Genomic DNA, 53,123 nt, shown 5'->3' on the forward strand with positions numbered 1-53,123 from the left:
ACCCCGGTCTCCTTCCACATCCTCGGTACGGCCCTGCGCGCCGACGATGGGTGAGCGGCACGGCGCCGGAACTCGCACGCCGTGCAGGAACGATCGCGGGCAGGGTGACTGCGCTGCCCGCGATCGTTCCTCTGCGCTCACCAGCGCAACGCCCCGGTCTCCTCTTGGAAGGTGCCTGTCGGACCGTCCGCGCCGAGAGTTGCCAGGCGCACGACGGTTCTGGCGCTCTCTTCCGGCGACCTGCCGCCTCCGAGGGCCGCGGTCAGGTCGGTGTCGGTGAAGCCGGGCTCGAGTGCGTTGAACTTGATGCCCGGCTGGGCCTTGGCGTACTGAACCGTCAGCATGGTGGCAACCGATTTGGACGCAGAGTAGAGTGCCGCCGTCACGTGGAACTCCGGCCGGTCGGGGTTGTTCACCGCCCAAAAACGACCCGGCACTGCTCGAAACGGTGACCACGTTGGGGTTCGGTGATCTGCGCAGCAGGGGAAGTGCCGCCTCCGTGACGCGCCGCTCTCCTGAGAATCGCCCGGCGTTCGTCTTCGCGAGCGGCTGCCGCGGTAACGGTCGGATCCGCCGGCCCGACCGCGAAGCCTGGGAATAGGGTTGGCAGCATGGCACTGCGACTGGTTCAGGTGAATATCAAGGCTCGGGACGACGCGGCGCTGGGCCGGTTTTGGGCGCAGGCGCTCGGCTGGGGTGTCTCCAGCGAGGGGCCCGGCGTGACCAATCTTGAACCCGAGGGCTTCACCTGGCCGGACCCCGACGCCTTCTACGTCGATCTCGTCACCGTCCCGGACCCCGAAACGGTGAAATACCGCGTGCACCTCGAGCTCGCCACCACCTCCGCGGCCCATCAGGCGGAGTTGGTCGCGCGCCTGAAGGAGCTCGGTGCGACGCCTGCCGACGTCGGCCAGGGCGACGTCCCGTGGACGGTCCTGGCCGACCCGGAGGGCAACGTGTTCTGCGTGCTGGAACCCCGGGAGACCTACCGGGACACCGGGCCGATCGCCGCGGTGGTGGTCGACTGCGCAGACCCGCGGGCCATGGCCCGGTTCTGGGACGAGGCGCTGGACTGGACCCTGCACGAGGTCACCGACGATCAGGCGCTGATGCGCTCCGCCCAGGGTGTCGGGCCGTATCTGAAGTTCCTTCGCACGTCCGGCGTGACCGTGTGGAACCGCTTCCATCTCGACCTGCTTCCCTACCGCGGTGACCGTCAGGCGGCGGAGGTAGCCCGCTTGCAGGCCCTTGGCGCGACGCCCGCCGACGTCGGCCAGGGCGACGTCCCGTGGATCGTTCTGGCCGACCCGGAGGGCAACGAGTTCTGCGTTCTCGGCCCGGCCTGACGCGGAAGCCGGCGCCCTCCGGCCCACGGCAACCGGGTGACCAGCACCGAGGCTCGGCCGAGCTGGTTTGAACGCGTCGATCATCGGAGGCTCTGGACACCGCCGCACACGAGCGTCCTCGGGCAGGTCAGCGGGACATGATCAGGCGACGCCGGTCACTGGCGGCGGGCGGGAAATACAGGTGCGGCGGGCCGATGTGTGGTGTGTGATCGGGGGATGGCGATCGACATGGGCTGGCCTGGCGTCGACGGGCTCGGTGACGTGGTGCGGGTGCTGGGGGAGTGGCAGCACGACGGAGGGCCCGTGCAGGTGCATCCGGGGGATGTGGGGTGGTTCTGGCGGTTCGGCGCGGAACGGACGGCGCAGGCCACGCGGACCTGGAGCCGGGCCGGGGACGTTCTGGCGGTCGGGCTGCTGGATGGTGCGGACCTGCTGCGGCTGGCGTTCGCGCCAGAGGCGTTGCGGGACGAGGAGTTGGCGCGGCAGGTGGCCGAGGACGTGTCGGCGCCTGAGCGTGGCGTGCTGCTTGAGGGCAAGGTGTACATCGAGGCGCCGGCGGGTGCGCTGGTCCAGGACCTGTTGCTCAGGGGCGGCTGGGAGAGTGGCGAGCCGTGGACGCCACTTCGGCGTGACCTCGGCGCGCCAGTGCCGGATCCCGGCGTCCGCGTCGAGGCCATCGGGCCGGAACAGGCCCATGAGTGGGCCGCGGTCCTGCGGGCGTCGTTCGACGGGTCGACGTTCACCGACGAGCGCTGGCACGCCATGGCGGCAGGTGTGCCGTATACCGGCGCGCGGTGCCTGGTCGTGCGCAACGAGCAGGGCGAGGCGGTGGCGGCCGTGGCGGTGTGGCCGGCGGGTGAGGGCAGGCCAGGGCTGATCGAGCCGATGGGGGTGCACCGCGCGCACCGCGGTCACGGGTACGGCCGGGCGATCACGGCCGCCGCGGCGCGCGCACTCCAGGAGGTGGGTTCGTCCAGCGTGGTCGTGTGCACCCCGAGCTCCAACGTCGGCGCCGTCGCCACCTACCAGTCGGCCGGCCTCGAGCGGTTGCCCGAGAAACGGGACCTGTACCGCGACGCGCCCTGACGCTCCGTCAGCACAAGGAGGAGCTGTACCTCCCGCCGAGCCGGCGGATCGCCTCCAGCGGGTACGGGGTCCGTCTGCTCTGGCGCTGGAACGTACGGTTGAAGTCGGACATCACTGCGGCGATCGGCGCGTGCCGGGCGAGGATCGCCGCGGCCTCCTCGGGGATCCCCGTGGGGCGCCTGCCCTCCGCGTAGGCGCGCACCAGCGCGTAGCGACCCTCCGCGTCCCCCCTCTGGAGTCCGTACAGAGCAGTGACCAGCCAGTTCATCAGGTATGTGGCGGTGTAACAGCGGTCGTAGGTCTGGTGCCGGTCGACGAAGTCGGCCTCGTCCGGGGACAGCTCGAACCCGGAGGAGATGGACAGGCCGTAGTCCGCGAAGTAGAGGCGCCGGCCGTCAGTCAGGATGTTCTCGAAGTGCGCGTCGAAGTGCAGGAGCCCGCGGCTGTTCATGAAGGAGATGCCGGCCGCCAGCTCCCTCTCCACCATGGCGCAGGCCCGGCTGGCGGCGTGGTCTCCTGCCTCGACCTGAGTGCTGAACCATTGGTGCAGGTTCTGCGGGATGTACTCCAGGAACAGCGCGACGCTCGCCGACGACTGCTGGAGAGCCTGGATCCGGCGGCGTACCTGCGATCCGCCGCCCCAGTAAGCCACGGCCCGTTCGATGTCGGCAAGTTCTTCGGGCAGGGGCGTCGAGTCCGGCAACACCCGCCAGTGATACATGAGGGGGAAGCCCTCGTGTTCGGCCGCAAGCACCCAGTTCGTCGTCATGGTGTGCACAGCGAGCTCCCTCCAGACCCCGAAGCTCGGCCCGCCGATGACGCCGACGCCGTAATGACAGAAGACGGGCAGATCAAACAGGTTCGCCGTGGACCGGACGTGCTCAGGTCGCCTCTCCAGATCGGTGAGGGGCACCCGCTTCACGAAGACCGGGGTCCCGGCGACCTCCAGCAGGGCCGACTTCCCGCCGATGCCGGATCCGATCGGCACGGCCGTGTCCACGAGCTCGCGCAGGGCGCGATCACTGCACAAGGCCAGGGACGTGGAGACGGATCCATGGGCGGTCAGGCGCGCACCGCGCGACATGTCGGGACACTTCACTGCGGCTTTCACCTGGGTGCCGACCTCGATTCTGTCATGGCTACGCAGTCCGGCCGAGCGCAACGACGCGCTCCCTCGTCGGTCTGGGCTTTCACGGCTTCTCTGGCAAAGAATCTACGTTCTCCGTCAGCCTTCAGGCGTCGTAGCCGTACAAGAGCGGTGAACAGTGGTGTTCGGCGGGTTTCATCCGCGCGGCGACGATGCAACGGCGGATTCTCGGGGCGCCACCTCCTCGAGGCGGCGTGCTCGGTGCTCAGCGGCGTGGAGTGCGGGTACGAGCGGTGCGAGCGGGGCGCGGAGAAGACGCGTGCGTACGACATCCGTGGTCGCGGCACACCGCGGGTGCGCTTTGCTCGGGAACCGGACAGCGAATGGCCTGGTAACTGGCCAGGCGAAGAGCCGACACTCGGCAGGCTGGTCCTGCGGCGGCGAACACCGTGCCGCTTGCGGTGTTGTCTCCGTGCCACTGAGGAAGGCTGATCGATCGTGACCGAACGCGTGCGCGTGGCTGTGCTGGCGGGCGGGCCGTCCGCCGAGCACGAGGTGTCGCTGCAGTCGGCGCAGGCCGTGCTCGACGCTCTGCCGAGGGATCTGTACGAGCCCGTCGCCGTCATCATCGACCGGCAGGGCAGGTGGCCGGTGGAGCCGCGACGCGATCTGGCGGACGTGGTCTTCCCCGTGCTGCACGGGCCGTTCGGCGAGGACGGCGTCGTCCAGGGACTCCTGGAGACGCTGGGCATCCCGTACGTGGGCTGCGGCGTGCTGGCTTCGGCCGTGGGCATGAACAAGGTCGCGATGCGGCGCACGTTCCTGGCGGAGGACATTCCGGTCACCCCACATGTGTGGTTCACCGAGCACGAGTGGCGCGCCACCACCGACCACTGGGGTGTGGTGAAGTCGCTCGACTGGCCGATGTACGTCAAACCGGCCAACATGGGCTCCTCCATCGGCATCTCACGTGTCACCTCCATGGAGGAGCTGCGCGCGGCCGTGGATCTGGCGCTGGCCTACGACCGGGTGGTCGTCGTCGAGCAGGGCGTGACGGCGCGCGAGATCGTCTGCGGCGTGCTCGGCGGCTTCGACGCGCCGGACGCCTCGGTGCCCGGCGAGCTCATCGTGCCCGGCGACTGGCTCGACTATGAGGCGAAATACCTCAGCCGGGCCGAGATCGCCACCATCCCCGCAGCGCTTCCGGAGCGCGTGGCCGAGGACGTGCGCGAGCTGGCCCTGCGCGCGTTCCGGGCGATCGGTGGCTACGCCCTGTCCCGTGTCGACTTCCTCTATGAGCAGGACACGGGACGCCTGTACGTGCTGGAGATCAACACCATGCCCGGTTTCACCTCCCGTTCCGTCTACGCCAGGGCCTGGGCCGCCAGCGGTGTCCCGTACCCGGACCTGCTGCGCCGCCTCATCGACCTGGCGTTCGCCAGGAGCGGCTCATGATTCCCATGACGCTGAACAAGATCGCGCGGGTCGTCGGCGCGAGCCTCCACGAGGTACGCGACCCGGAGGCGCCGGTGACGGCGCCCTCGGCGGTCGACTCCCGCGAGGTGGTGCCTGGCGGCCTGTTCGCCGCGACGGTCGGCGCTCGCGTCGACGGTCACAATTACGCGGCCGGTGCCATCGCGGGCGGCGCCGTCGCCGTGCTGGCCTCAAGGCCCGTCGGCGTGCCCGCCCTCGTGGTCGAGGACGTCCAGCTCGCCCTAGGCCTGCTGGCCAGGCACCTGCTCGAACACATCAGCCCGGTCGTGATCGGCCTGACCGGCTCCGTGGGCAAGACCACGACCAAGGACCTGCTGGCCCAGGTGCTCGAACGGCACGCCGCGACGGTCGCCACCGACAGGTCGTTCAACAACGAGCTCGGGCTGCCGCTCACCGTGCTGCGCGCCGATGCCGCCACCCGATACCTGGTGCTGGAGATGGGTGCGGGCCGGAAGGGTGACCTGACGTACCTGACCGGGCTCGCACCGCCGCAGGTCGGGTTGGTGCTCAATGTCGGCACCGCACACGTGGAGCGGATGGGAGCCGGGCCGGCCGACGTGGCCGAGGCCAAAGGCGAGCTGGTCGAGGCACTTCCGGCGGACGGGTTCGCCCTGCTCAACGCCGACGACCCGTACGTCATGGGCATGGCCGGCCGCACCAAGGCCCAGATCCTGTGGTACGGCAGGTCGGCGGAGGCGCAGGTGCGGGCCGGGAACGTGCGGATGGCCGACCGGGCGCGAACCGCGTTCGAGCTGGTGACGCCCTCCGGCCGCGCCCCGGTCGAGCTCGACCTCATAGGCGAGCACCAGGTGAGCAACGCCCTGGCCGCCGCCGCCGTCGCCACCGTGCTCGGCCTGGGCGTCGCCGAGATCGCCGATGGGCTGAACGCCGCACGGCGGCGCTCCGCGGGACGGCTGGAAATCGTCGAACGACCTGACGGCATCACCATCGTCAACGACGCCTACAACGCCAATCCCGAATCCATGCGGGCCGGGCTGCGGGCGGTGAAGGCCCTGGCCGGCGCCCGTCGTACCGTCGCGGTGCTCGGCGCGATGGGGCAGCAGGCGGACGCCTCGCGCGCCCGGCACGCGGAGATGGGCCGCCTCGTCGCCGGACTCCGCTTCGACGTGTTGATCGCGGTCGGAGCAGGGGATCCGGTCGCGATGGCGGAGGCGGCGGAGTCCTCGAACCCGGAGGTGGCCGTCCACACCGTCGCGGACGTGGCCGGGGCGCTCAGACTGGCCGGCGCGCTGCTCGAACCGGGAGACGTGGTGCTCGTCAAGGCCTCCAGCGAGGCCGGGCTCGGTGTCTGCGCCCGTGCGCTGGCCGGCGCCTGACCCTTGGCTCACATAGATGGTCGCGCCGCCCGGGTCCTTGTAGGTGGCATGGAAGCCGCCGGGGATCTCCGAGGGCGCTTCGACCACGGCAAGCATCTGTGGGCGAGCAGCGTGGAAGGCCTCGACGCTGTCGACGATGAACAGTGGCCCGACCGGGGCGTCGGGGTCGTGGGCGTCGAGCATGATCTGCACCTCGGCGCCCGGGAGGGCCAGCGCGACTGTCGCATCACCTTCGCGCCAGCTCTCGGTGAAGCCAAAGGTTGTCACCGACCCGGGCCATGCGCGCTCACCTGACAGCATCACACCTGAACGTGCCCGGTGTCTGTGGTGATCGCGGATCCTGTGCTGAACAGCTTTTGGGCTTCTCGATGAGCAGGCACTCCGTCTAGCCTGCCGGCACAAGCTGGCGAAACGGAGTTTCATGCGCACGATCGGTCTCATCGGCGGGTTGAGCTGGGAATCGACGGTGATCTACTACCAGATCATCAACCAGCGGGTACGCGAGCGACTCGGCGGCAGCCATTCCGCCAACAGCCTCATCTGGTCGGTCGACTACACGACCGTCGAGAACCTCATCTTCGCCGACCGCTGGGACGAGGTGAGTACGTTGCTGACCGATGCGGGCGGGAAACTGGAGGATCTCGGCGCCGACCTCCTGCTCATCTGCAGCAACACCTTCAGCCGGGTGAGCGACGACGTGGAGCGGGCCGTGAGCGTGCCCGTGCTGCACATCGCCGACGCCCTGGGCGCCGAGATCCGCGCCAGGGGCATGCGCAAGGTCGGTCTGCTGGGCACGCACTTCACCATGGAGCAGCCCTTCTACCGGGATCGGCTGGCCGCCCACGGCTTCGACGTGGTCGTCCCGCGGCGTGAGCAGCGGGAACTGGTCCATCGCGTGATCTTCGACGAACTGGTGCGCGGGGTGCTCCGGGAATCGTCCAGGGACGCGTACGCCCAGATCATCGATGATTTCGCGGACGACGGAGCCGAAGGCGTCATCCTCGGCTGCACGGAGATCGAGCTGCTGATCGGTGAGAAGGACAGCGCCATCCCGGTGCTGCCGAGCGCTCGGCTGCACGCGGAGGCGGCGGCCGGCTTCGCCCTTGCCGGCTGACACGCCCTCGGCCGCGTCCGGCACGACGTGGCTCAGGTGGATCGGCACGCCGGTGCGCTGGTGCCGTACAACTCCCGGTGCCACAGGCCGGCGCAGACACGTTCGATGCCGGCCGTCAGATGTCGGCGGTAGGTGGTGAAAGGCAGGCCGAGTTGTTCCGCGGCCAGTTCCTGGGTAGGGGCGCCGCGGAGGAAGGCGACGGACAGCGCCCGGTAGAACTTGACCGAGCGCGCATCGTCGCGTAGGTCGTCGATCGCATGACGGAGCACGTCGCCCAGCGCCGTGGCCGGATCCTGCCCGGCCCGCTCGGCGATCAGCCGGGTGCGCGTCAGCGGGGATGCGGCCAGCGCGTCCGGCCGCGACAGGTGGCGCAACGCCTTGCGCACCGCCTCGGCGAACTCCGCTCGCGACAGCACCGCCAGTTCCGCCGTGACGGCGCTCGGGCCGCCGGCAGGGCCCGCGACGAGCGGTTGGTTCATCCGCTCCAGCCACGCCTGCGCCGGCACCGCGCGCCAGTCATGAGCGAACAGGGTGTAGGCGTCCTCGCCCGGCCGCGGCTGCTCGGAGATGGTAAGCATCCCGTAATGCCGTAAACGCTCCACCCACGCCTGGTCCGAATGCCGTATCGCGATATAGGACCATGCCATGCGCTCGGCCCGCAAACAATGGGCGATCACTCGCCACTGGATCACCTCCATCAGCGGCGAGCGTTCGCGATACGGCGGCAGCGCCCATAGCCGGTTGACCGCCAGGGGTTCACCGCCGCGCAACGGCGTGGTGGCACGCGCATGCGCCCACGCCGCGGCCACGACGGGATCGGCCGTCAGCTCCTGCTCATCGAGTTCCGCCAGGCGCAGCCAGGCGGAGAAGGCCACGGGCTCGCCGGTTTCGGCCCGCCGGTACAGCCGGAACGCCTCCGGCTGACGGCTCGCCCAGAAGGCGGCGCAGCCCGCGGACGCCGTACCCTCCGCCGCCGTCGCCACCCGGACCAGCGTGCCGATGTCCTCCTGCCGCAACAGCTCTTCCTGGAACTCGCCCTCGTCGCGGCGGTCGGGCACGTCGGCCGGCACCCCGTTGTCGCGATGCAGGTAGAGCAGGGCCGCCACCGCGCCGGGCGCGTCCACATCGCTCGCCGTGCGCACCCTCTCCGCCAGATGCGCATGAAGCCGGTCGTGCATCACCGTGTACCCCTCGGGGTCGCGCCATCGCAGGTCGGCCTCCAGCACCTCGCGCACCACGTCATGCGGAAACAGCCCGAGGTTGCACGACTCCACGAACGGCAACCGCCGCAACCAGCTGAACAACGTTCCGGCGTCCTGCGGCAAGACCGCCCGCAGCAGGTCTTCCGTCGTCATGTACGCATGCGCGCAGATCTCCAGAGCATGCCGATGCGCCGCCGAAGGCAGCTCGCCCACCAGCTGATCCAGCAACGTGCCCACCACGTCCTGATCCGGCGTCCACCGCCGGCCGGCCCCGCCGTCCTTCACCGCCACGGCCGCAGCCAGCAGCAGCGCCAGCGGATGACCACCGGCGAAAGCCAGCAGCGGCTCGCGCAACTCGGCCGGCACCCCGCAGGAGTCCATCAGGGCCCGCGCATCTCCGGCCCGCAGGTCGCGCAGCGGCAGCACCTCCAGCACCCCCGCCCATCCCGGATCCGCCTGCCACCGCATATCCGGCCGATACCGCCCCGCGATCACCACCAGAGCGCCCATGGGCACGCGCGGCAGGAACCGCTCGCGCAGCCATCCCTCCAAGCCATGAACGCGTTCGAAGTCGTCGATCAGCAGCACCGCGTCCGCATCATGAAGGACCGGCTCGGCTTCGGACGCCGCCGGCGACGGCTCCAGCGTGTGCCCGTCCACCATGGACACCGGCCGTCCTGCCGCCGCGGCCTCGGCAGCGAACCGCCGCAACAAGGCCGACTTCCCGATGCCCCCGGGACCGTGCACGTACAGAACACTGCAGCCGCCGCCGTACAACGCCGCGTTGAAAACCGCGAGCTCTTCCTCCCGCCCCACGAACGCACTCTCCTGCGCGGCTTGCAGGCGCCGTCCCAGCAATCCGGTCTTGTCATCATTCCCCGGTGACATGCCTCTTGTCCTCTTTCCGAACGCCCGGCCGAACCCTTGGGCGCGCTGGGCGGATTCTCGGTTCGGTTCTCGGGCGCGAACCCGTCATGCCCCACATCGCACACGTGGGTGGATCGGAACGGGGCTACATCTGGTCCCCGTTCCCGGTGACGTAGCCCAGGCCGGGGTGGGGCCGTCGTGGTGGTGGTGTGCCGCCGCTGTCTGGGCGGTACTCGAAGTGCCACCACTCGTTGTCGTAGATGCGGTAGAGGTCGTAGCGGGCGCCGTGTTCCTCGAGCCAGCGCGCGCCTTCGTGGGGGCGCACGTCCAGCGCGATGCCCTTGACGTGGCTGGATTCCGCTGGTGGCAGCACGAGCATTCGTGCCGAGGCCGGGGAGCCGGAGCGGCGCACCTCCTCGTCGAACATCCGTTGCTGGACATGGGGATCGCGGTATCCCGAGGTGAGGCCGATGAGCTGGCCGTGACGCCAGAGCGCCTTGGTGCGCGCCGCGGTGAACGCCGCCATGGCGCCGTCGGTGAGCCCGGTGAGGTCCTCGGCGGGGAACCGCATCCGTAACGCCCAGCGGCAGGCCAGTTCGCGGGCACGGCCGGGATGGCGGACGAACGCCGCGGGCAGCAGGAGAACGGCGAGCACCAGCGTGACCGCGGCGAACAGCCGGTCTCGGGGCCGAGGTGGGATGGTGCGTGGTTCGTTCATGACGAATTACGATGGGCACCGAATATGCGTGCGTTGTCCGCCGCATGTCATCGTTTCTCGACGGCGGCCACCGCAGGCGCCACCGTGACACGACCATGACACGGCGTGGACGAGGCGGGGACACGACCGGCCGATAGTGGGTGGGATTGCCCGGGGGGCGAGTTACGGAGCGTGCGGTGAAACTCGGCGGCGTGTCGCGAGTGTTGTTGATCGAGGATGACCCGGCCGTGCGGGAGGGCCTTGAGCTGGCCCTGACCCGGCACGGTCACCGGGTGCGCGCGGTGGAGTCCGGCGAGCAGGGGCTGGACCGGCTGCGTATGGACCTTCCCGACGTCGTCGTGCTCGATCTGATGTTGCCCGGCATGGACGGGTTCGAGGTCTGCCGCCGCATCCGGGCCGCCGGAGAGGTGCCGATCATCATGGTGACCGCGCGCGGCGACGACATGGACGTGGTGGCCGGGTTGGAGGCGGGCGCCGACGACTACGTGGTCAAGCCGGTGCAGCCCAGAGTGCTCGAGGCACGCATTCGCGCGGTGCTCCGCCGGGTCGGCCGGGACCAGGCGGAGCTGGAGCGGCACGGAGACCTGACCATCGACCGGGCCGGGCTGGTGGTCACCCACCGCGGCGTGCCGGTCAGCCTCGCCCCGACCGAGCTGCGCCTGCTGCTCGAGCTGTCCGGCACACCGGGCCGGGTGCACAGCCGCCAGCAACTGCTGGAGTCGGTGTGGGAACACGGGTATTTCGGCGACTCGCGTCTCGTGGACGCGTGCGTGCAGCGGCTGCGCGCGAAGATCGAGGATGACTCGGCGGCGCCCGTCTACGTGCAGACGGTGCGTGGGTTCGGGTACCGGTTCGGGCCGGTGTAGCCGCCCGTGACACCTCGGCCGAGCCTGGGACTGCGCGCCCGGCTGTTGTTCGCGTTCGCACTGCTGTGCGTGGTCACCGCGGCGGCGGTGGCCGGCGGGATGTACGTCCAGGCCCGCAACGACATCCTGCAGCGGACCCAGGATGCCGCGGTGCAGGCGATGAGAAGCCGTCTGGAGACGCTCTTCCCCTTGCGGAGTGCGGCGCCGGGCCCGGCCGAACTCGACGAGATCGACCGCACCATGACCGACCAGAACAGCTTCGCGGTCGTCGTCTACCACGAGACACACTCGCCGACCCCCCTGGATCCCGGGGTGATTCCACCACAGTTGCGGCGGGCGGTGGCCGGCGGCCAAATCGCGTGGCAACGCGTGGTGGTGCGAGACCACCCCATCCTGATCATCGGCGCGCCGTTGCTGATCGCCGAGCGGGACCAGCCGACACGGGCGTCCGGCATCGAGGTCTACACCGTGCGCAGCCTGCATCCCGAACAGCGCAGCATCGACAGGCTCGCCGCGCGCGCCTGGCTCATCGGTGGGGCGGCCCTGACGTTCGCGGTCGTCCTCGCGTTGCTGGCCACCCGTGGCGTGCTGCGTCCGGTGCGCCGGCTCGGCCGGGCGGCGCGCCTGCTCGGCGAGGGCGAGCTGGGGACCAGGATCGAGGTCCGCGGCTCCGACGAGCTGGCCGACGTGGCACGCACGTTCAACAACACTGCGGTGGAGCTGGAACGGCACGTCAAGCAGCTACGCGCGATGGAGGCCGACGCCCGCCGGTTCGTGGCCGACGTGTCCCACGAGCTGCGCACCCCGCTGGCCGCGCTCGCCGCGGTCGCCGACGTCCTCGATGAGGAGGCGGCAGCCCTGCCCGAGCCCGCCGGCCGGGCTGCCAGGCTGGTCAGTCAGGAGACGCTCAACCTCACCGCCTTGGTGAACGACCTCATCGAGATCAGCAGGTTCGACTCCGGCGGCGCGGCCCTCGCGCTGAACGAGGTCGACGTGGCCGAGCTGGTGCGCGCGACCCTGCGTGCCCGGGGCTGGCCGGAGCGGGTGCACACCGAGCTTCCACCCGCGGTGACGGCACGGCTGGACCCGCGCCGGGTGGACGTCATCCTCGCGAACCTGATCGGCAACGCCCTGCGGCACGGCGAGCCACCGGTGTCGGTACGGCTCTCCGCCGACCCGCACTGGATCGTTGTCGAGGTGCGCGACCACGGACCGGGGCTGGACGATGCGGTGCTGCCGCACGTGTTCGACCGGTTCTACAAGGCCAGCGCGGCCAGGGCCAGGTCCGAGGGCAGCGGCCTCGGCCTGGCCATCGCGCGGGAGAACGCGCGCCTGCACCGAGGCGACCTCACCGTCACCAACGCCCCGGACGGCGGCGCCGCCTTCACGCTGCGCCTGCCACGCCGGGCACACGATCCGGACGGGCAGATCGACACGGGAGGCCCCGCGTGAGGGCCTGGCCCGCCCGCCGCGCGCTCGCCGCGGGCCTCGTATCGGTCGTCGCCGTGGCCGGCTGCGGCGTGCGACCCAGCGACGTCATCCCCGTCGGCCCTCCGCCGAGCGGAGCCGTCGCACCCACCACGACGGTCACCCTCTACCTCGTCAAGAACGGCCGGCTCAACGCGGTAACGCGGCCCGGGCACGATCGTCGTCCACTGTTCAAAGCGGACACGATCGCGCTGCTGGCAGCCGGACCCACCGCCAGGGAACAGACGCGCGGATACACCACCGACGTCCCGCCCGAGGCCGGCCCGTTCTCGGTGACCGTCAAGCCGGGCGGCCACCTGGTGGTGACCCTGTCGACCCCGGCCGGCGAACTGTCCACACTCGCCATCGAGCAGATCGTGTGCACGGCCGCCGCCACAACGCCGGAAAACCCCGCCCAGGTCACCGTCCTCGGCGCAGGGCAGAGCGTCGGCCCCCGGAAATGCCCGGTGTAACGGGAGCGCGAGACCGGCGGACCGACGGAGCGGGGTCATCAGCTGGTGGACTTGCGGTGGTGAGAGGCGCCAGGCAGATCGCCCGCTCACGAACGTGTTCCGGTCCCGATGAGGGATGTGGCGTCCAGCTCGGCCATCTCCCGTTCGCCGAGGAGATGTGCGAAGGTCGTGCGCACCTGTTCGACGGCGGACTCCCCCAGACCGGTGAGCATGCCGCGAAAGCCGCTGCCGAGTGCCACCTGCCAGGCGAGCGCGACGTCCAGGGGGATGCGCAGAGGGGCGCGGGTCACGGTGACCTGCGCCAGGCCGAGTGCGGCCAGCCAGGCGCCCAAGTCCTCTTCGGTGTCGATCCGGGACACCGCCTGCTTGCTGGCGGGAGGAGCCGTCGGGGTCTCGCGCACGCGCGAGACAGCCTCGGCGAACAGCCGGCCGAAGCCCTCCATCGCGCCCCGCGCCCACGCGGTGATGACCAGCCGTCCACCGGGCCCGAGCAGCCCGGTCAGGCGGGAGGCGGAGGCGTCCATGTCCGGCAGGAAGTAGACACCGTGCACGCATTGCACCACGTCGTAGGGGTGATCCTCCCAGGTGGTGGCGTCGGCTTGGACGAAGCGCACGTTCTGCAGCCCTTCGGCGGCGGCACGGCGCCGGCCGTGGGCGAGGAGCTCTCCGGCGAGGTCGACGGCATCCACGTGCCCCTGCGGCCCGGCCGCCTTCGCGGCCGGCAGGGCGGAGGAGCCCGCACCGCAGCATACGTCCAGGACACGTTCGCCTGCTCGGACTCCGGCCGTCATGACCGTCGCCTCGCCGATGCGATCCCACAGCAGCGGTGAGACCTCGGCGTACTGGGTGGCGGCGCTGTCGAAGATGGTGCCGATGCCGGTGGATGTCATGTGAGTTCTCCGTCTGGGAAGGTTCGGATCGAGCGATGCGTGGGAGCGCTGCTTCAGGCGATGGGGCGGTTTCCTTCGAGATCAGCGGAGCTGCCGGCCGCGGGCGCGGACGCGTTCGTGCCAGAAGCGTGCGTACGTCCCGCCGGCCGTCAGGAGGGTGTCGTGGTCGCCGTGCTCGGTGATCCGGCCGCGGCCGAGGACGAGGATGCGGTCCGCGGCGACCACCGTGGACAGGCGGTGGGCGACGACGATGACGGTGCGGTCGCGGGCGAGCTCGGCGATGGCGTCGGCGACGGCGGCCTCGTTGACCGGGTCGAGGGCGGCGGTGGCCTCGTCCAGCAGTAGGCGAAGCGCACCTGCGCAGGCGCACCACCGGGCCGGGAGTTTCGGCGTCGGGCGCGACCGGGTTCGCCGGGATCGGCAGCTCCGGAGCGGAGAGCACCTCCCGGATGCCGCGTACCACGCTGAGCGCCGTGACCAGCGGGTGGATCGACATCATGACGGTCATCAGGCCCGCCGTGGTGACCGTCCCGAAGACCAGGAAGGTGATGAGACTCGTCAGCGGCAACAGGCCGGTGGCGGCGAGGACGCCTCCCGCGCCCACCATGACGACGAGCACGCTCGGCGGTGACAGCAGGATCTCCGAGATGACCGAGGCCTTGGTCGTCGCCTTCGCCCAGTCCAGGAAGAAGCGGGCGAAGTTCCGGGGCACCTCCTGGAACCTGCGGCTCGCCGTCCCTGGGGTGCCGAAGGCCTTGATGACGCCGATGCCGTTGACGAACTCGACCGCGGCCCCGCTCAGCCGGGTCAGCCACGCCATGAACTCCGGGTACTTCGTCCCGGCGCCGGCCATCGCGCGCTGGTACACGATCAGCCCGACGGCCAGGGGGAGCAGGCTGACCAGTGCCATCCGCCAGTCCACGGCGAACAGATAGACGACCGCGACCACCACCGGCACGGCGGCGGACGTGACCTCCACCACCGAATGGGCGATGAGCTGGTGCAGCGCGGCGACGTCGTCCTCGACCGTCTTCTTCACGATCCCCGAGTTGCGGTCGGTGAACCAGCCGAGGGGCATCCTGCGTAGCTTGCCGAGAAGCTCCCGCCGGATCCTGAACGACACCCGGATGTCCGCCAGATGCGTCAGCACGCCCGCGCCGAAGGTGCCGAGTTGCTTGACGGCGAGGGCCACGAGTGCGACGACGATGATCGGCCATACATCCGTGTCGCCTTGGAGGAGCCGCCGGCTGATTTCGACCACGGCGACCAGCGGCGCCATCCCCGCCAGCGCGCTGATCCCGGTCAGGACTCCACAGCCGATCAGGGTGGCGCGAGCGTGAGTGAGCACCGAAGGCGCCTCCCGCACCCCGGAGATCGTAGAAGCGGACATGCGTCACCCTTCACTGCGAAGCGATCCAAATCGATCCAGGCTTGGCAAATGATAATCATTGTCGCGCGATTGCGTAACCCATCAACCGCCACCGCGATCGATCGGCGCCGGCGATCACCCGCGATGGAGGTCGCCGCCGGACACTTCACGACGGGCGTCCGCCATGAAAGCGACGCCCAGCCCTGTGACGGTGAGGGCGAGGGCGGGCACGATCGCGAGACGCGGTGCGGCCACGAGCAGCGGGATGGCCTCGCTGACCATGCCGCCCCAGTCGGTGTCGGGCGGGGGCAGCCCGATGCCGAGGAAGCTGAGCGAGGTGACGGCGACGAGCGTCCTGGCGAAGTCGGCGGTGGCGACGGTCAGCACGGGGCCGGCAATGTGCGGGCCGATGGTACGCCGGAGCACGTAGAACCGGGACGCGCCGATGGACCGTACGGCCAGGACGTGGTCGGTGGAGACCACCTGCCGGGTCGCCGTGCGGGCGACGAGGCCGCAGCTCACCCAGCCGAGCGGCACGAGGGCGGTCAGCACGGTGAGGTGTCCCGGCCGCAGGACGCCCGCCAGCGCGAGCGCCAGCGTGAGTCCGGGCAGGGCAAGAGCCACAGTGGCGGCGAAGCGCAGCAGCCGGTCAAGGATGCCGCCGACCAGTCCCGCCACGGCGCCGGCGATCGTGCCGAGCGCGGTCGTGACAGCGACGATGGCGAACGCGACCAGAAGGGAGGTGCGGCCGGCCATGGCCGTTCGGGTGAGGAGGTCCCGGCCGAGCTGGTCCGTGCCGAGCCAGTGTCCGGGACCGGGAGGCAGCAGGGCACTCTCCAGATCGGGCCGGTACGGGTCGTACCCGGTCAGCATCGGGGTGAGCAGGCAGAACAGCACGACCAGCGCCATCATGGCGATCCCGGCGCGGCCCTTCATCGGCGCCGCAACCGCGGGTCGAAAGCCGACAAGCAGAGCTCGGTCAGCGCCAGGAGCAGCACCGTCGCGACCCCGATGATCAGCACGTACGCCTGCACGACGGGCAGGTCCCGCTGCCTGATCGCCGCCACGGCGAGCTGCCCCACGCCGGGCCAGGCGAACAACGTCTCTACCACCACCGCGCCGGCCAGCAGCTCCGCGAGCACCAGGCTCGCGGCGGTGATCGCGTTCGGCGCGGCCACCCGGAGGGCATGGACGGCGATCGTACGCCGCCGACGCAGCCCTTTGACAGCGGCGAATTTGACGAAGGGCAGCCGCAAGGCCTGCGCCAGGTCGGCCCGGAGCAGCCGTAGCAGAGTCGCTGCGCCGGTCAGGCCGAGGGTGAGCGCGGGCAGCACCACCGCGCCGGCGCTGCCGTCGCCGCCTGTGGGGAGCGCGCGCAAGCCGACCGCCACCACGCTGATCAGCAGGATCCCCACGATATAGGGAGGGATGCCGCCGATCGCCACCGTCACGAGCGCGAGGACACGGCTGTCGAGAGCCCGCGGCCTGAACGCGAGCCTGAGTGCGGCGAGCAGCGCGAGCCCTGCCGCGACGGCAGCCGCTGCGCCCGCCAGCCGAAGTGTGGCCGGCACCCGCGCGAAGATTTCGGCCGCCACCGGGGAGCGGTCGGTGTAGGAGTGGCCGAGGTCACCGCGCAGCATGGCGCCCAGCCACCGTAGGTACTGATCGAACAGCGGCCGGTCGAGACCGAGCTCGGCGCGGAGTGACGCGACGCTTGCCGCTGTGGGCTGGACGCCGCCGCGGCGCAGGATCTCCTCGGCCGGGTCCCCCGGCGCGAGCGAGGTCGGCAGGAAGACCAGCAGCGACAGCGCCAGGAGCACGAGCAGGAGCTCTCCGGTGCGCCGCAGGACGATGGCCGTCACTTGCGAGGCGCCAGCTTGCCCAGGTCGGCTACGTAGGCAACGTTCTGTGTCATCCCGCTGACTTTGGTGGTCGTCACGATGGGATTGTCCTGATAGGCCAGCGCAATCATCGGGCGGTCGGTGGCCAGCAGCCGCTGGATGCGGTGGTACAGCTCACGGCGGGCGACCGGGTCCGTCTCGGTCGCGGCCTGGTCGACCAGCTCGTCGAATCGTGTGTTGCGGTAGCCGAGCCTGCGTTCGACGTTCCAGGACGCGTCGGAGCGCAGGAACCGGCGGAACAGGTAGTCGGCGTCGCCGTTGGGCACGCTGTACGCGCTGAGGAAGATGTCGTAGTCCCCGGCCTCCATCGCGGACTTGGTGGCCTCGGCCACGGTCACCTTCGCCGGCAGGCCCGCCTGCTCGAAGGAGGCGCGCAGCACCTCGGCGATTTCGGTGTAGGGGAACTGCCCGGTCTCGGCGGAGGAGATCAGGATGGTGACGGGCTCGGCCCGCGCTTTCGCCTCGGCCACGAGTGCGCGTGCCCTGGCGGGGTCGTACGCGGCGGTGATGCCGGAGTCGGCGAGATCGGCGAAGGCCGGCGACAGGAAGGCCGCACCCGGCGTGGCCGTGCCGGCGAGCAGTTTGCCGGCGATGGCCCGCCGGTCGATGGCCAGGTCGGCGGCCTCGCGCAGGCGGGGGTCGGAGAACGGTCCGCGGGAGGCGTTGAAGGTCAGGTAGTGCGTCAGCACCGAAGGGCTGCGGACGACGTGGAAGGAGCTGTCCCCGCTGACCGTGGCGACCTGGCCCGGCAGCAGTGCGCCCTTGTCGATCAGCCCGTCCACCTCGCCGGCCCGTAAGGCGGCGACCCGGGCGTTGGCGTCGGGGATCACCCGGACCACGATCTTGTCGTAGGCGGGGGCGGCGCCGTGGTAGCGCGGGTTGGCGGCGAGCACGGCCTGCTGCCCCTTGGTCCAGCCCGCCAGCGTGTACGGCCCCGTGCCCACCGGCTTGCCGGCGAAGCCACCCGAGGCGGCGAACGCCTTCGGCGACTGGACCATGCTGTAGAACCCGGCCAGCCTGCCCGGCAGATCGGCCACACCTTCCTTCAGGACGAACACCACGTGGCCGTTCTCGGCGCGGACTTCGCTGAGCTTGCCGTAGGCCGCCTCCATCCCGGCATCGAGGCTGAAGAAGGCCGACTGCCGGGGCGCGATCCGCAGAAACCGCTCGATGTTGGCCACCACCGCCTCGGCGGTCAGCGGTGTCCCGTCGCTGAACTTCACGCCCTCCCGCAGCGTGAACGTCCAGCGCCGCCCCTCGTCCGCGACGGCCCAGGACGTGGCCAGGGCGGGGGCGGGCCGCAACTTGTCGTCCACCGTCACCAGCGGCTCCCACACCCGTAACGTCTGATGGGTGTAGTACGGGTCCTCGGGCCCGGCGACGAGGTCGCGCGGGGCGGCCAAGGTGAGCTGGCTCCCATCCTGCCCGCCGGGCTCTTGGGCGCCGCACCCTCCAAGGATCGCTCCCAGAAGTGCCGTCACCATGATCGCGGCTCGTCTTCGCACCTGATCTCCCGCCAACGTCCTGATCCAGCATGCAAACGATAACCGTAGTCATGGCGATGCGGGAGATCGTCTCTGGATCAGTCCGCGGGCGCTCGCGATGATTCATTCATACGGCTCGTCCGGCGGGGCTATCCGCTCTACGCGGGAAGCGGACATCTCCGGCAGGCTGTACGTCCCCGTTCCGCTCGTCTTCCGCGGGATCCAGGTGCCGGTGACGCGCACCCAGGAATCCGTCTCGGGTGCAGGAACACCTTTCACCACGACCTGCATCGTGAGGGCGTCGGCGGCGCAGCAGGCGATCCGCATGCGCGTGAGGTGCCACGCGCCACCGTGTCCGGACGGCACGACGAAGCCCGTCAGCCGGACGGTCTTGCCCCGCAGGGAGCCGCTGGGGTCGTCCCAGGCCAGATCGGCGAACTCGATCATGCTCAGCACGTTCACCCGGCCGGGCTTCAGGACGGTGGGCCGGGCCTCGACGAGGGTGGGCGGAGGCGCATGGGAGGTCTGCTCGGCCTGCTGGACGGCGAACGAGCCGAGTGCCGGGGGAGCGACCAGGAAGATCACCGCTGTGGGGAGCATCAGCAGCGACGCCACCCTGTGCCCTTCCGCATGCTCATGCCCGTGCGACGGATCCGGCGAAGGGGTGACGGGTTCGCGGCCGACGAGGCGCGCCAGGTGCGCCTCCTCGATCGCGCGAGCGCGGAGGAGCTCCGTCTGGCGCGCGACGCCCTTGCTTCTGCGGAAGTCGAGGGCCACGGAGGCCACCGGCAGGAGGCTCAGCACCGTGCCCGCAGCGATCAGCAGAGGCCGGAACCCCGGCTTGACGTAGTTGCCGAAGTCCGCGGAGAAAACGGAGATCTTCAGCAGTGCTCCGCCGAGCAGGAGCAGGAGCAGGTTCTGCGTGACCCGGTTCACGAAAAGATCTCCGTCCTATTCGTACGGCTCTGCCGGCCGCTCGATGCCGGTGACCTCGGTCGCGGCCAACTCCGGGACCACGTAGTCATCGGGCACTCCGTCCGGCCACGGCACCCAGGTTCCCGTGACCGCCACCCAGGAATCCTCCGCCGGTGCGGGCGCACCGTGGACGGCGACCTCCAGCGCGAGGGCGTCGGCGGCGCAGCAGCGGATCCGCATCCGGGTGAGGTGCCAGCTTCTGCCGCCCTCACCAGGGACGGCGAAGCCGATCAGCCTGACCTTCCTGCCCGCGAGCGACGGGTTTGACGGCGCGTAGGCGCGTTCGATGAATTCGCCCAGGGTCAGCTCCGTCACCCCGCTCCGGGCGAGGGCGCCATGGGCCGCGGTCTGGGAGCGTGCCGGCGAGCCGTCATCGCGCCTGGCCGCGAAGGCGCCGAGCGCGGGCGGAGTGATGAGCACGAGGGCGAATACGGGCGCGGCCAGGAGCCACGCCACTCGCGAGCCGTGATCACGGCCGCGCGACCGGCCCAGCAGGTCCGCGACGACGGACAGCAGGCCGAGGACCGCCAGCACCGCGCCGGCGCCCACGAGCAGCGGCCGGAAACCGGGTCTGACGTAGTTGAGGTAAGTCGTGGAGAACGCGGAGATGCTCAGCAGCGTCGCCCCGAGGACCAGCAGGACCGCGCCCTGCGTCTGGCGGCTCACAGCAGTGCCCACCCCGCGACGAAGCTGACTCCGATGGCGAGGACCAGCGTGAGCGGCGCGAATCGCCGGGCGAATGCGCGGCCGAAGGTGCCTGCCTGCAGGGCGATGAGCTTCAGGTCCACCATCGGGCCGACCACCAGGAACGCCAGCTTGGCCGTGGGGGAGAACGCCGTGAGGGAGGCCGCCACGAAAGCGTCGGCTTCCGAGCAGATCGACAGCAGCACCGCCAGCAGGGCCAGCACCAGCACGGACACCACCGGCACCCCGGCCACCGCGGTCAGCCACTCACGGGGGATCGCCACGTTGAGCGTCGCCGCGGCCAGCGCGCCGATGACCAGGAACCCGCCCGCGTGCAGCAGGTCATGACGCATCGCGTCCAGGAAGGCGCCCACCTTACCCTGGCCGGTCCCAGCCGTCCTGCGAGGCGTCGGCAACCAGGCGGCGCGCCCGAACCGCGCCCAGATCCAGCCCGCCAGCACGGCCACCACCAGCGAGGCGGCGAACCTGGCGGCCACCATCGACGGGTCGTCGGGAAAGGCCACCGCGGTGGACACCAGCACCACCGGGTTGATCGCCGGGGAGGACAGCAGGAACGCCAGCGCCGCCGGCGGCGCCACACCCCTGGCCATCAGCCCCGAGGCCACCGGCACCGACGCGCACTCGCAACCGGGCAACACCGCCCCCGCCACCCCCGCGACCGGCACCGCCGCATACGTGCGCCGTGGCAACGCCCGCGTCCAGAACGACGACGGCACGAACGCGGTGATGGCCGCCGACAGCGCCACCCCCAGCACAAGGAACGGCAGCGCCTGGACGCACACCGCAACGAACACGGTGGCCCACGTCTGCAGCGCCGGATCCGTCAGATACGGCGCGAGCAGGAACCGTCCCGCCGCCAGGAGGGCCACGAGGACGATGAACGCCCAAGGCGGCCGGAACCCGCCGAAGTGCCGGTGCGCTCCGGACTCCGGCGGAAGGCCGTCTTCCCGGCCCGGCCGGTCGGTGGTGCTCGGCAGCGACATCGCCCTCTCCATCCGCATACGGGTACGCGGCAGCAGACTAGCCCGGTTGTCCAGCGCCCTTGCCCCGAACGCACATGGGGCATCGGTGATGATACGGTCTTCCGGAAATGATTCTCATTTTCCTGGAGTATCTTTGAGATCGTTGCCCGAGCCGGGCTCCGCGGACTCCGATGTGGCATCCCTGCCGGCCGTTCCGGGAGCTGAAGATCCTCCATCCACCACGGCGTCGGCGACACCCCTGATCGTCACCTCGCTGGCCGGTGTTCTCGCGGTGTCGGTGTTGCTGGCGATCGGCCTGGGCGCCGCGACCGTCCCGCCGGGAGAGACGCTGCGCTACCTGTGGGCGGCTGTGACCGGCGGTTCGATCTCCGCCGACGAGGTCACGGCGTACCAGATCATCTGGCAGGTGCGGACGCCGCGCGTGCTCCTGGCGGTGCTGGTGGGGGCAGGGCTGAGCGTGGTCGGGGTCGCGATCCAGGCGATGGTGCGCAACGCGCTGGCCGACCCGTTCGTCCTCGGCGTGTCGTCGGGGGCGTCGGCCGGGGCGGTGCTGGTCGGCGTCACGGGCGCGCTCACCGCTTTGGGGATCTACGCGGTCTCGGCGGGCGCCTTTCTCGGCGCGCTGCTCGTCTCCGCCCTGGTCTACCTGGCCTCGCGCGGAGCCGGTGGCCTGATGCCGCTGCGGCTGGTGCTCACCGGGGTGGCGATGGCGTTCGGATTCCAGGCGGTGATGAGCCTGATCGTGTACTTCGTCCCCGACGGGGAGTCGACGAGCACGGTGCTGTTCTGGTCGATGGGCGGCTTCGGCGCGGCGACGTGGGGGGCGCTGCCGGTCGTGACGGTCGTCACCGTGGTCACCGTCGTGGTGCTGCGCCGCTTCGCACGGAGCCTGGACGTTCTCGCCCTGGGCGATGAGACGTCAGTGAGCCTGGGTGTCGACACGGTCAGGTTGCGCCGCGGCCTGTTCGTGCTGACGTCGCTGGCGACGGGGGCGATGGTCGCGGTCAGCGGCGCGATCGGATTCGTCGGGCTGGTGATCCCGCACCTGGTGCGGCTCTGGGTGGGCGCGGCGCACGGGCGCGTGCTCGCGATCGCGCCGCTGGTCGGGGCGGTCTTCATGGTGTGGGCCGATCTGGTGGCCAGGACCCTGGTGGCCCCGCGCGAGCTGCCGCTGGGCGTGATCACCGCACTGGTGGGCGTACCGGTGTTCGTCGTCCTGCTACGCCGCCGCGGTTACCTGTTCGGAGGGCGCTGATGACGCGCCTGCTGATGGATGAGCTCTCGGTGACCATCGGCGGCGCCGCCATCGTCAAGGATCTGGCCCTCGCCGTGGAGGCGAGGCAGGTCGTGGGCCTGATCGGGCCCAACGGGTCGGGCAAGACGACGGCGCTGCGGTGCGTCTACCGCGCGTTGCGGCCGACAGGCGGTGCGGTCTGGATCGACGGTAAGGACCTGTCGCACATGCCGCTGCGGGACAGCGCGCGTGTGATCGCCGCGCTCACCCAGGAAGGTCGGGCGGACCTCGACTTCACCGTCGAGGAGATCGTCGCCCTCGGCCGGGCTCCGCACCTGCGCGGCAACCAGGCGCTCAGCGCCCGGGAGCAGGAGCTGTGCCGTCGGGCCATGGCCCAGATGGAGGTGCTGCACCTGGCGGACCGCGGTGTGCTGTCGTTGTCCGGCGGTGAACGCCAGCGTGTCCTGGTGGCCCGAGCGCTCGTACAGGAGCCGCAGGTGCTGGTGCTCGACGAGCCGACCAACCACCTCGACCTGCACCACCAGATCCGCTTGTTGTCGATGCTCAAGGGATCCGGGCTGAGCGTGCTGGTCACGTTGCACGACCTCAACCTCGCCGCCTCCGCGTGCGACCGGCTGGCCGTGCTGTCCCACGGAAGCCTCGTCGCGTGCGGCCCGCCCGCCGACGTCGTCACCGAAGAGCTTCTCCGCGAGGCGTTCGGCGTCGAGGCGAGCGTCGTCACGCATCCGCTGACCGGAGTTCCCCAGGTGCTCTACGACCTGGGCTCGGCCACAACCACGAAAGGAAACGTCGCGTGAACACACGTACCCTCGCCGTGCTCCTGGCGGGCACGCTCCTGCTCACGGGATGCGGCGCGCAGGTGCAGGACACTGCCGCCGCGCGCAAGGTGACGGTCAAGAGGTGCGGGCAGGCCGTCGAGTACACCACTCCGCAGCGCGCGGTCGTGTACGAGGGTGGCAGCGCGGACAAGATGTTCGCCCTCGGTCTCACCGATCACGTGCACGGCTACGTGATGCCGCCGGCCAACCCGCCCGTCGCGGAATCGCCGTGGGCGAGCGAGTACGCCAAGGTCGAGTTCCTCGGCGACGACCTGCTCAACCGCGAGCTCGTCGTTGACGCCAAGTCCGACTTCGTGGTCGCCGGATGGCGCTCCGGCTTCAGCGACCAGCGTGGCATCACCCCCGAGATCCTCGACGGCCTGAAGATCCAGAGCTTCATGCATGCCGAGTCGTGCTTCAACTACCCCGGCCACCCGGAGCGGGTCACCCCGTTCGAAGCCCTTTACACCGACCTCGAACGCCTCGGCCAGATCTTCGGCGTCGAGGACAGAGCCCGAACATTGGTCGCCGGCTACCGCAAGCGCGTCCAGACGGTACGCGCCGACGCGCCCAAGGGCGATCCGACCCCGGTCTTCCTGTACGACTCGGGCACCGACAAGCCGTTCACCGCCGGCAGCCAGGTGCCGCCCAACGACATCATCCGCTTCGCCGGCGGCCGGAACATCTTCGGCGACCTGGACGCCCGCTGGAGCGAGGTCACCTGGGAGGCCGTCGTCCAGGCCAAGCCGGAGGTCATCATCATCCTCGACTACGGGGACAAGCCCGCCCAGGAGAAGATCGAGTTCCTGAAGGAGTTCCCGGCCACCAGCAAGCTGCCCGCCGTGGTCAATGACCGCTTCCACATCCTCGACTACAACGAGGGCATCAGCGGGCCGCGCAACATCGACGGCCTGGAAGGATTCGCCGCATACCTGCGCGAACTCCAGGAGTGACCGATCGAGCGCACGCAAGGAGGAGCATCTCCCGTGACCGCATCGCCGCGTACCGGCGCGGGCCCGCTCCGGCCTCGAGCGCGTTCCATCCTGCGCGAGAGGCGATTCGTCCTGCTGTGGTGCGGCACCACCGCCTCGGGCCTGGCGACCTGGGCGCTGCCGTTCGTGCTGGGGCTCGCCGTTCTCGACCGCACGCTCACCGCCGCCGGCCTCGGGATCGTCCTGGCCACCCGCACCGTGGGCTTCCTGCTCGCGGTCCCGATCAGCGGAGTCCTGGCTGACCGGTACTCACGCCGGGCCGTCGTGTTCTGGGCCGGGCTGGCGGCCGCCCTCGCGACCCCGTTCATCGCGGTCGGGCTGGGCCGTTCCGTCCCGCTCATGGCCGTGGCGGCGGCAGTCGTCGGCGCCGGCCAGGGCGCGTGCCGGCCCGCGTTCCAGGCGCTCACCGCCGAGGTGGTGGACTCCGACCGGCGGCAGCAGGGCAACGCCGCCATCACGCTGGCGGTGCGCGTCACCACCCTGGTCGCGCCGGCCGGCGCCGCGCTGCTGGCGGTCGTCCTGGACACCTGGTGGCTGCTGGTCGGCACCGGGGCGCTGTGGCTGGTCGCCGCGCTGCTGCCGCCTCGGGGCCTGCCCGCTCCGGCGGCCGGCGGGAAGCGGCCCCGGCTGCTGGGGGAGTTCGGTGAGGGCGTACGCGAAGCGCGGCGGCACCCGTGGTTCCTGGCCGGCCTGGGCGCGCTGGCCGCCGTCATCTTCACCGGTTACTCGGCCACCGGCGTGGCGCTCCCGCTGGTCAGCCGCGACCGGTACGGCACCGAGGCGGTCCTCGCGGCGGCGCTCACCGCCTACACCCTGGGCGCGCTCGCCGGGGCGCTGCTCGTGGCCCGGTGGAAAGCGCGCGCCCAGGGCTGGGCCGCGCTGGCCGGCCTCGCCCTGTACGGCTTCGCACCGCTCAGCCTCCTGCTACCGGTGCACCCGGTCGTGGTGTTCGCCGCCTACGCGCTGGCCGGGCTGGGCATCGAGCTGTTCAACGTGCCCTGGTTCACCGCCACCCAGCGCGAGGTGGAGCCGCGCCTGCTCGCCCGCGTCTCCTCGCTCGACTTCCTCGTCTCCTACGGCCTGGCCCCCGTCGGCCTGGCCTTCCTCGCCCCGGCCATCGACGCCTTCGGCCAGCGGCCGGTCCTGGCCGTCTGCGCGCTGGTCTGCTTCCTCGCCCCCGCCGCCGCGGCCCTGGTCCCCAGCAGCCGTGGCTTCTCCCGCCAGGAAAGGACCTGAAGCATCGTCAACGACACTATAACGCCCACCTGCTCGAGCGTGGCCACGTCCCCGGCCTGGGCAACCGCCGCCGGCTCCAGCAATCCACGCAGATGGTCAACAGTCTGCGCCACCGCCACCCGGGTATGGTGATCTTGCCTGCCCATGACCCGGGAGCCGCCGCCCGGTAGGTGAGGTCGCCTACGAGCAGCAGCGGGACCCGGTCGGGGCGGCGAACCAGCATCGACAGTGACCCGGGAGTGCGGCCGGGGGTGGGCAGCAGCAGGCTCCCATCACCCAGGCGTCTGAGTGCCGACGCGAGTGGTTGATGCCGCCGCGGTCGTGGCGGCGGCGCGGCGCCAGGCGGCGTTGCGCAGCAAGCGCAGCCCGTTGAGGCCCACGATAACGGTGGAGCCCTCGTGCCCGGCCACGCCGAGCGGCAACGGAAGATCGCCGAACAGATCCCAGGCCACCAGCACGGCGATGAAGCTGCCGGCGATGACGAGATTGGCGATGACCAGGCGGCGGGCGCGCCGGGCGAGGGCGAGCACGGCGGGGACGGTGCCCAGCTCGTCACGTGTGACGACCGCATCGGCGGCATCCAGGGTGAGGTCGGCGCCGGCGCCCCCCATCGCGATCCCGACGTGGGCCGTGGCCAGCGCGGGAGCGTCGTTGACGCCGTCGCCCACCAGCGCTACCCGGGCCCGGTCCTGCTGCAGCTCGCGCACCGCGCTCACCTTGTCCTCGGGCAGCAGACCGGCCCGCACGTCACTGATCCCGGCCTGGCCGGCCACCCGCGCCGCCGCGCGGGGGTTGTCCCCGGTCAGCAGGACCGGAGTCGTGCCGGTCAGGCCGGCCAGCTGCGCGACCGCCGCGGCGGCCCCGGAGCGCATGCGGTCGGCCAGGCCGAGCACCCCCACGGGGCGGCCGTCCAGAAGCATCAGGACGGCGCTGTGCCCGGTGCCCTCGAGTTCGTCCACCACCGCACGGGCCCCATCGGTGCCACTGGGCGCGGCCTCGTCCAGCAGGTGGACGGGACTGCCGATTTCGATCACCTGGCCGTCGACGCAGGCGCGTACACCTCGCCCCGGCAGGGCGGCGAAGTCGGTGGCGCCGGGGATCGGCACTCCCTTGTGCTGGGCGGCGGCCACGATGGCACGGCCCAGCGGATGTTCCGAGCCCTGTTCGACCGCTGCCGCCAGCGCGAGCAGCCGGTCGGTGCTTGCCCCGGCCCCGACGTCGGTGCCCGTCCGCGGGCCGGGCAGAATGCGTAGGCAGGCCAGGTGCGGGCGGCCTTCGGTCAGGGTGCCGGTCTTGTCGAAGGCGACATGGGTGACGTCGGCCAGTTGCTCCATCACCACGGCGGACTTGACCAGCACGCCGTTGCGGCCGGCGGTGGCGATGGCGGCCAGCAGCGGCGGCATGGTCGCCAGCACCACCGCGCACGGCGAGGCCACGATCATGAACGTCATGGCCCGCAGCAGGCTGTCTTGCACCGGCGTTCCCCACAGCAGCGGCAGGGTGAACAGGGCGAGGGTGGCGGCGACCATGACCACGGAGTAACGCTGCTCGACCTTCTCGATGAACAGCTGGGTGCGCGCCTTGGTGGCGCTGGCCTGCTCGACCATGGCCACGATCCGGGCGATCACCGTCTCCGACGCCGGCCGGGTGACCTGCACACGCAGCACGCCGGTGCCGTTCACCGTGCCGGCGAAGACGTCATCGCCGACCTGCTTGTCCACCGGCAGGCTCTCGCCGGTGATGGAAGCCTGGTCGACGTCACTCGCCCCGGCCACCACGCGGCCGTCGGCCCCGACACGCTCGCCCGGCCGGATCACGATGACGTCGCCGACCCGCAGGTCGGTGGCCGCCACGATCTCTTCCTCGCCGCCGTCTCCGACGCGTACGGCCTGGTCAGGGGTCAGGTCCAGCAGGCTGCGTACGGAGTCTTCTGTGCGTTTGGTGGCCACGGCCTCCAGCGCGCCGGAGGTGGCGAAGATGACGATCAGCAGCGCGCCGTCGAAGACCTGCCCGATCGCCGCCGCGCCGATGGCCGCGGCCACCATGAGCAGATCGACATCCAGCGTGCGCTCGCGCAGCGCCTTGAGCCCGGCCAGGCCGGGCTCCCAGCCGCCGGCCGTATAGCAGGCCAGATACAGAGCCCACCACAGCCAGGCGGGTGCGCCACCGAGCTGGGCCAGGCCGCCGACCGCGAACAGCATGGTGGCCGCCGACGCCCAGCGCACCTCGGGCAGGGAACCTGCCCCAGACCGCCACCAGCGGATCGGCAGGAAGGTCGCCGACGGAGGCACCACGCCGCTGGACGTTCTCACATCTGTCGTCACATCAAAGCATCGTATATGCGCACTCACGCAGATATGCAAGTAGAAAAGCTCGGCGATATGCTGCCCTCATGCACACCTCGATGCCCGACTTCGACATGCCGAACGAGGAACAGGTGCACCTGGCCGCCGAGGCCTTCCGGCTGCTGTCCGACCCGACCCGTATCAAGATTCTCTGGGCGCTGCTGCAGGGGGAGTCGTCGGTGGCCTGCCTGGCCGAGCTCGCCGACGCCGCTCCCACCGCGGTCAGCCAGCACCTGGCCAAGCTGCGCCTGGCCGGACTGGTCAAGGGCCGCCGCGAGGGCACCTTCGTCTACTACAGCGCGGCCGACGAGCACGTCCGCCGCCTGCTGGCCGAAGGCCTCTACCACGCCGATCACCTTGACCGTGACCTGAGCGGCGATCAGGAATCCGCCACACCCGCACACGCCTCGTCCTGAGCGAAGGCGCACGTGCCACGCGTCCATCGCGGGCGGTTGATGCCGGTTCCGTAGGCGAAGATCACGGCCTGTACGCGATACGGTGCTCGGCCCCGTCTACGTGGCCGGCGTTGTACACGTTGACGCCCGCGCCCGTCGCGACGCCCGGACCCAGGTCACTCGGTGACGGTCTTGGGCCTGGGCGTCCTGACCGACACCTTGGCGTCCCAGCCGGTGCAACGAGGGACAACGCACGCCCAGTATGGCAGCGACGTAGGATCACCGTCCGGTCATCCGGTGTGCGTCGGTTTCTTGAAGATTTCGAACACGGCCAGGTAATTCCTACCGCTGTAGCCCTCGGCGATCGCCCGCTCGGCGATCTGTTGCATCAGTCGTGGCTGGTCGGAGTGAACTCCCTGTTCCACGCTGGTGCGGGTGATGTGCTCCAGCGCGTTCGCGTTCATCTCCATGGTGCCGAAGTCGCCGGGATAGTCACCCTGGTCCAGCTCGGACGCCTGCTCGATGAGGCTCTCGTTCACCACGGTCGGCATGAACCACTTGACGGCCAGTTCGCCGAAATCCACCGCCGGGACGCCCGCCGAGCCCACCAGGGCGGTGGCGTGCAGGAACCCGTTCATGGTGGCGTACATCAAGTCGAGCAGCGCCGCGTTGTGCAGCACGGCAAGCCCGGGGTCGGAGCCGAGGTGGCGGGGGTCGCCCAGGCTGGCCAGGGTCGCTCGGTGCCGGTCGAAGACGTCCTGCGAACCGCTGTAGAGAAAGACGGAGTCGGCCTCCCCGATGAGCGGCGGCGGCACCATGATCGCGCCGTCGAGGTAGTCGACGTCATGCTCGGCCGTCCAGCGGGCCGCGGCGTGCGCCTCCGTCGGCGTACCGGAATTGAGGTTCACCAGGGCGCGGCCTGTCATGGCGTCAACGACGGAGTTGAGGATGGCGTGCATGGTCGCGTAGTCCTTCAGGCACACGATCGTGACAGGGCTCCGGGACACCGCCTCGGCGACGGTCGCCGCGCGGTGGGCACCCTTGGTGATGAGGTCATCGCCCTTCTGAGCGGTACGGTTCCAGATCGTCACGGCATGGCCATGGTTCAGAAGCGACTCGGCCAGCGCCACTCCCATCGGTCCCAGGCCGATGACGGTCACGGGCGAACGGTGCTGATCGGATGAATGCTGATTTGTCATGCCCGATATGTTGGACCCTCACATCGGCGTGAGAGTCAACCAGAAGTGGCGGTGATGCGCATGCGGATAGGTGAGCTGTCTCGGCGAACGGGTGCCAGCGTGCGCTCGTTGCGTTACTACGAAGAGCAAGGACTGCTGAACCCGGTACGACTGCCCAGCGGTTACCGCGACTACGACGAAGGACACGCCAGCATCGTGCGCGGCATCCGCCTCATGCTCGCCGCCGGGCTGAACACGGCCACGATCGCCGAACTGCTGCCCTGCATGAGCGACGATGGGCAGGTGCTGCGGCCGGCGTGCTCCCTGATGCTGTCCGACCTGAACCGCGAGCGTGCACGGCTCAGCGACGCGGTCGCCGGGCTCATGGCCGCACGCGACGCGCTGGACGTCCTCATCGACGCCACCGCCTCCCTCCAACCCGCTGACCCGCTGGCGTGCCAAGCGACAGCGAATCCGAACCCTTCCTCACCCTTGACGAATGCCTCCAAGGACCTGCAGAGAAGCGACGCTTAGCGGGGGATCGGCAACGGGATCCTCAAGGGGCGTTCCTCCCGGCACCGCCGGTCTGCACCTGTTCGGCTGCGCGCTCGCTGTTGGCGACGCCCAGTCCGAGGTTGTGGTGGTCGTCCTGACGGTGGGCGGCGATGCGCTCGGCGGTCCGCAAGGCCGCCGACGTCATGATGTCGAGGTTCCCGGCGTAGGCGGGCAGGTAGTGCGCGGCACCTTCAACCTCGAGGGACACCGACACCTTGACACCCTTCCAGGCCTGACCTGTCCGGTCGCCGCGCCGTCGTGACCGGCGCGATCGTCGGTGAAACGCCTCATCGAGCCCGCCGGCATCCTCCGGAATACTGACCGTTCTATCTGGTACGCTCGTCCTGATGGCGCACAACACTCGAGTCCAGGTCTCCGAAGCGCGATCAAGGCTGCTCGCGACGGCCACTCGGATCTTCTACGCGGAAGGTCTGCACTCCGTCGGGATCGACCGGATCGTTGCGGAGGCGAAGGTCACCCGCGCCACGCTCTACCGGCACTTCCCCAGCAAGGACGAGCTCGTCGTCGCCTATCTGCAGGGAATCGGCCAGGCTGATCGCGACCGGGTCGGCGAAGCTCTGGCCAGCGGCCTGCCGGCGGTCGACATCCTGCGAACCATCGCCAAGTCGATCGCCCAGGACATCGGGTCCGCCGGATTCCGCGGATGCGCCTTCCTCAACGCTGTCGCGGAATATCCGGACCCCGAGCATCCCGTGCACAAAGCCGTCCTCGCCCACCGCGAGTGGTTCCTGCGCACCGTCACGGACCTGCTCGCACACGTCGGGCAGACGCCGCCGGAGCTCGCGGGCCGGCATTTCGTGATGCTCCGCGATGGCGCGATGGCATCGGGTTGCCTGGCTGATCCGGCGGGGATCTGCGACACCTTCCTCCAAGGGGTCGAGGGGATCCTGCAGTTTCGCAATTCCGCGTCGAATTAGGGCGTGCCGGACTGTGTCTTGGTCCGGAATAGTCACTGCGTGCAAGAGTGCTGCTGACCCGCCTTTCCCGTTCGGATGTCCAGTGGCCGGCGGAGTGCCGCGTCAAAGGAAAACGGCGTCGCTACTGGATCGCCGGAAGGCGGAACGGTCGTGTGCATCCACTGCAGCACGCGGATCGGGCCGCTGGCTGGTGGTGCGATTCGTCGCGGGGCTGGCTCCTCGCGATTCGGCGCCGACCGAAGCGGGTCCCCACATCTGGCACGACCCGGGGGAGTACGTCGACGCGGAGGTCGTCTTCCGGCAACTGTTCTGCCCGGGCTGCCTGACCGCGGGCAACTCCGCGGTGTCCCCGCCGGTCACCCCCTTCCGGCCGACGACTACCGGAGCTGGGCGTCGATTTGCCGTTAGCCGCCCGCCGCGGCTCCGGGCCCTGGGCCGCGGCGGGCGAGGCCACATGCCAAGGAGCAAGCGATCACGGCCTGGCCCACCGGGTGTTCGGGACGGGGTGTTCGGGACGGGGTATTCGGCGACGGTGTTGAGGAAAGCGCGCCCGGGGACCATGGTGCCCAAGCCATAAGATAGAACGTTCTGTCTTGACGGTTCGATGTCTCGCTGTCATGCTGAATTGCGATAGAACGTTCGGTCTCATGCTTCGGCATGGGACGCCGTCTGATCGAGGAAGCGACCGCGGCGCCCGCTGAATCGCGTATCCCCGTACGCCATCGAAAGGATCATCGTGACCACCGTCGACACACCCGCCATTGGCGGGATCGCGCTGGCGCTGCGCCGGCTCTACTTCGTGCGGTTCGTCTTCGCCATCGTCTGGGCGGCCCTGCTGTTCGTCACCATGTCGCAGCTCGGGCCGCTCAGTATCGCCCTGCTCGTCCTTTACCCCTTGTTCGACGTCGCCGCGGCAATCGTGGACGCTCGCTCGTCCCGTGTCACCGGACCGCCTCGCGGGTTGTACGTGAACATCGCGATCAGCCTCCTCGCCGCCGTCGGCCTGGCCATCGCCTGCACCTCTGGCGTACCGGCGATCCTGCGCGTGTGGGGCGCCTGGGCGGTCGTTTCCGGGCTCGTCCAGCTGATCGTGGGTGTCAGCCGGCTCACGATGGGTGGCCAGTGGCCGATGATCCTCAGCGGGGGCATCTCCGTACTGGCCGGAGGGTCGTTCTTCCTGGGGGCCTCCGCGCCGAATCCGGTGCTGACCAACGTGGCCGGTTACGCGGTCCTCGGCGGCGTCTTCTTCCTCGTCTCGGCGCTGCGCCTCGGCCGCGCTGCCAAGGAGAACTGACATGGACACCACCGCGTACGACGTCATCGTCATCGGCGCGGGCCCGGTCGGGGAGAACATCGCCGACCGGGTGGTGCAGGGCGGCTTGAGCGCCGCCATCGTGGAGCGGGAACTGGTCGGAGGTGAGTGCTCCTATCGGGCTTGCATGCCGACCAAGGCGTTGCTGCGGAGCGCGGCGGCGCTGCGGGCGGCCCGCCAGGTGCCCGGCGCACGTGAGGCCGTGACGGGCGACCTGGACGTGGCCGCCGTCCTCCGCCGTCGCGACTCCTTCGCCTCGCACCGGAAAGACGACGGGCAGGCCGCCTGGCTCGAGCAGGTGGGGGTTCCGCTGTACCGCGGACAAGGGCGGATCACGTCCGCCCGGACCGTCGAGGTGACCGGTGAGAACGCCGTCAGGACGTCGCTGACCGCGCGGCACGCCGTCGTCATCGCGACAGGAAGCGGCGCGCTGGTCATCACCCTCACCGAGGGCGGGCAGATCGAAGCCGACGAACTCCTCGTCGCGATCGGCCGCACACCGAACATCCAGGACATCGGACCGGACACCATCGGCTTGACCCCGGGTGCCTGGCTCACGTTCGACGACACATTGCGCGTCCTCGGGGACGACGGGGCGCCGATCGGGTGGCGGGTGGCTCGCACGCGGCGACGGCCGACGAGCGTGCGGTACCCCAGGTGGTGTTCACCGAACCGGAGATCGCCTCGGTGGGGCTGACCGCGGCGGCTGCCGAGGCCGCGGGGCTGCGGATCCGGGTCGTCGACTACGACTTGGGTGCCGTCGCCGGGTCCGTCTTGCAGGCCGAGGGATACCAGGGCCACGCCCGCATGGTCGTCGACGAGGACCGGAAGGTGATCGCCGGCTTCACGCTCGTCGGCCCGGACGTCGCGGAGCTGTTGCACGCGGCGACGATCGCCGTGGTCGGCGAGGTTCCGCTGGACCGGCTGTGGCACGCGGTCCCGGCTTTTCCCACCGTCAGCGAGGTTTGGCTGCGGCTGCTGGAAGCCTACGGCCGCTGACCGCCCGGCTGAGTGCTCGTCGCGCCGCGAACGCGGCGCGACGAGCCCACGGCATGCTCGGCGGCCGGGCATGGACAGGTGCCAGGTGGGGTACGGGGGTTCACCTTCGCTGAAGAACACGACGCCCATCAATACGTCGGCTCCCTGCGACGATCAAGCTAATCGAGGCGCCAGAAGAGGCCCAGGACGTTGATGTGCCGGTCCTTGAGCGGGTGATCAGAGCAGCGCCTTGCAGGGCGCCGCGTGTGATGCCGGCGCCCTGGGCGATGTCGCCGACGCTCATGGCGTCGTAGCCCTTGTGCGCTAGCAGAGCTTCGCAGGTGTCCAGAATGGCCCGCTCCCGGACATCGCCCTTGCGTGCGGTGGTGCGTCGGCTCCGTGTGGGGTGGTGGCCGGGCATCAGAGCTGAGCGCCCTCGGCGAAGTCGGTCGTTCGGGAGAGCGTCCTCCCATGCGCGGATGTCCTCGTCCACGGCCATGCGCGCGGCGGTGACCTACCTCCGCGACCACGCTCGAGACGGCGTGCCGGCACCGTGCGGGCAGGCCCCGGCTCCGGCCGGACTGTCGCTCTCGTTGCTCACCAGGCCCTACTGCCCCGGCTCAGCATCGAGGACGGCGACCTCACGCAGCTCGCGCAGGCGTCCGTGCACGCCTCCAACCGGAGGTCGCCGAAGAAGACGCGGCGGGCCAGGCTGTGGCCGGACTCGCCGACGTTGAGCTGGGCGCCGATCATCCGCCGGTAGGCCTCCACGTGGATGACCTGGAGCAGGTGCAATGCCTTGAAGATGCGGCCGTAGGCAGCGAAGGCGCCCGCGGGCCGGTCAGGCAGGCGCCGGCGGTCACCATCCGGTCAGGTCGTAGGCGCGGGTGGCCAGCGAGCGCTGGTGGCCATGCGCTGGAAGGTGGCGGGTTGCCCGGCTACGGCCGCGGCGCCGCGGATGGCGTTCATGCCGCCGGTGAGCGTCCCGCCGTCGGTGCTTCCCGCACATCGGCAACCTCCACGAGGCCGACGCCACCGAGGAGAGCGTGCCCATCTGCTGGCCGGGGGGCGCAGTGGGAGTCGATCGCCGAGAGCGTGCCGGCCTCTTCGGCAAGCCGCCCTCGGCGTCATCGCCGGTGATGGACCGTCGACCCCTGTCCCTGCGCGCGGACGCAGGTCACGCACGCCGATCGTTCCCGCTGAACAGCCTGTCCAGATGCAGATCGATCGCGGTGAGCGCGTCCCGGGCCCCGACCACGTCCAGTTCGATCAGGGGGGTGAAGCCGGTGAGGGCGAGGAGCAGGTTGGTCTCGGTCGCCGGGTCGCGGCCAGGGTCGATGTGCCCGTCGGTGATCGCTTGGCGGACCAACTGCTCGATGAGGGCCCGTCCCTGGACGAGGCCACGGCGCGCCTGCTCGTGGACGGCCTCGTCATGCAGCGCCTCCAGGACGTAGGCGGCGCTCATCCGGCTGGTCGCGCGGGCGTCGGCATGCAGGGGGAGCATTTCCGCGAGCGTCAGTCGCAGCACGTCACGGGGATGCGGACGGTCACCGAGCTTCTCGAGCCCCTGGCCGACGCGGAGCGAGGTCTGCTCGGACGCGAAGTCCATGGCGAAGGAGAGCATGGCGGCCCGGGAGGCGAAATAGTGTTGCAGCTGCCCGAGGGAGATGCCCGCCTCCTGCGCCACCACGCGCATCGTCAGATGAGCGACGCCGCGCTGCTCCACCACCCGCCACAGCGCACGGGCGATCGCTTCGCGGCGTCCGCGGTGATCCACCTGTTTCGGCATCGCCGGCCACTCCCTCGTACCCCGGAACTTTCCCATACAATTGACATAATACAGTTGACCCATAACCCTGGGATCCATGCGAGGGAGAAAATGTCATGCCTGAACGACTGCCCGAACAGCCAAGGGTGCGGACCACGGAAGGTGTGGTGCAGGGGCGCCGGCGGCGGGAGCACGCGGTGTTCCGCGGCATCCCCTATGCCCAGCCCCCGGTGGGAGCGCTCCGCTTCGCCGCGCCCGCCCCGCCGCACCGCTGGGACGGGACGAGACAGGCGGCGGAGTTCGGCCCCGTGGTGCCGCTGTCCCTGCCGGTCGACACGGGTCCGCCGCAGGGCACGGACTGGCTGACGCTCGACGTCGGCACTCCGGATCCGGGCGCGGCAGGACTGCCGGTGCTGGTGTGGATCCCCGTAGGGGGCTACATCTCGGCGGCGTCGAGCGACCCGATGTACGACCCGGCAGCGCTGGCCGAGGCGGGAGTCGTCGTGGTGACCATCAACTGCCGCGTGGGCGCGGAGGGTTTCGCGTTCCTCGACGACGCGCCGCCCAACCGCGGATTCCTCGACCAGATCGCGGCGCTGGAGTGGGTGCAGCGGAACATCGCCGCCTTCGGAGGCGACCCCGGCCAGGTCACCGTCGGCGGCGTGTCTGCCGGGGCGGGATCGGTCGCCGCCCTCCTGACGATGAAGCCGGCCCGCGGCCTGTTTCGGCGGGGCATCGCCCACTCGGTGCCGGGGCTGCACAGCACCCCCGCGCTGGCACGGCAGGTCACCGCCGCGTTCGCGGACCGGCTCGGCGCGGCGGCCCCCACCGCTGCGGCCTTGCGCGACATCGACCCCTGGCGCCTGGCCGCGGAGCTCACCTCGTTCAACGCCGGCCTCCATGCACACCGGGAGAGCTGGGGACGGCTCACGGAGACCGGCACCGCCCTGTGCCCCGTCATCGACGGCGAGGTCCTTCCCGAAACGCCCTGGCCCGCGCTGACCGGCGGGCGCGCGAGCGGGACCGAGCTGCTGGTCGGCCACGCCCGGGACGAGTTCCGGCTGTTCAGCGTCATGAGCGGACGGCAGGGCACTTTCACCGACCAGGACGCCCGCGCAGCCCTGGAGCTGCTCGCCCCCCAGCCGCACGGCGCGGGGGCGTACCGTGCCGCGTTTCCGCAGGCCGGCCCGGAGGAACTGGTGGAGACGGTGTACTCCGACGCCCTCTTCCGTATGCCGTCACAGAAGCTGGCCGAGGCGAACGCCGCAGCCGGCGGCACCTCGTACCTGTTCGAACTGAGCTGGACCGCCCCGGCCCTCGGCGGCGCCCTGGGCGCCTGCCACAGCCTCGACATCCCCCTGGCGTTCGGCACGCTGGACAGTCCCGTCGGCACGCAGCTCATCGGCGACGAGCCCACCCCCGAGGCCTTCGCGCTCTCCCGCGAACTCAAGGAGGCATGGATTCGCTTCGTCACCACCGGCGACGCGGGATGGGCCACCTACCGACCCTGCCAGCAGCTCACCCGCGTCCTGAACGCTGAGTCGGAGACTCTGCCCTACCCCGAACAGGCCTCCCGCCGGATCTGGGAAGGCCACTCACCCGCCCCCTTCGATCTCCCGTAGGGGCGGAGACAGGCCAACGCTGCGGAATGGCTCGTGGCCATGGAAAGACCGCGCGGCCTCGGTGGGGGGCCCGGCAGGCCGGGTTACCGTGCCCACCGGGCGCGGAAGCCGTCGCTGCGGGTCGGCGGCTCCCCGATCGGCTGGGGCAGGTCGCTGTTGAAGGGATCACGCCCGGTCTCGGTGCGCGGCAACGACCGTTGCGGATGATCGCCGGAGCGTCCGTCACGGTCCACAGGCTCTTCGCAGCAGGTGCGCGCAGTGATGCGGTCGCTGCCCGGCGAGCTGAGTCGTTCACGTTGAAGTGGCGCGGTCAACCGTGCCAGGGGATGCCGTGGAACGGCGGGCCACAAGGGTCGGGGTGACGGAGAAGCGCACTGCGGAGGCACGGCCGGCGATGCGTTCGAGCAGCAGCCGGCCGGCGGTCTGGCCCATCATGGCGCCGTCCTGGTCGACGCTGGTCAGCGCGACGTGCGCGAGGCCGGTCAGGCGTGCGTTGTCGTAGCCCGCCACCGAGATGTCGCCGGGCACACTCAGGCCCGCCTCGTGAACGGCCGCGAGGGCGCCGAACGCGGCCTGGTCGGCGCCGGCGAAGATGGCGGTGGGACGGGGGTCGCGAACCAGCAGCTCGTGTGCGCCATCGTAGCCGCCTTCCTCCGTGTAGGAGGTGGCGGCGATGGCGATGTGGTCGGCGAGGCCGTGCTCGGTCATCATCCGCTCATAGGTCGCGGCCCTGATCGTGTGCAGCAGGGCGGTGGCGCGGCCCCCGACGGTGTCCTTCTGCGTGATGTGCGCGATGCGGCGATGGCCGAGCGCGATGAGGTGCTCGACCACGAGCTCGGCGCCGACCTCGTCGTCGTCGAGCACGCAGTCGTACAGCGCCGAGCGGTCGTGGCGGCCGAGCACGACGAGGGGGATGTCCCTGGCGAGTTTCTCCAGTTGTCCTCTGGGGCAGACCGGGGCGACCCAGAGGACGCCGTCCACCTGGCGGTCGACCAGCGCGTCACTGGCCCGACGCTCTGCCGCGGGGTCGTGGCCGCCGCTCTGGACCATGATCGCTTGGTAGCCGCTGGCGGAGATCTCATCTGTCAGGCCGTCGAGGATGTCGGCGAAGAAGGGATTGCGGATGTGCGGCAGGAGCACGCCGATGGTGAAGGTGCGCCCGCGCATGGCCCGGGCCGCGTTGTGGGGGCGGTAGCCCAGCTCGTCGATGGCGGCCTGCACTTTGATCCGCATCGCCTCGCTGACGCCGTAGGCGTTGCGCAACACCTTCGACACCGCTGTGGTGGAGACCTGGGCGTGCTCGGCCACGTCGGTGATGGTCACCCTGCGCTGCCGGTCTCGTGTGACCATGTGCCACCTTTCCGTCCACTCGCGTCGCCCGATTGTATGGGTCGAATCCGCAGGAGGTGATGGGTAACGTTACCCAATTTTTTGATCTGAAGTATTGCCGAGCCCATCTTCACAACTGTCACGATTGGAGACCGTTCCCCAAGTGCACTCTTGACGGCCTGCCAGGTAACGCCTACGTTAACTCGCATCGGGGGGCGCTTAAATCGTTTCAACGAACCCGGAGGGCGCTGTGAAGACCTCGCACCGCATGACGGGAGCGGCCCTGGCCGTTCTCGCGATGGCGGCTCTGACCTCGTGCGGCTCGGGCTCCGGCTCCGATTCCGGAACCGCCGCCACCGGCTCGGTCACCTTGAAGTTCCTCATCGACAACAGCTCGGCCACCGTGAACACCGCCAAAGCGCTCGCGGACACGTTCATGCAGGCCAATCCCCGTATCAAGGTCGAGACCGAGACCCGGCCGGGAGGCAGCGAGGGCGACAACATCGTCAAGACCCGGCTCTCGACGGGCGACATGTCGGATGTGTTCTGGTACAACTCGGGGTCGCTGCTGCAGGCGCTCAACCCGGCGCAGACCATGGTCGACCTCACCGGCGACCCGGTGCTGGCCAACGTGGCCAAGGACTTCCTGCCCGTGGTGAGCCAGGACGGCAAGGTCTACGGCGTGCCCGGCGGCACCGCAATGGGCGGCGGCATCCTCTACAACCGCAAGGTCTACGAGCAGCTCAAGCTGGAGGTGCCCAAGACCTGGGCCGACTTCACGGCCAACAGCGACAAGATCAAAGCAGCCGGCATCGCACCGGTGATCGGCACGTTCAAGGACACCTGGACCTCGCAGCTGTTCGTGCTGGGCGACTACTACAACGTGCAGGCGGCGGTGCCGACCTTCGCTCAGGACTACACGGCCAACAAGGCCAAGTTCGCCACCACCCCCGCTGCCCAGACCGGGTTCGACCACCTGGCCGAGGTACACGCCAAGGGCTACCTGCAGGAGGGCTTCGGCTCGGCCACCGCCGACCAGGGCATGAAGCTACTGGCCGAGGGCAAGGGCGCGCACTACCCGATGCTGAGCTCCCAGCTCCCGCCGTTCGTCGCCACCATGCCGCAGGCGGCCACCGACATCGGCTTCTTCGGCATCCCCGGCACGGACGCCGCCAAGAACGGCGCCACGATCTGGGAGCCGGCCGGCATCTACATCGCCAAGACCACAGAGAACCTGGAGGCGGCCAAGAAGTTCCTGGCCTTCGTCGCCTCGCCGGCCGCCGCCGACGCGGTCACCAAGGCCGTGCCGCCTGCCGGGCCATACCGGATCACCGGGGCCAAGTTGCCCGACGACGCCATCCAGGCGGCCAAGGACCTGCAGGCCTACGTGGACGAGGGCACAACGGCGCCGGCGCTGGAGTTCGTCTCGCCGGTGAAGGGCCCGTCGCTGGAGCAGATCACGGTCGCCGTCGGCTCCGGCCTGACCTCGGCCGCCGAGGGGGCCGCCCAGTACGACAAGGACGTCGAGAAGCAGGCCAAGCAGCTGGGGTTGGCAGGGTGGTGACCAGGCAGGACACCGTACCCCGCACGGGGCCCGGCCCGGCACCCGGGCGGGCGCACGCCCGCGCCTCCCGCCGCCGGCGCAACGCGGCCTACCCGTACGCGCTCTACCTGCCCGCCGCCGTCGTGTTCCTCGTCATCTTCCTGGTGCCGACGGCGATGGCCTTCTACTTCGCACTCACCCGTTGGACGTTGTTCGACAGCGAGTTCGTCGGTCTGCAGAACTTCCGCGACTTCCTGGCCGAGCAGAACCTGCGCATCGGCTTCCAGAACACGATCATCTACGCCGTCGTCACCAGCGGCCTCAAAGTCGTGCTCGGGCTGCTGCTCGGCGTCCTGCTCACCTCGCGGCTGCGGCTGCGCGGCTTCCTGCGCTCGGTGGTGTTCTTCCCGACGCTGGTCTCCACGGTCGCGGTCGGCATCACCTTCGCCATGCTGCTCAAACCGCAGACCGGCCTGGTCAACCAGGCCCTCGCGCTGGTCGGGATCGACGGCCGCGACTGGCTCGGTGACGCCACCACCGCGCTGCTGTCGGTCGCGCTGGTGGACGTGTGGAAGGGCGTCGGCCTGGCCACCGTCATCTACATCGCCGGCATCATGTCCATCCCGCGCGAGTACTACCAGGCCGTCGCGGTGGATGGTGGCGGCGCCTGGCACCGCTTCCGGCACGTGACGCTGCCGTTGTCCTGGCCGGCCACGTACTCGGTGATCATCCTGTCGTTCATCGGCGGGCTGCGCTCGTTCGATCTGATCTGGACGATGACCCGCGGCGGTCCCGGCTTCACCAGCGACACCATCGCCTCGATCATCTACAAGCAGTACCAGGCCGGCTTCTTCGGCCTGTCGACCGCCGGCAACGTGATCCTCTTCATCGTCGTCACGGCCATCGCCGTGCCGCTCAACTACTTCCTCGGCAAGAGGCAGGTCACCGCATGACAGCACTGAGAAGGCTCAGCGGCGAGGTCGTCGCGCTGGTCCTGGCCACCGTGATCTTCCTGGTCCCGTTCGCGCTCATGTTGCTGACCGCCGTCAAGGACCCGGAACAGGCCATAGACCTGGACTTCGCCTGGCCCACCAACTGGCCGGTCGTCGAGAACTTCATGGCCGTGATCGAGGCGCGCGACTACGTGCTGCTGCGCGCCTACGTCAACAGCACCATCATCACTGTCGCCTCGGTCGCCCTGCTCGTCGTCTTCGCCGCCATGGCTTCGTTCGTCCTGCAGCGCCGCCCGGGCAAGGTCGCCAAGCTGGCCGACTTCCTCGTGCTGTCGGGGCTGATCATCCCGCCCGCGGTGGTGCCGACGATCTGGCTGCTGCAGGCGATCGGCCTGTTCAAGACGTTGTCCGGGATGATCCTCGCGGAAGTGGCCTTCAATCTGTCGTTCGCGATGTTGTTGTTCCGCGCGTTCATCGCGGCCATCCCGCGCGAGCTGGACGAGGCCGCCCAGATCGACGGCTGCAGTGGCCTGCGGCTGTTCTTCCGGGTGATCTTCCCGCTGCTGCGGCCGGTGACCGTCACGGTCATCCTGGTCAGCTCGGTCAACATCTTCAACGACTTCGTCAACCCGCTCTATCTGCTGCCCGGCGACGAGAACGCCACCGTGCAGGTCACCCTCTACAACTTCCAGAGTCAGTACAACACCCAGTGGAACCTGCTGTTCATGGACATCGTCCTGATCACGATCCCCCCGCTGGTGCTGTTCGTCTTCTTCAACCGCAAGATCGTCGCCGGCATGACCGCCGGTGCCATCAAGGGATGACATGACCTCTCTGCACGTTTCCGCCCCTGCCTTCGAACACCACCGTGACACTTTCGGCATCGGCGAACCCCGACCGCGCCTGTCCTGGACCGTCACCACGGACATCCCGGACTGGATCCAGCAGGCATACGAGATCGAACTCGGCGACGGCCTGTCCACCGGCCGAGTCGAGTCGAACGAGTCCGCGCTCGTGCCGTGGCCCGGCGCGCCGCTGGGCTCGCGGGAACGGCGCGCCGCACGGGTGCGGGTTCACGGCGCCGACGGCTCGGCCAGCGACTGGAGCGAATGGTCGTACGGGGAAACCGGGCTGCTGGACCCCGCTGACTGGCATGCCACGGCCGCCGCGCCACCGCTGGAACTGCTCGGCGCACCCGACGGCCCCGCGCTCCTGCTGCGCCGCGGCTTCACCCTGCGCGCCCCGATCGAGCGCGCCCGCCTCTACATCACGGCCCACGGCATCTACGAGGCCGAGATCAACGGCCGAGTGGTCGGCGACGACGTGCTCGCCCCCGGCTGGACCAGCTACCACCACCGCCTGCGCTACCGCACCCACGACGTCACGGGCCTGCTGCGCGAGGGCGCCAACGCCATCGGCGCCACCCTCGCCGACGGCTGGTACCGCGGCCGCGTCGGCTTCGGCGGCGGCAAGAGCGGCATCTACGGCGAGCGCACCGCCCTCATCGCGCAACTCGAGATCGCCTATATCGACGGCACCACCGACATGATCGTCACGGATGACGAGTGGCGCTGCGCCTCTGGCCCGGTCACCGAGGCCGGCCTGTACGACGGGGAGAAACACGACGCGCGCCTGCACCCCGCGGGCTGGTCCGAGGCCGGCTTCGATGACTCCTCCTGGCTGCCCGCCGACGCCCTCACCCACGATCCGGCGCTGCTGGTCGCCCCCACGGGCCCGCCCGTACGCCGTGTCCAGACGCTGCCCCCCACCGAGGTGCTGACCGGCCCGAACGGCGAGACCCTTGTGGACTTCGGCCAGAACCTCGTCGGCCGCCTGCGCATCCGCGTGCAGGGCCCGGCCGGCCACACCGTCACCCTGCGCCACGCCGAGGTCCTGGAGAACGGCGCCCTCGCCGTGCGCCCGCTGCGCGCAGCCGCCGCCGAGGACCGCTACACGCTGCGCGGCGACGCCGAGCCGGAGACCTTCGAGCCCCGCTTCACCACGCACGGCTTCCGCTACGCACAGATCGACGGCTGGCCCGGGGCGTTCGACCCGGCTGACGTGGTGGCCGTGGTCTGTCACACCGATATGCGGCCCGTCGGCGCGTTTGAGTGTTCCGACCCGCTGCTGAACCGGCTGCACACCAACGTGGTCTGGAGCATGCGCGGCAACTACGTCGACCTGCCCACCGACTGCCCGCAGCGCGATGAGCGGCTCGGCTGGACCGGCGACATCCAGGTCTTCGCCCCCGCCGCGGCGTTCCTGTACGACTGTGCGGGGCCGCTGTCATCGTGGCTGGCCGACCTGGCCGCCGAGCAGGCCGAGGTGGGCACCGTGCCGCACTACGTGCCGTGGGTGCCGCTGGTGTTCGGCGTCTCGGCCACGGCCGCCTGGGGCGACGCCGCCGTCCTCGTCCCGTGGACGCTCTATGAGCGCACCGGCGACCTCGGCCTGCTGCGCCGTCAGTACCCGAGCATGACCGCGTGGGTGGACCAGGTCGCCACCCTCACCAGGGACCACCTGTGGGACGAGGGCTTCCAGTTCGGCGACTGGCTCGACCCGGCCGCGCCCTCGGACAATCCCGGCAAGGCCCGTACCGACCGGGCGCTCGTCGCCACCGCCTACCACGCCTGGTCGGCTCGGGTCGTGGCGGACACGGCGGCGCTGCTCGGCCATGACGCCGACGCCGCCCGCTACGCCGAGCTGGCCGGGCACGTGCGGACGGCCTTCCGCCGCGAGTTCGTCACCCCGTCCGGCCGGCTGGCCTGCGACACCCAGACCGCCTACGCCCTCGCCTTGACCGTGGACCTGTTCGATGGCCCCGAACAGCGCGAACGTGCCGGACGCCGCCTCGTCGAGCTCGTCGCCGCCGACGACCACCGCATCGGCACCGGCTTCGTCGGCACCCCGCTCATCTGCGACGCCCTCTGCTCGGTCGGCGCCTACGGCACCGCCTATCAACTCCTGACCCAGCGCAACCGCCCGTCCTGGCTGTATCCGGTGACGATGGGGGCCACCACGATCTGGGAGCGCTGGGACAGCATGTTGCCCGACGGCTCCGTCAACCCGGGCGAGATGACCTCCTTCAATCACTACGCGCTCGGCGCGGTCGCGGACTGGATGCACCGCACCGTGGCCGGTCTCGCCCCGGCCGAGCCTGGCTACCGCCGCATCTCCGTCCGCCCACGTCCCGGCGGCGGCCTCACCCACGCCCGCGCCGCCCATCACACCCCCTACGGGGAGGCGGAGGTGAACTGGCGGCGCGACGGGGAGCGGCTGACTGTCGCCGTCCGCGTCCCACTGAACACGACCGCCATCGTCGACCTGCCCGGAGAGCCCGCTGTCGAGGCCGGCCCCGGACAGCACGTCTTCCACTGCACCTTGCCGGACCCCCTCTAACCCCCTTTTCCCCGAGGAGTGCCGAACAGGCGTGGGTGTTGTCGCCTGGCGCGTTGAGCCGCTGGACGAACCCGCAGGGGTGGTCGGTCAGAAGCGGAACGTCTCGACGAACCGGTGGAGGAGCTCGGGATTGCCTTCCACCCGCACGCTGCCGTCGGCCAGTGCCTGGTCGGGCGTCTTGGTGCCGGTCATCAGAGCATGGATCCCTTGACCGTTCAGCCTCTCAACGACGAGGTCCGGGGCCGAGTGCGGGCCGATGCCGACCGTCAGGGCTCCGTCGGTGATCTGTAGGCGGAGGGTGAAGTCGCCCATGCGGACCTCGTAACCGACAGTCGTCCGCCGGGCCGTTTCCGGCCGGTAGGTGGTGCGAAAGGCCATGGCCACCGACTCGGCGGTGATGACCTCGCCGTCGCGGGGCTCGGTCATCGTGCGGGCGCCCCAGCGGCCGAGCGCGATCAGTGCCGGTTCGAGGTCGCATCCGTAGCCGGTGAGCTCGTAGACGACCGCGCGATCGGGGTGGGGCAGCGCACGGCGGACGGCCAGTCCTGCCTCTTCGAGCTGTTTGAGGCGGGCCGACAGGATGTTGGTCGGGATGGCGGGCAGGCCCTTGCGCAGGTCGGTGTAGCGCTGGGGCCCGGAGAGCAGGTTGCGGACGATCAGCAGGGTCCAGCGTTCGCCGATCATCTCCATCGCGCGGGCCAGGCCGCAGAACTGTCCGTACTCACGCGTCATGCTGCAGATGCTATCGCTAACTTGTGTTGACAAATAACACTTGCAAAAGACAAGCTTGGTTCTGGTTCGGCCACTTGGCCGGTCTACCTGGTGTTTTCCGAGGAGTGATCGCTATGACTGCGCGAAAGGTCGCCGCCGGGCTGTTCATCTCGCTGGACGGTGTCGCCGCCCGCGCGAGATCATCCACACGGCCTTCGCCCAACCCCTAGCCACCAGCAGAACGGACCCCTGACATGACCGCGCCGACAAAAGGCAACCCCGCCAGCTACTTTCCCGCGATTGAGAAGAAGTACGGGCGTCCCGTCGAGGAATGGATCGACCTCATCAACTCCTCGCCCCTGACCAAGCACATGGAACTCGTCAGCTGGCTCAAGTCCGAGCACGGCCTCGGGCACGGTCACGCCAATGCACTGGTCGCCCACACCCTCGCCAACAGGCGATAGACCAGCCAGAACCCGCTTCCACGGCCCGCGACCGTCCGGCCCAGACGGGCGGCCGATTCCACCTGGCCATCATCACCGCCTTCGATCACCCTGCCGACGGCCTGGGGACAGCAGCGGATTCATGATCTCTGAGGGTGTCGACCTCTGTGGTGGGGGAGAGCCGCCGCCGGGTCCTGGGTTGTTGCCGTGGCTGACGATTTCCTTTGGGTTATGTCGCCCAGAGCCAGCGGGCGCGGTCGCTCCCGGTCGGACGCAGGTCATTGCTCGCGTGCTGGGGCAGCGCGGAGGAGCAGGTCGCGAAGGGTGTCCTGCTCCTTTTGCGACAGGCCCGCGAGGGGGGACTCCTGGGTGAGGAGATCGAGGAGCTGCGCTCGCAGTTCCTCGCCCTGCGGCGTGAGCACGAGCTGCTTGGCGCGGCGGTCCCGGGGATGGGCGCGGCGCTCCACCAGACCGCGCTTGTCCAGCTTGTCGACGACGAAGGTCGCATTGGAGGGCTCGCAGCTCATCCGCTCCGCGAGGTCGCACATGGTCGCGCGCCCACGAGAACGTCTCCCGCTCCGTGGGCTTCCCTTTAGACGCGATGGAAGGCACAAGAGGGTCATAGCCGCGTGGCTGTGCGAATCAGCCCGGCGAGGGCGGGCAAGCGGCTGTGCGCGGGCCAGGCGATGTGGGTGACGACGGAGGGTGCGTCGGTCAGGGGGACGGCGGTGTGCTCGGCCCATAGCCATGCGCGGGCGGAGTCGGGGAAGACGGCCACGGTACGTCCGAGGGCGATCAGCTGGGCCAGCTGCGTCTGGTCGTGAATCTCGGGACCCGGGCCGGGTGGGTACGTGCCGTGGCGGGACCAGCGGGCGAGCGGAAGCTCGGGGATGTCGCTGACATCGGCCAGTGACAAAGTCTCGTGCGCGGCGAGGGGGTGCCCGGCGGGCAGAATGGCGATCTGCCCCTCGGTCATCAGTTCCTCGCTGTCGAACCCAGCCAGGGAGTTGAACGGCGCGTGCATGAGCGCCACATCAGCGCGGCCGTCACGGAGCATGCCTTCCTGCTCACACGTGCCGCTCGGCAGCACCTCGATCTCGGCCGCGTCGGGCTCGGCCGCGTAGGCGTCGAGGAGCTTGTGCAGCAGCTCGTGAGACGCGCCGGCCTTCACCGCCAGCACCAGGCGGTTGCGGGGGCCTCCCGGACCGTCGGCGCCACCGGCGCGACGGGTGCGGCGAGCGGCGGCGGTGATCGCGTCGAGGGCTGCGCGGCCCTCGTGCAGCAGTACCTCTCCGGCGCCGGTCAGGGATACGCCGCGGCGGTTACGTTTCAGCAGCGAGACACCGAGGCGCCGTTCGAGCTGCTGGATCGCCCGGGACAGCGGTGGCTGGGCCATGCCGAGGCGCTCGGCGGCGCGGCCGAAGTGCAGTTCCTCGGCGACGGCCATGAAGTACCTCAGCTCGCGGGTCTCCAAGGTGTCCATGGCCACACCATAACTCAGTGATACCTGCAGAGTATGACAGTGCACCGTATCGGTGTTGGCGGCACCGCTTGTCCGCGAGCGAACATCGACGGCATGAACACACGCTCCGCGTCACTGCCCGGCGGCACCTGGGCCCTGGGTGATCTGATCGTCACCCGTTTCGGCTACGGTGCCATGCAACTCGCCGGCCCCGGGGTCATGGGCCCGCCCGCCGACCACGACGGCGCGCTCGCCGTCCTGCGCGAGGCCGCCGGCCTCGGGATCACCCATATCGACACCGCCGGTGCGTACGGACCACGCGTCACCAACCAGCTGATCCGTGAAGCGCTGCACCCCTATTCCGAATCGTTGCACATCGTGACCAAGGTCGGCGCGGTCCGCGATCGGCAGGGCGGCTGGCCCCCTGCCCGGCAGCCCGAGGACCTGCGCCGCGCCGTCCACGAGAACCTCGAGGACCTCGGCCTCGATTCGCTCGACGTGGTCAATCTCCGGTTCGGCGACGCTCAGGGTCCCCAGGCCGGTTCGCTCGCCGAGCCCTTCGAGACCCTCGCCGAGCTCCAGCGGCAGGGCCTGATCCGGCACCTCGGAGTGAGTAACGCGACGGCGGAACAGGTCGCACAGGCGCAGGCGATCGCGCCGATCGTGTGCGTGCAGAACATGTACAACCTCGCCTACCGTCAGGACGACGAGCTGATCGACGATCTCGCCGACCAGGGCATCGCCTACGTGCCCTTCTTCCCGCTCGGCGGCTTCACGCCGCTGCAGTCCACGGCGCTTTCTGCCGTGGCCACCCGGCTGGATGCGACGCCGATGTCGGTCGCGCTGGCCTGGCTGCTGCGGCGGTCGCCGAACATCCTGCTCATTCCCGGCACCTCGTCGGTGGCGCACCTGCGCGAGAACGTCGCCGGCGCGGGACTCTCGCTCTCCGGCGAGGAACTCGCCGAGTTGGACAAGATCGGCCCTCAGCACGGGGTGTAGCCGAGGTAAACCCGAAACCCACAATGGCGATCTTGGAGGAGCGTCGAGGCAGGTCAGTCGCTGGTCCTAGGGGCGGGGTAGCCGGTGATCTCGGCGACGGACTCCGCGAAACCGGGATCTCACTTTCCGACAACCTTGCCCTCCGTAGGTCTTCTCCGAGAGGGAACCGAGGGGAAAACTGTTGCATGTGGTTTCGCCGCCGGCATGAACCTCATCCAGATCTTCATCCACCGCTTCAACCAGCCGCCGCCCGAGGACACTCCCGCCCGCTCGGCGCCACCGAACATGACCCTGTCGTACGCCGTCCAGGCCCGGCGGGCGGGCAGGGCGACGGCCTCGGCTACGACGACAGGCGATCCGCGATCGGCACGGCCGCCGCATCCGCGCTCAGGGTCCACCGGCGGCGCCGGTGCGAGGTGCCGGACTCTCCATAGGAAGGTGTCGGTGCGGCCGGCGTTGCCGTGCGCCGGCTACACCGGGGTCACCGGGTGTCGCTCTGGTGTTGTTCGTAGAGCAGGCCGTAGCGGTCGATCCGCCACAACTGGGCGAGCACGGTCAGCGTGGTGCCGAGCAGGAGCGGCCAGATCTCCAGGGCGATCAGCCCCCAGGCGATGAAAGCGAAGCCGAGCAGGCCGGCCACGATGAGCAGCCGCAGGACCAGCCGGTGGGCCGCCGGAGTCCTGCCGTCGACGTGGAGTTGCTCGCCGTAGATGCCGCGCGCGGCCCAGCTGGTCGGCTCCACCGGGCTGAACAGGTGCACGTTCAGCCACAGCCACACGGCGACGAGGGCCACGCCGGCCAGTGACCACCAGCCGATCCACTCGCGGCTCCAGACGGCCAGTTCGAAGGCGGGGATGGCGGCGAACCGGGTCCACACGCTCCACGGGTTGGCGTGCTTCTTCCAGGCCTGGTCGGTCATGCCGTGCGCACCGGCCACCACATTCGTGGGCTTCATTGCTGGGTCTCCTTGGCGTCGGGGAGGCGCTCTCCACACCTCGGACCGTATAGAGCTTTCAGAGATTTGTAAATTCTCTGAGAACTCGAAGTTCTTGATAGGCTTGTCGTATGGACACCGACCAGCGGCTGCGCGAGGCCGCCGAGAAGCTGGCGCTGACCCTGGCGCAGGGTGGCATGCAGAAGACGACCGCCCGGGTGATGACCGCCCTGCTCTACACCAGGCAGGACGCGATGACCGCCGCAGACCTTTGCGCGGAGTTGTCCATCAGTTCGGGGGCGGTGTCGACCGCGGTCAAGCAGCTGATCCCGATCGGCCTGATCGAGCGGGTCCCGGCCCCCGGAAGCCGCCGCGACCATTACCGCTTCCGCCAGGGGGCTTGGGCGAGCCTGATGTCCCAGCAGAACGCGATGCTGGCCACCATGGGCGCGGCCGCCCAGGAGGGCCTTGACGCGGCGGGCCAGGACAGCGTCACCGGCCGGCGCCTGCACGAGATGAAGGACTTCTACGCCTACATGACCAAGCAGCTGATTCCCCTCATCGACAGCTGGCGCCAGCGATACGCCGCCCAGCATGCCGACACGCCCCGGTAGTTCCACGACGACTGCGCTCCGATCGGAGCGCCGCACATGACGGGACGGGCGGAGTCTGGCCGCGCCCCCGCGGCCGCGGGCCTGGAGAGGCCCGCGGTCACGCTATCTCGCCTGAGGAGCGGCGGACCCTGAGTCTTGGCCCCCCGCTGCCGTGCTCGAGTGCTCCGGAACGTGTCCGCGCAGCAGATGGATGCCCACGGCGATGATCCAGCAGAAGCCGGATAGCAGGGAGAGGTGTTCGAGCAGGCCGGCCGCGAAGGCCAGCAGGAGCAGCCCGCCGGCCACGAGGTTCGCCGTCTGCAGCCAGGCGCGCTCGCCGGTGCCAAGCTGGCTGGCGCCGTGGTGCCACAGGCTGTAGCCGGGCCGGGTGGCGCCATCGGCCCACAGCAGCGCAGGCATCAGCACACCGGCGGCGACGCCGCTGCCGAGCAGCGCCTTGAGAGTGCGGGTGGTCATCGGGGCGTCTACCTGCTTCTCCGCGACGGCGTACGTCGCGGGCCGACCAGACTTCCCGGCTCACCACCAGCACGCCCACGGCAGGCGTAGCCTTGATCAATACATGAATTTTAGCTTATACTGAAACAACTGCAAGAGGAGGCGAGTTCAAGTGGCCGAACAGGAACCGTTGCTGGAGTGGGTGGAACGGGTCGCCATGTATCTGGCGCGCGACGGGGTGCCGCCGATCGCCGGGCGGGTGCTGGGCTGGCTGATGATCTGCGACTCGCCCGAGCAGTCCGCCGGGCAGATCAGCACGGCCATCGGCGCCAGCCGCGCCTCACTCACCTCGAACCTGCGGCTGCTGACGAGCATGGGCTTTCTCACCTGGCGGACCCGGCCGGGCGATCGCACCCTCTACTACCGGATGGCCGAGAACGCCTGGGCGGTCGTCGTGCAACGGCAGATCGCCTCCGTCACCTCGTTCCTGGACATCACCCGCGACGGCGTGGACCTGGCCGGCCAGGACGAGGAACGGGTCGCGCGGGTCCGGCAGGCGCACGCCGCCTTCGAGTGGATGGCCAAGATCTTCGACAACGCGCCGCCCCTGCAGGGCGAGGGCGTCGGTGGACCCGGCCACCCCGAGAACCCCGACGAAGAGGAGACATCATGAGCGGGCACGCGATCGTGGTCGGCGGCGGGATCGGCGGGCTGGCCGCAGCCCTTGCCCTTCACCGGATCGGCTGGCAGGCCACCGTGCTGGAGCGGGCGGCCGAGCTGGGCGAGATCGGCGCCGGCATGTCCCAAGCCCCGAACGCCCTGCGGGCGCTGGCCGCGCTCGGCATCGAAGAGCAGGCCCGCGCCGCCGGGGTGCCCACGCACGCCTCCGCCAACATGCGCACGCCGGACGGCCGCTACCTGCAACAAGCGCGGACCGATGATCCGACCGCGCTGCTTGCCTTCCACCGCGCCGACCTGCACCGGGTGCTGCTGGAGGCGGTGCCCGCCGGCTGGATCCGCACGGACGCGGAAGTCACGGCGGTGCGGCAGGACGCCGACGGTGTGACTGTCGGATTCGCCGGCGGCGAGCTGCGCGCGAACCTGGTCATCGCCGCCGACGGCATCCGCAGCACCGTACGGCAGCAGCTGTGGCCGGACGCGCCGTCACCGCGCTTCCTCGGCCGCACCGCCTGGCTCGGCATCGCCGAGCTGGCCGGCCTGCCCGGCAGCATCACCCTCGGCCCGGGCGGTTACTTCCTCATCCACCCCGTCGGGCGCGGCCGGGCGTACTGGGCCTACGTCACCACCGTCGAGGCACCCGGCATCCGCTACGAACGCGAGAAGGCCGAGGTGGCCCGCCGCATCGGCACCTGGCACCAGCCGATCCCTTCGCTGATCGAGGCCACTCCTGAGCAGGCGGTCATCCACATCGACATCCGCGACCTGGACCCGCTGCCCACGTACGTGCGCGGCCGGGTGGCGCTGCTCGGCGACGCCGCGCACGCGATGAGCCCCGACCGCGGCCAAGGCGCCGGGCAGTCGCTGGAGGACGCCGTCGTGCTCGCCGCGGCCCTCGCCGGTGAACCTGCGGTCGAGGCCGCGCTGCGCCGCTACGACGCTGACCGCCGCCCGCGCACCCAGGCCACCGCCAAGGGCGCCCGCGCCGATGGCCGGCGCACCACCTCCAGCGCCGCCTACCGGGCGATGACGACCATGATCCGGCTGATGCCCGCACCGTTGTGGCGCAAAGGCATCGCCGCCGACGGCAACGCCACGTGGCGATGGCGGCCGCCGCGCCTGCCGTCGCCGGCGACGCGCTGTTGAGGCAGGTTCGAGCCCTGGCCGGAGCCGGGCAGATCGTCATCGGCGTCGATGGGCCCGGCGCTACACCACTCGCCGACCTCGGCAGCACCGGAAGGCAGGAGAAGGTGGCCAGCGGTCGGCTCGAACGCGGGCCCCCACCATCCCGTTCATGGACGTCGCGTTCTGGGCGCACCAGTTCCTCAAGCCCGAGGCGCGCTCCATGACCGGCGCGATCCTGGAGGCCGACGGCGAGCGCGATCACGGCGTCGCGGAGTGGTTCGCCTGCGGGGCGATGTCCTGGCCGGCGATCCACTTACAGCCGCCGGCCGGACTTCCGAAGATCAGGATGACCGCGTCGAGGCGGTCGCGGGTACGGGTCAACGCGGCGATCTGGGCATCGATGCGATCACGCCCGGCGGTCAGCCGGGCCCGCGACTCCGGGGTGCCGACCTTGCGCTGACGCCTGACTGCGCCGCCGACTCTCCGATGCGCACCGTGACCTCCGTCACAAGACTTGCCTCTGACGTCAATGTCAGGTTTTAGCCTATCCGGCATGCAGATCAACGGAGCACACGTGCTGGTCACCGGCGCCAACCGCGGCCTGGGCCGGCAGTTCGCCCTTTCCCTTCTCGACCGCGGCGCCGGCAAGGTGTACGCGACCGCCCGCCGCCCGGACCTCATCGACGTGCCAGGGGTCGTCCCGCTGCGACTCGACGTCACCGATTCGGCATCGATCGCCAGCGCGGTGGCAGCGGTACCTGATGTCAAGATCGTCATCAACAACGCGGGGATCTCGACCGGGGCGAACCTGGTCACCGGGGACCTGGACATGATCCGCCGCGAGATGGACACACACTTCTACGGCACCCTCAACGTGATCCGCGCCTTCGCGCCCCAGTTGGCCGACGGCGCGATCCTCAACGTGCTGTCCGCGCTCTCGTGGCTCGCCGTCGACGGTGCGGGCGCCTACCACGCGGCCAAGGCCGCGGAGTGGGCGCTCACCAACAACGTCCGACTGGAGCTGGCCGGCCAGCGCACCCTGGTGACGGGCTTGCACCTGGGCGCCGCGGACACCGACATGATGGCCTGGTACAACGGCGAAAAGAGCGCCCCCGAAGTGATCGTCGCGGCAGCCCTGGACGGCATCGAGGGGCACCGGCCCGAGGTGCTCGCCGACGACTGGAGCCGCCAGGTGAAGGCGTGGTTGCCGGAGGACCCGACTGTCATCTACGGGGAAGCGGCGGCCGTCCTCTCCACTTGACGTCGAAGGGGGCCCTTGCGGGCTCCACGCCATCGAGAGGGAGGTCAACAGGCGCTGGCGACGCGACGGCGCTCCTCTGCCCGCCGCGTCGGCCTGCTCGTACTCCTCTAGGATCGCCGGGCTTGTCCTCACGTGTCACCCCAGGCTGGCCGTGCCCAGGGCTCGTTTCTCAGGCGGTGGCCTGGTCGAGCAGTTCGAGGAGGTGGTGGTACATCCGGGCGGTGGCGCGGGTGAGGCCGAGTTCGCAGGTGCGGTTGAGCGAGGCGTGCGCGGCGAAGTCCCCGGTCTTGACGGATATGGCTTCGGCGCGGGTGGCGGAGGCGGTCAGCTCGGGGTGGAGCAGGCCGCGGTCACCGGCGAAGGCACAGCACTGCCAGTCCTCCGGAACGACCACGTGGTCGGCGATGGCCTGGGCGATTCCGGCGATGGCCGCGTCCAGGCCCAGGCGGGTGGACGAGCAGGTGGGATGGAGGGCGAGGGA

55 protein-coding genes and 3 pseudogenes are annotated in these 53,123 nt (G+C 70.2%); 32 read left to right on the top strand and 26 right to left on the bottom strand.

What is annotated here, in order from left to right; translation table 11 throughout:
* Positions 1 to 137: 137 nt before the first annotated feature.
* Positions 138 to 416, bottom strand: a complete 279-nt coding sequence (locus E1294_RS21030; RefSeq protein WP_220447843.1) for a Rossmann-fold NAD(P)-binding domain-containing protein — start codon at positions 414 to 416, stop codon at positions 138 to 140.
* 195 nt (positions 417 to 611) lie between these two features.
* On the opposite strand from E1294_RS21030, the gene E1294_RS21035 reads away from it, so the two are divergent.
* Together E1294_RS21035 and E1294_RS21040 are read left to right on the top strand one after the other, a co-directional pair.
* Positions 612 to 1,346 carry a VOC family protein gene (locus E1294_RS21035; RefSeq protein ID WP_132510632.1) on the top strand — a complete coding sequence of 245 codons (735 nt, stop codon included), beginning with the start codon at positions 612 to 614 and terminating at the stop codon, positions 1,344 to 1,346.
* A 216-nt stretch (positions 1,347 to 1,562) separates the two neighbouring features.
* The gene (locus E1294_RS21040) at positions 1,563 to 2,432 is read left to right on the top strand and encodes a GNAT family N-acetyltransferase (protein ID WP_132510634.1); all 870 of its coding nucleotides are present in this window, start codon (positions 1,563 to 1,565) and stop codon (positions 2,430 to 2,432) included.
* A 7-nt stretch (positions 2,433 to 2,439) separates the two neighbouring features.
* On the opposite strand, the gene E1294_RS21045 is transcribed toward E1294_RS21040, so the two are convergent.
* Positions 2,440 to 3,516 carry a protein kinase family protein gene (locus E1294_RS21045; protein ID WP_132510636.1) on the bottom strand — a complete coding sequence of 359 codons (1,077 nt, stop codon included), beginning with the start codon at positions 3,514 to 3,516 and terminating at the stop codon, positions 2,440 to 2,442.
* 501 nt (positions 3,517 to 4,017) lie between these two features.
* Between E1294_RS21045 and E1294_RS21050 the strand changes: the two genes are divergently transcribed.
* The 4 genes from E1294_RS21050 to E1294_RS21065 all read left to right on the top strand — a co-directional run bounded on the left by E1294_RS21050 (position 4,018) and on the right by E1294_RS21065 (position 7,464).
* Positions 4,018 to 4,974: a D-alanine--D-alanine ligase family protein gene (locus E1294_RS21050; protein WP_132510638.1), complete on the top strand. Its 957-nt coding sequence runs from the start codon at positions 4,018 to 4,020 to the stop codon at positions 4,972 to 4,974.
* Positions 4,971 to 6,350 (top strand): UDP-N-acetylmuramoyl-tripeptide--D-alanyl-D-alanine ligase, encoded by a 1,380-nt coding sequence (locus E1294_RS21055; protein ID WP_132510640.1) that lies wholly within the window; start codon positions 4,971 to 4,973, stop codon positions 6,348 to 6,350. Before E1294_RS21050 ends, E1294_RS21055 begins: the two co-directional genes overlap by 4 nt.
* 48 nt (positions 6,351 to 6,398) lie before the next feature.
* Positions 6,399 to 6,644, top strand: coding sequence for a hypothetical protein (locus tag E1294_RS21060; protein ID WP_132510642.1), 246 nt, complete (start codon positions 6,399 to 6,401; stop codon positions 6,642 to 6,644).
* 127 nt (positions 6,645 to 6,771) lie between these two features.
* A complete protein-coding gene (locus E1294_RS21065; protein ID WP_132510644.1) occupies positions 6,772 to 7,464 on the top strand; it encodes an aspartate/glutamate racemase family protein in 693 nt (230 codons plus the stop codon).
* A gap of 32 nt (positions 7,465 to 7,496) precedes the next feature.
* On the opposite strand, the gene E1294_RS21070 is transcribed toward E1294_RS21065, so the two are convergent.
* The 3 genes and pseudogenes from E1294_RS21070 to vanY-N all read right to left on the bottom strand — a co-directional run bounded on the left by E1294_RS21070 (position 7,497) and on the right by vanY-N (position 10,251).
* Positions 7,497 to 9,101 carry an ATP-binding protein gene (locus tag E1294_RS21070; RefSeq protein ID WP_220447844.1) on the bottom strand — a complete coding sequence of 535 codons (1,605 nt, stop codon included), beginning with the start codon at positions 9,099 to 9,101 and terminating at the stop codon, positions 7,497 to 7,499.
* Between the two features lie 291 nt (positions 9,102 to 9,392).
* Positions 9,393 to 9,554, bottom strand: a pseudogene (locus E1294_RS58105) (hypothetical protein); the annotation flags it as partial.
* Between the two features lie 124 nt (positions 9,555 to 9,678).
* On the bottom strand, positions 9,679 to 10,251 hold the full coding sequence (vanY-N, locus tag E1294_RS21075; protein WP_132510648.1) for a D,D-peptidase/D,D-carboxypeptidase VanY-N: 573 nt from the start codon (positions 10,249 to 10,251) through the stop codon (positions 9,679 to 9,681).
* A 191-nt stretch (positions 10,252 to 10,442) separates the two neighbouring features.
* Between vanY-N and E1294_RS21080 the strand changes: the two genes are divergently transcribed.
* The 3 genes from E1294_RS21080 to E1294_RS21090 are packed head-to-tail and all read left to right on the top strand — an operon-like array spanning position 10,443 to position 13,057.
* Positions 10,443 to 11,117: a response regulator transcription factor gene (locus E1294_RS21080; protein WP_165977402.1), complete on the top strand. Its 675-nt coding sequence runs from the start codon at positions 10,443 to 10,445 to the stop codon at positions 11,115 to 11,117.
* Positions 11,118 to 11,123: 6 nt separating this feature from the next.
* Entirely contained in the window at positions 11,124 to 12,569 is a 1,446-nt protein-coding gene (locus E1294_RS21085; RefSeq protein WP_132510652.1) for a sensor histidine kinase, read from the top strand.
* Positions 12,566 to 13,057: a GerMN domain-containing protein gene (locus tag E1294_RS21090; protein WP_132510654.1), complete on the top strand. Its 492-nt coding sequence runs from the start codon at positions 12,566 to 12,568 to the stop codon at positions 13,055 to 13,057. The genes E1294_RS21085 and E1294_RS21090 overlap by 4 nt, the downstream gene beginning before the upstream one ends.
* 86 nt (positions 13,058 to 13,143) lie before the next feature.
* On the opposite strand, the gene E1294_RS21095 is transcribed toward E1294_RS21090, so the two are convergent.
* Positions 13,144 to 13,947 (bottom strand): class I SAM-dependent methyltransferase, encoded by an 804-nt coding sequence (locus E1294_RS21095; protein WP_132510656.1) that lies wholly within the window; start codon positions 13,945 to 13,947, stop codon positions 13,144 to 13,146.
* Between the two features lie 39 nt (positions 13,948 to 13,986).
* On the opposite strand from E1294_RS21095, the gene E1294_RS54615 reads away from it, so the two are divergent.
* Positions 13,987 to 14,292, top strand: a complete 306-nt coding sequence (locus E1294_RS54615) for a hypothetical protein (protein ID WP_220447846.1) — start codon at positions 13,987 to 13,989, stop codon at positions 14,290 to 14,292.
* 238 nt (positions 14,293 to 14,530) lie between these two features.
* Here the strand turns inward: E1294_RS54615 and E1294_RS58110 are convergent.
* The 7 genes and pseudogenes from E1294_RS58110 to E1294_RS21130 form a co-directional block, all read right to left on the bottom strand.
* Positions 14,531 to 15,337 (bottom strand): annotated as a pseudogene (locus tag E1294_RS58110) (ABC transporter transmembrane domain-containing protein); the annotation flags it as partial.
* Positions 15,338 to 15,451: 114 nt separating this feature from the next.
* Positions 15,452 to 16,252, bottom strand: a complete 801-nt coding sequence (locus E1294_RS21105; RefSeq protein ID WP_132510658.1) for an ABC transporter permease — start codon at positions 16,250 to 16,252, stop codon at positions 15,452 to 15,454.
* On the bottom strand, positions 16,249 to 17,178 hold the full coding sequence (locus tag E1294_RS21110) for an ABC transporter permease (RefSeq protein WP_132510660.1): 930 nt from the start codon (positions 17,176 to 17,178) through the stop codon (positions 16,249 to 16,251). The genes E1294_RS21105 and E1294_RS21110 overlap by 4 nt, the downstream gene beginning before the upstream one ends.
* A complete protein-coding gene (locus E1294_RS21115) occupies positions 17,175 to 18,722 on the bottom strand; it encodes an ABC transporter substrate-binding protein (protein ID WP_132510662.1) in 1,548 nt (515 codons plus the stop codon). Before E1294_RS21115 ends, E1294_RS21110 begins: the two co-directional genes overlap by 4 nt.
* A gap of 102 nt (positions 18,723 to 18,824) precedes the next feature.
* Entirely contained in the window at positions 18,825 to 19,637 is an 813-nt protein-coding gene (locus E1294_RS21120; protein ID WP_132510664.1) for a TIGR03943 family putative permease subunit, read from the bottom strand.
* 15 nt (positions 19,638 to 19,652) lie between these two features.
* Entirely contained in the window at positions 19,653 to 20,342 is a 690-nt protein-coding gene (locus tag E1294_RS21125; RefSeq protein ID WP_165977400.1) for a TIGR03943 family putative permease subunit, read from the bottom strand.
* Entirely contained in the window at positions 20,339 to 21,364 is a 1,026-nt protein-coding gene (locus tag E1294_RS21130) for a permease (RefSeq protein WP_246083161.1), read from the bottom strand. Before E1294_RS21130 ends, E1294_RS21125 begins: the two co-directional genes overlap by 4 nt.
* Before the next feature lie 133 nt (positions 21,365 to 21,497).
* On the opposite strand from E1294_RS21130, the gene E1294_RS21135 reads away from it, so the two are divergent.
* The 4 genes from E1294_RS21135 to E1294_RS21150 are packed head-to-tail and all read left to right on the top strand — an operon-like array spanning position 21,498 to position 25,665.
* Positions 21,498 to 22,619, top strand: coding sequence for a FecCD family ABC transporter permease (locus tag E1294_RS21135; RefSeq protein WP_425465216.1), 1,122 nt, complete (start codon positions 21,498 to 21,500; stop codon positions 22,617 to 22,619).
* Positions 22,619 to 23,416, top strand: coding sequence for an ABC transporter ATP-binding protein (locus E1294_RS21140; RefSeq protein WP_132510670.1), 798 nt, complete (start codon positions 22,619 to 22,621; stop codon positions 23,414 to 23,416). The genes E1294_RS21135 and E1294_RS21140 overlap by 1 nt, the downstream gene beginning before the upstream one ends.
* Positions 23,413 to 24,390, top strand: a complete 978-nt coding sequence (locus tag E1294_RS21145; RefSeq protein WP_132510672.1) for an ABC transporter substrate-binding protein — start codon at positions 23,413 to 23,415, stop codon at positions 24,388 to 24,390. The genes E1294_RS21140 and E1294_RS21145 overlap by 4 nt, the downstream gene beginning before the upstream one ends.
* A gap of 33 nt (positions 24,391 to 24,423) precedes the next feature.
* Positions 24,424 to 25,665 carry an MFS transporter gene (locus E1294_RS21150; RefSeq protein WP_132510674.1) on the top strand — a complete coding sequence of 414 codons (1,242 nt, stop codon included), beginning with the start codon at positions 24,424 to 24,426 and terminating at the stop codon, positions 25,663 to 25,665.
* 272 nt (positions 25,666 to 25,937) lie between these two features.
* Here E1294_RS21150 and E1294_RS21160 read toward each other — a convergent pair whose 3' ends face one another.
* Entirely contained in the window at positions 25,938 to 27,989 is a 2,052-nt protein-coding gene (locus E1294_RS21160; protein ID WP_425465217.1) for a heavy metal translocating P-type ATPase, read from the bottom strand.
* Between the two features lie 68 nt (positions 27,990 to 28,057).
* Here E1294_RS21160 and E1294_RS21165 point away from each other — a divergent pair, with 68 nt between their 5' ends.
* A complete protein-coding gene (locus tag E1294_RS21165) occupies positions 28,058 to 28,426 on the top strand; it encodes an ArsR/SmtB family transcription factor (RefSeq protein WP_132510676.1) in 369 nt (122 codons plus the stop codon).
* Positions 28,427 to 28,695: 269 nt separating this feature from the next.
* On the opposite strand, the gene E1294_RS21170 is transcribed toward E1294_RS21165, so the two are convergent.
* The gene (locus tag E1294_RS21170; RefSeq protein WP_132510678.1) at positions 28,696 to 29,604 is read right to left on the bottom strand and encodes an NAD(P)-dependent oxidoreductase; all 909 of its coding nucleotides are present in this window, start codon (positions 29,602 to 29,604) and stop codon (positions 28,696 to 28,698) included.
* Between the two features lie 60 nt (positions 29,605 to 29,664).
* On the opposite strand from E1294_RS21170, the gene E1294_RS21175 reads away from it, so the two are divergent.
* Positions 29,665 to 30,117 (top strand): MerR family transcriptional regulator, encoded by a 453-nt coding sequence (locus E1294_RS21175; protein ID WP_132510720.1) that lies wholly within the window; start codon positions 29,665 to 29,667, stop codon positions 30,115 to 30,117.
* Positions 30,118 to 30,139: 22 nt separating this feature from the next.
* Here the strand turns inward: E1294_RS21175 and E1294_RS55935 are convergent, their stop codons facing one another.
* Positions 30,140 to 30,346 (bottom strand): hypothetical protein, encoded by a 207-nt coding sequence (locus E1294_RS55935; protein WP_281284464.1) that lies wholly within the window; start codon positions 30,344 to 30,346, stop codon positions 30,140 to 30,142.
* A 139-nt stretch (positions 30,347 to 30,485) separates the two neighbouring features.
* Here E1294_RS55935 and E1294_RS21185 point away from each other — a divergent pair, with 139 nt between their 5' ends.
* The 4 genes from E1294_RS21185 (at position 30,486) to E1294_RS54625 (ending at position 33,387) form a co-directional block, all read left to right on the top strand.
* On the top strand, positions 30,486 to 31,076 hold the full coding sequence (locus tag E1294_RS21185) for a TetR/AcrR family transcriptional regulator (RefSeq protein WP_132510680.1): 591 nt from the start codon (positions 30,486 to 30,488) through the stop codon (positions 31,074 to 31,076).
* A gap of 736 nt (positions 31,077 to 31,812) precedes the next feature.
* On the top strand, positions 31,813 to 32,370 hold the full coding sequence (locus tag E1294_RS21195) for a hypothetical protein (protein ID WP_132510682.1): 558 nt from the start codon (positions 31,813 to 31,815) through the stop codon (positions 32,368 to 32,370).
* Between the two features lies 1 nt (position 32,371).
* On the top strand, positions 32,372 to 33,085 hold the full coding sequence (locus E1294_RS21200; protein WP_220447847.1) for an FAD-dependent oxidoreductase: 714 nt from the start codon (positions 32,372 to 32,374) through the stop codon (positions 33,083 to 33,085).
* Positions 33,046 to 33,387, top strand: coding sequence for a hypothetical protein (locus E1294_RS54625; protein ID WP_220447848.1), 342 nt, complete (start codon positions 33,046 to 33,048; stop codon positions 33,385 to 33,387). Before E1294_RS21200 ends, E1294_RS54625 begins: the two co-directional genes overlap by 40 nt.
* A gap of 100 nt (positions 33,388 to 33,487) precedes the next feature.
* Here the strand turns inward: E1294_RS54625 and E1294_RS57260 are convergent, their stop codons facing one another.
* The 3 genes from E1294_RS57260 to E1294_RS21220 form a co-directional block, all read right to left on the bottom strand.
* The gene (locus tag E1294_RS57260; protein ID WP_342775069.1) at positions 33,488 to 33,865 is read right to left on the bottom strand and encodes a helix-turn-helix domain-containing protein; all 378 of its coding nucleotides are present in this window, start codon (positions 33,863 to 33,865) and stop codon (positions 33,488 to 33,490) included.
* Between the two features lie 98 nt (positions 33,866 to 33,963).
* Positions 33,964 to 34,215 (bottom strand): Tn3 family transposase, encoded by a 252-nt coding sequence (locus E1294_RS21210; RefSeq protein ID WP_132510684.1) that lies wholly within the window; start codon positions 34,213 to 34,215, stop codon positions 33,964 to 33,966.
* A 328-nt stretch (positions 34,216 to 34,543) separates the two neighbouring features.
* The gene (locus tag E1294_RS21220) at positions 34,544 to 35,155 is read right to left on the bottom strand and encodes a TetR/AcrR family transcriptional regulator (RefSeq protein WP_132510686.1); all 612 of its coding nucleotides are present in this window, start codon (positions 35,153 to 35,155) and stop codon (positions 34,544 to 34,546) included.
* A gap of 95 nt (positions 35,156 to 35,250) precedes the next feature.
* On the opposite strand from E1294_RS21220, the gene E1294_RS21225 reads away from it, so the two are divergent.
* Positions 35,251 to 36,756 carry a carboxylesterase/lipase family protein gene (locus E1294_RS21225; protein WP_220447849.1) on the top strand — a complete coding sequence of 502 codons (1,506 nt, stop codon included), beginning with the start codon at positions 35,251 to 35,253 and terminating at the stop codon, positions 36,754 to 36,756.
* Between the two features lie 291 nt (positions 36,757 to 37,047).
* Here the strand turns inward: E1294_RS21225 and E1294_RS21230 are convergent, their stop codons facing one another.
* Positions 37,048 to 38,106 carry a LacI family DNA-binding transcriptional regulator gene (locus tag E1294_RS21230; protein WP_132510688.1) on the bottom strand — a complete coding sequence of 353 codons (1,059 nt, stop codon included), beginning with the start codon at positions 38,104 to 38,106 and terminating at the stop codon, positions 37,048 to 37,050.
* 229 nt (positions 38,107 to 38,335) lie between these two features.
* On the opposite strand from E1294_RS21230, the gene E1294_RS21235 reads away from it, so the two are divergent.
* The 4 genes from E1294_RS21235 to E1294_RS21250 are packed head-to-tail and all read left to right on the top strand — an operon-like array spanning position 38,336 to position 43,980.
* Positions 38,336 to 39,649 carry an ABC transporter substrate-binding protein gene (locus E1294_RS21235; protein WP_220447850.1) on the top strand — a complete coding sequence of 438 codons (1,314 nt, stop codon included), beginning with the start codon at positions 38,336 to 38,338 and terminating at the stop codon, positions 39,647 to 39,649.
* Positions 39,646 to 40,581, top strand: a complete 936-nt coding sequence (locus tag E1294_RS21240) for a carbohydrate ABC transporter permease (protein WP_220447851.1) — start codon at positions 39,646 to 39,648, stop codon at positions 40,579 to 40,581. The genes E1294_RS21235 and E1294_RS21240 overlap by 4 nt, the downstream gene beginning before the upstream one ends.
* Positions 40,578 to 41,405: a carbohydrate ABC transporter permease gene (locus E1294_RS21245; protein ID WP_132510690.1), complete on the top strand. Its 828-nt coding sequence runs from the start codon at positions 40,578 to 40,580 to the stop codon at positions 41,403 to 41,405. The genes E1294_RS21240 and E1294_RS21245 overlap by 4 nt, the downstream gene beginning before the upstream one ends.
* A gap of 1 nt (position 41,406) precedes the next feature.
* The gene (locus E1294_RS21250) at positions 41,407 to 43,980 is read left to right on the top strand and encodes a glycoside hydrolase family 78 protein (RefSeq protein ID WP_132510692.1); all 2,574 of its coding nucleotides are present in this window, start codon (positions 41,407 to 41,409) and stop codon (positions 43,978 to 43,980) included.
* Positions 43,981 to 44,067: 87 nt separating this feature from the next.
* Here the strand turns inward: E1294_RS21250 and E1294_RS21255 are convergent, their stop codons facing one another.
* Positions 44,068 to 44,712 carry a winged helix-turn-helix transcriptional regulator gene (locus E1294_RS21255; RefSeq protein ID WP_132510694.1) on the bottom strand — a complete coding sequence of 215 codons (645 nt, stop codon included), beginning with the start codon at positions 44,710 to 44,712 and terminating at the stop codon, positions 44,068 to 44,070.
* 233 nt (positions 44,713 to 44,945) lie between these two features.
* Here E1294_RS21255 and E1294_RS21260 point away from each other — a divergent pair, with 233 nt between their 5' ends.
* On the top strand, positions 44,946 to 45,155 hold the full coding sequence (locus tag E1294_RS21260) for a DUF4287 domain-containing protein (protein ID WP_132510696.1): 210 nt from the start codon (positions 44,946 to 44,948) through the stop codon (positions 45,153 to 45,155).
* Between the two features lie 257 nt (positions 45,156 to 45,412).
* On the opposite strand, the gene E1294_RS21265 is transcribed toward E1294_RS21260, so the two are convergent.
* Both E1294_RS21265 and E1294_RS21270 read right to left on the bottom strand, forming a co-directional pair.
* Positions 45,413 to 45,757 carry a MarR family winged helix-turn-helix transcriptional regulator gene (locus tag E1294_RS21265; RefSeq protein WP_132510698.1) on the bottom strand — a complete coding sequence of 115 codons (345 nt, stop codon included), beginning with the start codon at positions 45,755 to 45,757 and terminating at the stop codon, positions 45,413 to 45,415.
* On the bottom strand, positions 45,754 to 46,617 hold the full coding sequence (locus tag E1294_RS21270) for a LysR family transcriptional regulator (RefSeq protein WP_132510700.1): 864 nt from the start codon (positions 46,615 to 46,617) through the stop codon (positions 45,754 to 45,756). The genes E1294_RS21265 and E1294_RS21270 overlap by 4 nt, the downstream gene beginning before the upstream one ends.
* A 93-nt stretch (positions 46,618 to 46,710) precedes the next feature.
* On the opposite strand from E1294_RS21270, the gene E1294_RS21275 reads away from it, so the two are divergent.
* Positions 46,711 to 47,595, top strand: coding sequence for an aldo/keto reductase family oxidoreductase (locus E1294_RS21275; RefSeq protein ID WP_132510702.1), 885 nt, complete (start codon positions 46,711 to 46,713; stop codon positions 47,593 to 47,595).
* Between the two features lie 481 nt (positions 47,596 to 48,076).
* Here E1294_RS21275 and E1294_RS21280 read toward each other — a convergent pair whose 3' ends face one another.
* On the bottom strand, positions 48,077 to 48,550 hold the full coding sequence (locus tag E1294_RS21280) for a DUF6653 family protein (protein ID WP_132510704.1): 474 nt from the start codon (positions 48,548 to 48,550) through the stop codon (positions 48,077 to 48,079).
* A gap of 110 nt (positions 48,551 to 48,660) precedes the next feature.
* On the opposite strand from E1294_RS21280, the gene E1294_RS21285 reads away from it, so the two are divergent.
* Positions 48,661 to 49,143, top strand: a complete 483-nt coding sequence (locus E1294_RS21285; RefSeq protein WP_132510706.1) for a GbsR/MarR family transcriptional regulator — start codon at positions 48,661 to 48,663, stop codon at positions 49,141 to 49,143.
* Between the two features lie 102 nt (positions 49,144 to 49,245).
* Here the strand turns inward: E1294_RS21285 and E1294_RS21290 are convergent, their stop codons facing one another.
* Positions 49,246 to 49,599, bottom strand: coding sequence for a DUF998 domain-containing protein (locus E1294_RS21290; protein ID WP_132510708.1), 354 nt, complete (start codon positions 49,597 to 49,599; stop codon positions 49,246 to 49,248).
* Between the two features lie 151 nt (positions 49,600 to 49,750).
* On the opposite strand from E1294_RS21290, the gene E1294_RS21295 reads away from it, so the two are divergent.
* The 4 genes from E1294_RS21295 (at position 49,751) to E1294_RS21310 (ending at position 52,642) form a co-directional block, all read left to right on the top strand.
* Positions 49,751 to 50,251 (top strand): GbsR/MarR family transcriptional regulator, encoded by a 501-nt coding sequence (locus tag E1294_RS21295; RefSeq protein WP_132510710.1) that lies wholly within the window; start codon positions 49,751 to 49,753, stop codon positions 50,249 to 50,251.
* On the top strand, positions 50,248 to 51,402 hold the full coding sequence (locus E1294_RS21300; protein ID WP_132510712.1) for an FAD-dependent monooxygenase: 1,155 nt from the start codon (positions 50,248 to 50,250) through the stop codon (positions 51,400 to 51,402). Before E1294_RS21295 ends, E1294_RS21300 begins: the two co-directional genes overlap by 4 nt.
* A gap of 148 nt (positions 51,403 to 51,550) precedes the next feature.
* Positions 51,551 to 51,841, top strand: a complete 291-nt coding sequence (locus tag E1294_RS52835; RefSeq protein ID WP_165977401.1) for a hypothetical protein — start codon at positions 51,551 to 51,553, stop codon at positions 51,839 to 51,841.
* A gap of 93 nt (positions 51,842 to 51,934) precedes the next feature.
* The gene (locus E1294_RS21310; RefSeq protein ID WP_132510714.1) at positions 51,935 to 52,642 is read left to right on the top strand and encodes an SDR family oxidoreductase; all 708 of its coding nucleotides are present in this window, start codon (positions 51,935 to 51,937) and stop codon (positions 52,640 to 52,642) included.
* A 169-nt stretch (positions 52,643 to 52,811) separates the two neighbouring features.
* Here the strand turns inward: E1294_RS21310 and E1294_RS21315 are convergent.
* Positions 52,812 to 53,123 (bottom strand): annotated as a pseudogene (locus E1294_RS21315) (FAD-binding oxidoreductase); the annotation flags it as partial.

The organism is Nonomuraea diastatica (assembly GCF_004349015.1).
Lineage (GTDB): Bacteria > Actinomycetota > Actinomycetes > Streptosporangiales > Streptosporangiaceae > Nonomuraea > Nonomuraea diastatica.

What these genes read in the sequence shown, in the direction of transcription:
- E1294_RS21035 (WP_132510632.1), top strand. Translation starts at nt 612, where the DNA reads ATGGCACTGCGACTGGTTCAGGTGAATATCAAGGCTCGGGACGACGCG.
- E1294_RS21040 (WP_132510634.1), top strand. Translation starts at nt 1,563, where the DNA reads ATGGCGATCGACATGGGCTGGCCTGGCGTCGACGGGCTCGGTGACGTG.
- E1294_RS21045 (WP_132510636.1), bottom strand. Translation starts at nt 3,516, where the DNA reads ATGTCGCGCGGTGCGCGCCTGACCGCCCATGGATCCGTCTCCACGTCC.
- E1294_RS21055 (WP_132510640.1), top strand. Translation starts at nt 4,971, where the DNA reads ATGATTCCCATGACGCTGAACAAGATCGCGCGGGTCGTCGGCGCGAGC.
- E1294_RS21060 (WP_132510642.1), top strand. Translation starts at nt 6,399, where the DNA reads ATGGAAGCCGCCGGGGATCTCCGAGGGCGCTTCGACCACGGCAAGCAT.
- E1294_RS21065 (WP_132510644.1), top strand. Translation starts at nt 6,772, where the DNA reads ATGCGCACGATCGGTCTCATCGGCGGGTTGAGCTGGGAATCGACGGTG.
- vanY-N (WP_132510648.1), bottom strand. Translation starts at nt 10,251, where the DNA reads ATGAACGAACCACGCACCATCCCACCTCGGCCCCGAGACCGGCTGTTC.
- E1294_RS21095 (WP_132510656.1), bottom strand. Translation starts at nt 13,947, where the DNA reads ATGACATCCACCGGCATCGGCACCATCTTCGACAGCGCCGCCACCCAG.
- E1294_RS21105 (WP_132510658.1), bottom strand. Translation starts at nt 16,252, where the DNA reads ATGAAGGGCCGCGCCGGGATCGCCATGATGGCGCTGGTCGTGCTGTTC.
- E1294_RS21130 (WP_246083161.1), bottom strand. Translation starts at nt 21,364, where the DNA reads ATGTCGCTGCCGAGCACCACCGACCGGCCGGGCCGGGAAGACGGCCTT.
- E1294_RS21140 (WP_132510670.1), top strand. Translation starts at nt 22,619, where the DNA reads ATGACGCGCCTGCTGATGGATGAGCTCTCGGTGACCATCGGCGGCGCC.
- E1294_RS21165 (WP_132510676.1), top strand. Translation starts at nt 28,058, where the DNA reads ATGCACACCTCGATGCCCGACTTCGACATGCCGAACGAGGAACAGGTG.
- E1294_RS21170 (WP_132510678.1), bottom strand. Translation starts at nt 29,604, where the DNA reads ATGACAAATCAGCATTCATCCGATCAGCACCGTTCGCCCGTGACCGTC.
- E1294_RS21175 (WP_132510720.1), top strand. Translation starts at nt 29,665, where the DNA reads ATGCGGATAGGTGAGCTGTCTCGGCGAACGGGTGCCAGCGTGCGCTCG.
- E1294_RS21185 (WP_132510680.1), top strand. Translation starts at nt 30,486, where the DNA reads ATGGCGCACAACACTCGAGTCCAGGTCTCCGAAGCGCGATCAAGGCTG.
- E1294_RS21200 (WP_220447847.1), top strand. Translation starts at nt 32,372, where the DNA reads ATGGACACCACCGCGTACGACGTCATCGTCATCGGCGCGGGCCCGGTC.
- E1294_RS57260 (WP_342775069.1), bottom strand. Translation starts at nt 33,865, where the DNA reads ATGGCCGTGGACGAGGACATCCGCGCATGGGAGGACGCTCTCCCGAAC.
- E1294_RS21220 (WP_132510686.1), bottom strand. Translation starts at nt 35,155, where the DNA reads ATGCCGAAACAGGTGGATCACCGCGGACGCCGCGAAGCGATCGCCCGT.
- E1294_RS21225 (WP_220447849.1), top strand. Translation starts at nt 35,251, where the DNA reads ATGCCTGAACGACTGCCCGAACAGCCAAGGGTGCGGACCACGGAAGGT.
- E1294_RS21230 (WP_132510688.1), bottom strand. Translation starts at nt 38,106, where the DNA reads ATGGTCACACGAGACCGGCAGCGCAGGGTGACCATCACCGACGTGGCC.
- E1294_RS21245 (WP_132510690.1), top strand. Translation starts at nt 40,578, where the DNA reads ATGACAGCACTGAGAAGGCTCAGCGGCGAGGTCGTCGCGCTGGTCCTG.
- E1294_RS21250 (WP_132510692.1), top strand. Translation starts at nt 41,407, where the DNA reads ATGACCTCTCTGCACGTTTCCGCCCCTGCCTTCGAACACCACCGTGAC.
- E1294_RS21255 (WP_132510694.1), bottom strand. Translation starts at nt 44,712, where the DNA reads ATGACGCGTGAGTACGGACAGTTCTGCGGCCTGGCCCGCGCGATGGAG.
- E1294_RS21260 (WP_132510696.1), top strand. Translation starts at nt 44,946, where the DNA reads ATGACCGCGCCGACAAAAGGCAACCCCGCCAGCTACTTTCCCGCGATT.
- E1294_RS21265 (WP_132510698.1), bottom strand. Translation starts at nt 45,757, where the DNA reads ATGACCCTCTTGTGCCTTCCATCGCGTCTAAAGGGAAGCCCACGGAGC.
- E1294_RS21270 (WP_132510700.1), bottom strand. Translation starts at nt 46,617, where the DNA reads ATGGACACCTTGGAGACCCGCGAGCTGAGGTACTTCATGGCCGTCGCC.
- E1294_RS21275 (WP_132510702.1), top strand. Translation starts at nt 46,711, where the DNA reads ATGAACACACGCTCCGCGTCACTGCCCGGCGGCACCTGGGCCCTGGGT.
- E1294_RS21280 (WP_132510704.1), bottom strand. Translation starts at nt 48,550, where the DNA reads ATGAAGCCCACGAATGTGGTGGCCGGTGCGCACGGCATGACCGACCAG.
- E1294_RS21285 (WP_132510706.1), top strand. Translation starts at nt 48,661, where the DNA reads ATGGACACCGACCAGCGGCTGCGCGAGGCCGCCGAGAAGCTGGCGCTG.
- E1294_RS21290 (WP_132510708.1), bottom strand. Translation starts at nt 49,599, where the DNA reads ATGACCACCCGCACTCTCAAGGCGCTGCTCGGCAGCGGCGTCGCCGCC.
- E1294_RS21300 (WP_132510712.1), top strand. Translation starts at nt 50,248, where the DNA reads ATGAGCGGGCACGCGATCGTGGTCGGCGGCGGGATCGGCGGGCTGGCC.
- E1294_RS52835 (WP_165977401.1), top strand. Translation starts at nt 51,551, where the DNA reads ATGGACGTCGCGTTCTGGGCGCACCAGTTCCTCAAGCCCGAGGCGCGC.
- E1294_RS21310 (WP_132510714.1), top strand. Translation starts at nt 51,935, where the DNA reads ATGCAGATCAACGGAGCACACGTGCTGGTCACCGGCGCCAACCGCGGC.